This window comes from Jidongwangia harbinensis, from assembly GCF_020216025.1.
In the GTDB taxonomy this organism is placed as follows: Bacteria; Actinomycetota; Actinomycetes; order Mycobacteriales; family Micromonosporaceae; genus Actinoplanes; species Actinoplanes harbinensis.
Genome location: NZ_JAIWNC010000026.1, coordinates 1 through 55,467, shown reverse-complemented (window position 1 = coordinate 55,467; position 55,467 = coordinate 1). Strand labels below are relative to the sequence as shown.

At 71.8% G+C, this 55,467-nt stretch carries 55 protein-coding genes and 2 tRNA genes (1 of these 57 only partly in view); 36 read left to right on the top strand and 21 right to left on the bottom strand.

All coding sequences use genetic code 11. From position 1 onward, the window contains the following. Both LDL48_RS28480 and LDL48_RS28475 read right to left on the bottom strand, forming a co-directional pair. Positions 1–460, bottom strand: partial view of a zinc-binding alcohol dehydrogenase family protein gene (locus LDL48_RS28480; protein ID WP_225258311.1) — the start only. 551 nt of this gene lie to the left of the window's left edge; 460 of the gene's 1,011 nt are visible here — the first part of the coding sequence; its start codon is at positions 458–460; its stop codon lies off the left edge, out of view. Positions 461–462: 2 nt separating this feature from the next. Further along, positions 463–1,134: an NADPH-dependent F420 reductase gene (locus tag LDL48_RS28475; RefSeq protein ID WP_225258310.1), complete on the bottom strand. Its 672-nt coding sequence runs from the start codon at positions 1,132–1,134 to the stop codon at positions 463–465. Between the two features lie 78 nt (positions 1,135–1,212). Here LDL48_RS28475 and LDL48_RS28470 point away from each other — a divergent pair, with 78 nt between their 5' ends. After that, positions 1,213–2,124, top strand: coding sequence for an AraC family transcriptional regulator (locus tag LDL48_RS28470; RefSeq protein WP_443667681.1), 912 nt, complete (start codon positions 1,213–1,215; stop codon positions 2,122–2,124). Here the strand turns inward: LDL48_RS28470 and LDL48_RS28465 are convergent. Continuing rightward, a complete protein-coding gene (locus LDL48_RS28465) occupies positions 2,121–4,649 on the bottom strand; it encodes an ATP-binding protein (protein ID WP_225258308.1) in 2,529 nt (842 codons plus the stop codon). The genes LDL48_RS28470 and LDL48_RS28465 overlap by 4 nt on opposite strands. 3 nt (positions 4,650–4,652) lie before the next feature. Further along, entirely contained in the window at positions 4,653–6,050 is a 1,398-nt protein-coding gene (locus tag LDL48_RS28460; protein WP_225258307.1) for an alpha,alpha-trehalose-phosphate synthase (UDP-forming), read from the bottom strand. Between the two features lie 103 nt (positions 6,051–6,153). On the opposite strand from LDL48_RS28460, the gene LDL48_RS28455 reads away from it, so the two are divergent. The 5 genes from LDL48_RS28455 (at position 6,154) to LDL48_RS28435 (ending at position 10,295) form a co-directional block, all read left to right on the top strand. After that, a complete protein-coding gene (locus LDL48_RS28455; RefSeq protein ID WP_225258306.1) occupies positions 6,154–6,702 on the top strand; it encodes a hypothetical protein in 549 nt (182 codons plus the stop codon). 95 nt (positions 6,703–6,797) lie between these two features. Continuing rightward, positions 6,798–8,474, top strand: coding sequence for an energy-dependent translational throttle protein EttA (gene ettA, locus LDL48_RS28450; RefSeq protein ID WP_225258305.1), 1,677 nt, complete (start codon positions 6,798–6,800; stop codon positions 8,472–8,474). A gap of 33 nt (positions 8,475–8,507) precedes the next feature. Continuing rightward, positions 8,508–8,891, top strand: coding sequence for an acyl-CoA thioesterase (locus LDL48_RS28445; RefSeq protein ID WP_372472208.1), 384 nt, complete (start codon positions 8,508–8,510; stop codon positions 8,889–8,891). Next, complete coding sequence (locus LDL48_RS28440; RefSeq protein ID WP_225258304.1) at positions 8,891–9,574, top strand: DUF8185 domain-containing protein; 684 nt, start codon at positions 8,891–8,893, stop codon at positions 9,572–9,574. The genes LDL48_RS28445 and LDL48_RS28440 overlap by 1 nt, the downstream gene beginning before the upstream one ends. A gap of 130 nt (positions 9,575–9,704) precedes the next feature. Continuing rightward, positions 9,705–10,295, top strand: a complete 591-nt coding sequence (locus LDL48_RS28435) for a type III secretion system chaperone family protein (RefSeq protein WP_225258303.1) — start codon at positions 9,705–9,707, stop codon at positions 10,293–10,295. A gap of 60 nt (positions 10,296–10,355) precedes the next feature. On the opposite strand, the gene LDL48_RS28430 is transcribed toward LDL48_RS28435, so the two are convergent. The 4 genes from LDL48_RS28430 to LDL48_RS28415 form a co-directional block, all read right to left on the bottom strand. Beyond that, the gene (locus tag LDL48_RS28430; protein WP_225258302.1) at positions 10,356–11,615 is read right to left on the bottom strand and encodes a PKD domain containing protein; all 1,260 of its coding nucleotides are present in this window, start codon (positions 11,613–11,615) and stop codon (positions 10,356–10,358) included. Positions 11,616–11,721: 106 nt separating this feature from the next. Beyond that, on the bottom strand, positions 11,722–12,150 hold the full coding sequence (locus LDL48_RS28425) for a globin (protein WP_372472207.1): 429 nt from the start codon (positions 12,148–12,150) through the stop codon (positions 11,722–11,724). Beyond that, a complete protein-coding gene (locus tag LDL48_RS28420) occupies positions 12,147–13,490 on the bottom strand; it encodes an MFS transporter (protein WP_225258301.1) in 1,344 nt (447 codons plus the stop codon). Before LDL48_RS28420 ends, LDL48_RS28425 begins: the two co-directional genes overlap by 4 nt. Positions 13,491–13,743: 253 nt before the next feature. Further along, the gene (locus LDL48_RS28415) at positions 13,744–14,811 is read right to left on the bottom strand and encodes a mechanosensitive ion channel family protein (RefSeq protein ID WP_372472206.1); all 1,068 of its coding nucleotides are present in this window, start codon (positions 14,809–14,811) and stop codon (positions 13,744–13,746) included. A gap of 230 nt (positions 14,812–15,041) precedes the next feature. On the opposite strand from LDL48_RS28415, the gene LDL48_RS28410 reads away from it, so the two are divergent. Further along, positions 15,042–15,584, top strand: a complete 543-nt coding sequence (locus LDL48_RS28410) for an HNH endonuclease (protein WP_225258300.1) — start codon at positions 15,042–15,044, stop codon at positions 15,582–15,584. 91 nt (positions 15,585–15,675) lie between these two features. Here LDL48_RS28410 and LDL48_RS28405 read toward each other — a convergent pair whose 3' ends face one another. Both LDL48_RS28405 and LDL48_RS28400 read right to left on the bottom strand, forming a co-directional pair. Beyond that, a complete protein-coding gene (locus LDL48_RS28405) occupies positions 15,676–16,473 on the bottom strand; it encodes a class F sortase (RefSeq protein WP_225258299.1) in 798 nt (265 codons plus the stop codon). A 53-nt stretch (positions 16,474–16,526) separates the two neighbouring features. Continuing rightward, positions 16,527–17,015, bottom strand: a complete 489-nt coding sequence (locus LDL48_RS28400; RefSeq protein WP_225258298.1) for a hypothetical protein — start codon at positions 17,013–17,015, stop codon at positions 16,527–16,529. Between the two features lie 231 nt (positions 17,016–17,246). Here LDL48_RS28400 and ctaJ point away from each other — a divergent pair, with 231 nt between their 5' ends. Next, the gene (gene ctaJ, locus LDL48_RS28395; RefSeq protein ID WP_443667680.1) at positions 17,247–17,522 is read left to right on the top strand and encodes an aa3-type cytochrome oxidase subunit CtaJ; all 276 of its coding nucleotides are present in this window, start codon (positions 17,247–17,249) and stop codon (positions 17,520–17,522) included. 64 nt (positions 17,523–17,586) lie between these two features. Next, positions 17,587–17,994 (top strand): DUF5130 family protein, encoded by a 408-nt coding sequence (locus tag LDL48_RS28390; RefSeq protein ID WP_225258401.1) that lies wholly within the window; start codon positions 17,587–17,589, stop codon positions 17,992–17,994. Between the two features lies 1 nt (position 17,995). Here the strand turns inward: LDL48_RS28390 and LDL48_RS28385 are convergent, their stop codons facing one another. After that, the gene (locus LDL48_RS28385) at positions 17,996–18,550 is read right to left on the bottom strand and encodes a Uma2 family endonuclease (RefSeq protein ID WP_225258297.1); all 555 of its coding nucleotides are present in this window, start codon (positions 18,548–18,550) and stop codon (positions 17,996–17,998) included. A 62-nt stretch (positions 18,551–18,612) separates the two neighbouring features. Beyond that, entirely contained in the window at positions 18,613–21,171 is a 2,559-nt protein-coding gene (gene pepN, locus LDL48_RS28380) for an aminopeptidase N (RefSeq protein WP_225258296.1), read from the bottom strand. A 133-nt stretch (positions 21,172–21,304) separates the two neighbouring features. Here pepN and LDL48_RS28375 point away from each other — a divergent pair, with 133 nt between their 5' ends. The 5 genes from LDL48_RS28375 (at position 21,305) to LDL48_RS28355 (ending at position 24,857) form a co-directional block, all read left to right on the top strand. Continuing rightward, complete coding sequence (locus tag LDL48_RS28375) at positions 21,305–21,934, top strand: mycothiol-dependent nitroreductase Rv2466c family protein (RefSeq protein WP_225258295.1); 630 nt, start codon at positions 21,305–21,307, stop codon at positions 21,932–21,934. Between the two features lie 108 nt (positions 21,935–22,042). Beyond that, a complete protein-coding gene (locus tag LDL48_RS28370) occupies positions 22,043–22,249 on the top strand; it encodes a hypothetical protein (protein ID WP_225258294.1) in 207 nt (68 codons plus the stop codon). A gap of 10 nt (positions 22,250–22,259) precedes the next feature. Next, positions 22,260–23,447, top strand: a complete 1,188-nt coding sequence (locus LDL48_RS28365; RefSeq protein ID WP_225258293.1) for a DUF1015 family protein — start codon at positions 22,260–22,262, stop codon at positions 23,445–23,447. Further along, complete coding sequence (locus LDL48_RS28360) at positions 23,447–24,361, top strand: alpha/beta hydrolase (RefSeq protein ID WP_225258292.1); 915 nt, start codon at positions 23,447–23,449, stop codon at positions 24,359–24,361. The genes LDL48_RS28365 and LDL48_RS28360 overlap by 1 nt, the downstream gene beginning before the upstream one ends. A 13-nt stretch (positions 24,362–24,374) precedes the next feature. Next, positions 24,375–24,857 carry a ribose-5-phosphate isomerase gene (locus LDL48_RS28355; RefSeq protein WP_225258291.1) on the top strand — a complete coding sequence of 161 codons (483 nt, stop codon included), beginning with the start codon at positions 24,375–24,377 and terminating at the stop codon, positions 24,855–24,857. Between the two features lie 5 nt (positions 24,858–24,862). On the opposite strand, the gene LDL48_RS45170 is transcribed toward LDL48_RS28355, so the two are convergent. Next, positions 24,863–25,417 (bottom strand): hypothetical protein, encoded by a 555-nt coding sequence (locus tag LDL48_RS45170; protein WP_225258290.1) that lies wholly within the window; start codon positions 25,415–25,417, stop codon positions 24,863–24,865. Between the two features lie 17 nt (positions 25,418–25,434). Then, positions 25,435–26,664, bottom strand: a complete 1,230-nt coding sequence (locus tag LDL48_RS28345) for a GNAT family N-acetyltransferase (protein WP_225258289.1) — start codon at positions 26,662–26,664, stop codon at positions 25,435–25,437. Positions 26,665–26,785: 121 nt separating this feature from the next. Here LDL48_RS28345 and LDL48_RS28340 point away from each other — a divergent pair, with 121 nt between their 5' ends. Next, positions 26,786–27,376: a DNA-directed RNA polymerase II gene (locus LDL48_RS28340; RefSeq protein ID WP_225258288.1), complete on the top strand. Its 591-nt coding sequence runs from the start codon at positions 26,786–26,788 to the stop codon at positions 27,374–27,376. 63 nt (positions 27,377–27,439) lie between these two features. Next, a complete protein-coding gene (locus LDL48_RS28335) occupies positions 27,440–28,336 on the top strand; it encodes a glycosyltransferase family 2 protein (RefSeq protein WP_225258287.1) in 897 nt (298 codons plus the stop codon). 75 nt (positions 28,337–28,411) lie between these two features. Here LDL48_RS28335 and LDL48_RS28330 read toward each other — a convergent pair whose 3' ends face one another. Beyond that, positions 28,412–29,365: a CAP domain-containing protein gene (locus tag LDL48_RS28330; protein WP_225258286.1), complete on the bottom strand. Its 954-nt coding sequence runs from the start codon at positions 29,363–29,365 to the stop codon at positions 28,412–28,414. A 130-nt stretch (positions 29,366–29,495) separates the two neighbouring features. On the opposite strand from LDL48_RS28330, the gene LDL48_RS28325 reads away from it, so the two are divergent. The 4 genes from LDL48_RS28325 (at position 29,496) to LDL48_RS28310 (ending at position 32,147) form a co-directional block, all read left to right on the top strand. After that, complete coding sequence (locus LDL48_RS28325) at positions 29,496–29,969, top strand: LapA family protein (protein WP_225258285.1); 474 nt, start codon at positions 29,496–29,498, stop codon at positions 29,967–29,969. A gap of 631 nt (positions 29,970–30,600) precedes the next feature. Next, positions 30,601–30,921 carry an ArsR/SmtB family transcription factor gene (locus tag LDL48_RS28320; protein ID WP_225258284.1) on the top strand — a complete coding sequence of 107 codons (321 nt, stop codon included), beginning with the start codon at positions 30,601–30,603 and terminating at the stop codon, positions 30,919–30,921. Further along, positions 30,918–31,439: an SRPBCC domain-containing protein gene (locus LDL48_RS28315; RefSeq protein WP_225258283.1), complete on the top strand. Its 522-nt coding sequence runs from the start codon at positions 30,918–30,920 to the stop codon at positions 31,437–31,439. The genes LDL48_RS28320 and LDL48_RS28315 overlap by 4 nt, the downstream gene beginning before the upstream one ends. A 72-nt stretch (positions 31,440–31,511) precedes the next feature. Further along, positions 31,512–32,147, top strand: a complete 636-nt coding sequence (locus tag LDL48_RS28310) for a GntR family transcriptional regulator (RefSeq protein ID WP_225258282.1) — start codon at positions 31,512–31,514, stop codon at positions 32,145–32,147. Between the two features lie 52 nt (positions 32,148–32,199). Here the strand turns inward: LDL48_RS28310 and LDL48_RS28305 are convergent, their stop codons facing one another. Further along, positions 32,200–35,259, bottom strand: coding sequence for a S8 family serine peptidase (locus LDL48_RS28305; RefSeq protein ID WP_225258281.1), 3,060 nt, complete (start codon positions 35,257–35,259; stop codon positions 32,200–32,202). A 372-nt stretch (positions 35,260–35,631) separates the two neighbouring features. Between LDL48_RS28305 and LDL48_RS28300 the strand changes: the two genes are divergently transcribed. Genes LDL48_RS28300 through LDL48_RS28280 form a run of 5 tightly spaced genes read left to right on the top strand, consistent with a single transcriptional unit; the run spans position 35,632 to position 40,563 of the window. After that, entirely contained in the window at positions 35,632–37,248 is a 1,617-nt protein-coding gene (locus tag LDL48_RS28300) for an allophanate hydrolase (protein WP_255629246.1), read from the top strand. Next, positions 37,245–37,937, top strand: coding sequence for a biuret amidohydrolase (gene biuH / locus LDL48_RS28295; RefSeq protein WP_225258279.1), 693 nt, complete (start codon positions 37,245–37,247; stop codon positions 37,935–37,937). Before LDL48_RS28300 ends, biuH begins: the two co-directional genes overlap by 4 nt. 3 nt (positions 37,938–37,940) lie before the next feature. After that, on the top strand, positions 37,941–38,588 hold the full coding sequence (locus LDL48_RS28290) for a cysteine hydrolase family protein (RefSeq protein ID WP_225258278.1): 648 nt from the start codon (positions 37,941–37,943) through the stop codon (positions 38,586–38,588). After that, a complete protein-coding gene (locus LDL48_RS28285) occupies positions 38,585–40,189 on the top strand; it encodes a regulator (protein ID WP_225258277.1) in 1,605 nt (534 codons plus the stop codon). Before LDL48_RS28290 ends, LDL48_RS28285 begins: the two co-directional genes overlap by 4 nt. Before the next feature lie 2 nt (positions 40,190–40,191). Continuing rightward, positions 40,192–40,563, top strand: a complete 372-nt coding sequence (locus LDL48_RS28280) for an AtzH-like domain-containing protein (protein ID WP_225258400.1) — start codon at positions 40,192–40,194, stop codon at positions 40,561–40,563. A 24-nt stretch (positions 40,564–40,587) separates the two neighbouring features. On the opposite strand, the gene LDL48_RS28275 is transcribed toward LDL48_RS28280, so the two are convergent. Continuing rightward, entirely contained in the window at positions 40,588–41,082 is a 495-nt protein-coding gene (locus tag LDL48_RS28275) for a hypothetical protein (RefSeq protein WP_225258276.1), read from the bottom strand. A 73-nt stretch (positions 41,083–41,155) separates the two neighbouring features. On the opposite strand from LDL48_RS28275, the gene LDL48_RS28270 reads away from it, so the two are divergent. After that, the gene (locus LDL48_RS28270; protein ID WP_225258275.1) at positions 41,156–41,932 is read left to right on the top strand and encodes a helix-turn-helix domain-containing protein; all 777 of its coding nucleotides are present in this window, start codon (positions 41,156–41,158) and stop codon (positions 41,930–41,932) included. A gap of 178 nt (positions 41,933–42,110) precedes the next feature. On the opposite strand, the gene LDL48_RS28265 is transcribed toward LDL48_RS28270, so the two are convergent. Beyond that, positions 42,111–42,647 (bottom strand): NUDIX hydrolase, encoded by a 537-nt coding sequence (locus LDL48_RS28265; RefSeq protein WP_225258274.1) that lies wholly within the window; start codon positions 42,645–42,647, stop codon positions 42,111–42,113. A gap of 66 nt (positions 42,648–42,713) precedes the next feature. Here LDL48_RS28265 and LDL48_RS28260 point away from each other — a divergent pair, with 66 nt between their 5' ends. Next, the gene (locus LDL48_RS28260) at positions 42,714–43,034 is read left to right on the top strand and encodes a DMT family transporter (RefSeq protein ID WP_225258273.1); all 321 of its coding nucleotides are present in this window, start codon (positions 42,714–42,716) and stop codon (positions 43,032–43,034) included. A 267-nt stretch (positions 43,035–43,301) separates the two neighbouring features. Beyond that, complete coding sequence (locus tag LDL48_RS44700) at positions 43,302–45,551, top strand: ATP-binding protein (protein WP_225258272.1); 2,250 nt, start codon at positions 43,302–43,304, stop codon at positions 45,549–45,551. Positions 45,552–45,820: 269 nt separating this feature from the next. On the opposite strand, the gene LDL48_RS28250 is transcribed toward LDL48_RS44700, so the two are convergent. Beyond that, positions 45,821–46,678, bottom strand: a complete 858-nt coding sequence (locus LDL48_RS28250; protein ID WP_225258271.1) for an SDR family NAD(P)-dependent oxidoreductase — start codon at positions 46,676–46,678, stop codon at positions 45,821–45,823. A 166-nt stretch (positions 46,679–46,844) separates the two neighbouring features. Here LDL48_RS28250 and LDL48_RS28245 point away from each other — a divergent pair, with 166 nt between their 5' ends. Beyond that, positions 46,845–47,702: a helix-turn-helix transcriptional regulator gene (locus LDL48_RS28245; RefSeq protein ID WP_225258270.1), complete on the top strand. Its 858-nt coding sequence runs from the start codon at positions 46,845–46,847 to the stop codon at positions 47,700–47,702. Between the two features lie 14 nt (positions 47,703–47,716). On the opposite strand, the gene LDL48_RS28240 is transcribed toward LDL48_RS28245, so the two are convergent. Next, positions 47,717–47,790: transfer RNA gene (locus tag LDL48_RS28240), tRNA-Gly, on the bottom strand. A 153-nt stretch (positions 47,791–47,943) separates the two neighbouring features. Here LDL48_RS28240 and LDL48_RS28235 point away from each other — a divergent pair. The 7 genes from LDL48_RS28235 to LDL48_RS28205 all read left to right on the top strand — a co-directional run bounded on the left by LDL48_RS28235 (position 47,944) and on the right by LDL48_RS28205 (position 54,446). After that, positions 47,944–48,017: transfer RNA gene (locus LDL48_RS28235), tRNA-Pro, on the top strand. Between the two features lie 37 nt (positions 48,018–48,054). After that, positions 48,055–49,404, top strand: coding sequence for a trigger factor (gene tig / locus LDL48_RS28230; protein ID WP_225258269.1), 1,350 nt, complete (start codon positions 48,055–48,057; stop codon positions 49,402–49,404). A gap of 174 nt (positions 49,405–49,578) precedes the next feature. After that, positions 49,579–50,211 (top strand): ATP-dependent Clp protease proteolytic subunit, encoded by a 633-nt coding sequence (locus LDL48_RS28225; RefSeq protein ID WP_225258268.1) that lies wholly within the window; start codon positions 49,579–49,581, stop codon positions 50,209–50,211. A gap of 11 nt (positions 50,212–50,222) precedes the next feature. After that, complete coding sequence (locus LDL48_RS28220) at positions 50,223–50,885, top strand: ATP-dependent Clp protease proteolytic subunit (RefSeq protein WP_225258267.1); 663 nt, start codon at positions 50,223–50,225, stop codon at positions 50,883–50,885. Between the two features lie 274 nt (positions 50,886–51,159). Further along, positions 51,160–52,449 carry an ATP-dependent Clp protease ATP-binding subunit ClpX gene (gene clpX / locus LDL48_RS28215; protein ID WP_225258266.1) on the top strand — a complete coding sequence of 430 codons (1,290 nt, stop codon included), beginning with the start codon at positions 51,160–51,162 and terminating at the stop codon, positions 52,447–52,449. A gap of 110 nt (positions 52,450–52,559) precedes the next feature. Continuing rightward, positions 52,560–53,087 carry a GNAT family N-acetyltransferase gene (locus LDL48_RS28210; protein ID WP_225258265.1) on the top strand — a complete coding sequence of 176 codons (528 nt, stop codon included), beginning with the start codon at positions 52,560–52,562 and terminating at the stop codon, positions 53,085–53,087. Positions 53,088–53,651: 564 nt separating this feature from the next. After that, the gene (locus LDL48_RS28205) at positions 53,652–54,446 is read left to right on the top strand and encodes a carbon-nitrogen hydrolase family protein (protein WP_225258264.1); all 795 of its coding nucleotides are present in this window, start codon (positions 53,652–53,654) and stop codon (positions 54,444–54,446) included. Between the two features lie 200 nt (positions 54,447–54,646). On the opposite strand, the gene LDL48_RS28200 is transcribed toward LDL48_RS28205, so the two are convergent. After that, entirely contained in the window at positions 54,647–54,862 is a 216-nt protein-coding gene (locus LDL48_RS28200; RefSeq protein ID WP_225258263.1) for a hypothetical protein, read from the bottom strand. Positions 54,863–55,467 lie beyond the last annotated feature (605 nt).

Here is a 55,467-nt window from a genome sequence, read left to right as displayed (position 1 = left end):
ACACCTGCACGGCCATCCGCCCGGTGCCGCCGGTGGCGCCGAGGACCAGGACGTTCTGTCCCGGGGAGAAGGTGATCCGCCGCTTGAGCGCCAGCCAGGAGGCGATCACACAGTTCAGCGTCGCGGCCACCGACACCGGATCCGAGCCCTCGGGCAGGACGAAGCTGCGCCGGGTGTCGATCACCGCGCGTTCGGCCATCGAGCCGTACCGGCCGGCGAGCGACAGGAAGTACCAGAGCCGGCCGTCGCTGCCGCGTCCCACGCCGTCGATGCCGGGCACCAGCGGCAGCGTCTCGGGTGAGCTGGTGTAGTGCGACCCGTCGGCCTGCATCCGGACCCGGGGGTGCAGGCCGGCGGCGAGCACCTCGACCAGGATCTCGTCGGAGTTCGCCGGCCGCGGCTCGGCGAACTCCCGGTACTGCGGTGCGGTGCCGTACGCGGTGACCACGGCTGCTTTCATCGTCACGCCACCTGGTCCAGAAGCGCGGCGAGGCGGGCGGCGGTGACCGGGCGGCCGGGGGCGGCGAACAGGCCGTCCGGGTCCAGGTGGGCGAGCTGCGCGGGAGTGCCCGGCGCGAACCGGCGGCTCTCCGCGAGAGGGCCCACGTCGTACGCGTCGTAGCCGAGCGAGGCGATCAGCTCGGCGACCACCTTCTTGGCTGCGGCGTCGTCGCCGGCGATGGGTACGGCGCTGCGGTCGGGTGCTCCGGCCGGGCGTACGAGATCCGCCAGGTGCCGGAAGAACACGGTGCTGAACGCCTTGACCACCGACGAGTCCCGCAGGTGGGCCTGAAGCAGCAGGTGGGGCGGGGTGTCCCCGGCGTCGATCTCGGGGACGCGACCCTGACGGGCCGGGTCGTAGTTGAGCGTGTCGATGACCACCTTGCCGCGCAGTGGCCCGGCCGGCACCTGCCGGTAGGCCCGGATCGGGACGGTGACCACCACGATGTCGCCCGCGGCCGCCGCCTCCGCCGGGGTCGCCGCGCGAGCCCGGGAGCCCAGCCGTGCGACAACCTCCCGCAGGGTCTCCGGCCCGCGGCTGTTGCTCAGCACGACGTCGTGTCCGGCACCGACCGCCAGGTGCGCGAACGCGCTGCCGATCCTTCCGCTGCCGATGAAGCCGATCGTTGTCATGATCCGAATCTAGGCGGACGATGGCGTACGTCCTATGCGCGAGAGACCGAGTTTTGTTCGTGATCGTCCGGAGGGATGATGGATCCGCTGAGCGAAGTGCTCGCCCTGCTGAAGCCGCGCAGCTACCTGACGGCCGGGTTCGACGCGGGGAGCCCGTGGGCGCTCGAGCTGGACGACCTGGCCGGCCGGATCAAGTGCTACGCGGTGGTCAGCGGCTCCTGCTGGCTCACCCTCGACGGCGGCACGCCGGTCCTGGTCCGCGAGGGCGCCTGCTTCGTGCTGCCCACCGGCCGCACCGCGGTCATCGGCAGCGACCCGGGCCGGGAACCGGCGCGGGCGTCCGACGTGCTCGACCCCGACCGCAGCGGGCAGGTGGTCACCTACCACGGCGGCGGCGACGTCTATCTGGTCGGCAGCCGCTTCGAGGTCAACAGCCCGCACGCCGAGGTGCTCCTGCGGACCCTGCCGCCGCTCATGCTGGTCGAGACGTCCGGCGACCGGGCCAGGCTGCGCTGGTCCATCGAACTCATGATGGAGGAGTTCCGGGCGGCGCGGCCCGGGTCGGCCCTGATGGCCCAGCACCTGGCCCACATGATGCTGGTCCAGGCCCTGCGCCTGTACCTGTCGGCACGCTCGCACGACGACGTCGGCTGGTTCGCCGCCCTGGCGGATCCGCAGCTCAGCGTGGCCCTCGCCGCGGTGCACGCCGATCCGGCCCGGTCGTGGACGGTGCAGGACCTCGCCGCGCTCGCCGGGATGTCCCGCACCACCTTCGCCGAACGCTTCCGGGCCCGCGCCGGCGAGACGCCGATCGCCTATCTCACCCGCTGGCGGATGATGCTCGCCGGCGAGAGGCTCCGTTCCGGCGACGACACCATCGCCCGGATCGCGACCTCGCTGGGCTACGCGTCCGAGCCCGCCTTCAACACCGCCTTCAAGCGCGTCGTGGGCGTGCCGCCCCGGCGCTACGCGCGCTCCGCGGCGCCCTAGGCGGTGAGCCGGGTCAGGTTGCGGCGGGCGCGTTCCTGCTCGTACGGGTCCTCGACGGCGACCGCGATCTCCAGGGCGGTACGCGCGTGCCGCCGGGCGGTCTCGAGGTCCGAGGTGTGCGACAGCAGCTCGCCCAGCCGGTTGTGGGCGATCATCTGGCACCGGCGGTGGCCCGCGTCGGTGGAGATGGTCACCGCGTCCCGGGCGTCGCGTAACCCCTCGGCGATCCGGCCCTGCGCCAGCCGCAGCAGACCCCGTTCGGCCAGCGCCGGGGTGATGAGTTCCGGGTCGCCCATGCTGCGGGCCAGCACCAGCGCCTCGCTCAGGTGGGCGTCCGCCTCCGGGTAGGCACCGGCCGCCCGCCGCGCCTCGCCGAGCAGGCGCAGCGTTTCGGTCCGCTGCTTCTCGCCGTGGGTACCCGGCCGGGCCACGTCCAGCGCCTGCCGGAGGTGCCGCTCGGCCTGCTCCGACAGTCCGAGCCGCAGCTGCACGGCGGCCAGGGCGTTCAGCGCCTCGGCCCGTTCCCAGACCAGATCCGGCCACGAGTTGTACTTGGCCAGCGCCTCGGCCGCGTGCAGCAGCGACTCCTCGACCAGCCCCAGGTTGAGGCAGAGCCACGCCTGCAGCCGCAGCGCGTCACCGAGCACGGTGGGCGAACTCTGCTGCCGGCGGATGGCCAGGGACTCGTCCCCGCACCGTTTCGCGTCCCGGCTGCGGCCCACCGCGGTGTAGACCTCGGCCAGGTTGCTGTACATCCGGGCCACCGACAGCTCCTTCCCGAGGTCCTGGAAGAGTTGCAGTGCCCGTTCCCCGTACTCGATCGTCTCGTCGTACCGGCCCAGCGACATCAGCGCGCCGGCCGCGTGGTTCAGCGCCGAGGCCTCGGCCTCCACGTCACCCTCGGCCCGGGCGGCGTGCAGCGCGGCGTCCGAGATGGCCAGGCAGTCGTTGCTGTAACCGCCGTTGTAGAACGGCGTCCAGAGCCCGTACGTCATCCGGTCGGTGTATTCCGGGTAACCCAGGCGGGCGGCCTGCACGACGCTGGCGACCAGATTGGCCCGCTCGGACTCCGCCCAGCTCTCCCGTTCCATCGCGCTGGCGAACACCATCGGCGTCTGCGGTGCCGGCGCCGGTCCCGCCAGGCCGCGCGGGAACAGCAGGTCGCGCAGCTCGTACAGGGTGTGCCGGTAGAACGCCTGCAGCCGTTCCAGCGCCGCCCGCCGTTCCGCCTCGGACAGCTCGTGCCGGGCCACCTCGGCCGCGTACGCCCGGAGCAGGTCGTGCATGCCGTACCGCTGGGCCGGGCGGGGAACGACCAGGTTGAGCCGGACCAGTTCGGTGAGCGCCGTGGCCGCGTCGTCCAGCGGCAGGCCGGCCAGGTTCGCCGCGGCGTACCGGTCGAGGTCCGGGCCGGGCAGCAGCCCGAGCACCCGGAACAGCCCCCGGGTCCGCTCCGGCAACGCCTGGTACGACCAGGAGAACACCGCGCGTACGTCGGTGGTGTCGTCGCCGATGCTCAGCGCGTCCAGCACCCCGGCGGGCCGGCGCAGCCGGTCGGCGAGCGTGGCCAGGGACGTCTCCGGCTCCACCGCGCACCGAGCCGCGACCACCGCGAGCGCCAGCGGGAGCCGGTCGCACCGGGCGGTGATCTCCGCGACCGCGGCCGGCTCCAGGTTCACCCGGTCCGCCCCCAACCGGCGGGTCAGCAGGGTCTGCGCCTCGCGGTCGCTGAGCACCTCCAGCGGGCAGGGCACCGCACCGTCCGCCGCGATCAGCGCGGTCAGCCGGTCCCGGCTGGTCAGCACCGCGTACGACGGACCGGCACCGGGCAGCAGGTCGCGGACCTGGGCGGCGTCGCGGGCGTTGTCGAGCACGATCAGGACCCGCCGCCGGGCGAGCGTGCTGCGATACAGCGTGGCGCGGGCGGCCGTGGTGGCCGGGATCTGCGAACGCGGCACCCCGAGCGCGGCGAGGAAGTCGGCGAGCACGTCGTCCGGCCGGGACATGGCGCCACCCGGCCCGAAGCCGCGCAGGTTGACGTAGAGCTGGCCGTCCGGGAAGCGGTCCGCGGCCTGGTGCGCCCAGTGCACGGCGAGCGTGGTCTTGCCCACGCCGCCGGCGCCGCTGATCACCGGCACCGCGCCCGGGTTCGTCTCGAGCAGCGTCCACAGCCGCCGCAGAGCGCTGTCCCGGCCGACGAAGCCGGCCGTGTCCCGGGGCAGCTGGGCCGGAACCGGGGCCGGCTCGGTCGGCTCGGGCTCGGCGGCGTCGGGCCCGGGCGCGGCGGGCTCGGCGGACTCGGGTTCGGTGGGGTGCAGGGCCAGCGCGGTGAACTCCTCCCGCGCCGTCCCGGTCAGCCGGAACGCGTCCGCCAGCAGCCGCACCGTGCTGGGGCGGGGCCGGGCGACCCGCCCCGCCTCCAGGTTACGGATGCTGCGTGGTGCGATGCCGGTCGCCGAGGCCAGATCCTCCTGGCTGAGGCCGCACCGCAGACGGTGTGCGCGGACGGCTTCGGCGAACGGCATCGGTCACTCGCTCTCGTGCACGCCGAGTTCCTTCAGGAACGTGCGGGCCCACTCGGCGACGTCGTGCGTGCGCAGGTGCCGCTGCATCACCCGCATCCGGCGTTTCAGCTCGGTCGGTTCCGCGGCCACGGCCCGCAGCAGCGCCTCCTTGACGCCGTCCGGGTCGTGCGGATTGCAGAGGAACGCCTGCCGGAGCTCGGTGGCGGCCCCGGCGAACTCGCTGAGCACCAGCGCGCCGCCCCGGTCGGCCCGGCACGCGACGTACTCCTTGGCGACCAGGTTCATGCCGTCGCGCAACGGGGTGACCATCATGACGTCGGCCGCGCTGTAGAGCGCCGCGAGTTCCGCCTTCGGCATCGACTGGTGCAGGTAGTGCACCGCCGGCACGCCGACCCGGCCGAACTCACCGTTGATCCGGCCGACCTCGCGCTCCACCCGTACCCGCAGGGTCTGATAATGCTCGACCCGCTCCCGGCTGGGCGTGGCCACCTGCACCATGACCGCGTCGCCGACCTTCAGCTTGCCGTCCGCGAGCAGCTCGCGGAACGCCTTGAGGCGCAGCTCGATGCCCTTGGTGTAGTCCAGCCGGTCGACGCCCAGGATGACCGTCTCCGGGTCGCCCAGCTCGGCCCGGATCTCCTTGGCCCGGGCCTGCACCTTCGGGTCGGCGGCCATCCGTTCCATGTCCCGGGTGTCGATGCTGATCGGGAACGCGCCGGCCTTGACCTTGCGGCCGTCGACCTGGATCGACTGGCCCTCGTACCGCAGCCCGAGCAGGTGGCGGGCCAGCCGGACGAAGTTCTGCGCGGCCAGCCGCTGCTGGAAGCCGACCAGGTCGGCGCCGAGCAGCCCGCGCAGGATCTCGGCGCGGAACGGCATCTGCATGAACAGCTCGATCGGCGGGAACGGGATGTGCAGGAAGAACCCGATCCGCAGGTCGGGCCGCAGTTCCCGGAGCATCGACGGGACCAGCTGGAGCTGGTAGTCCTGGACCCAGACGGTGGCGCCCTGGTCGGCCACCTCCGCGGCGGCCTGCGCGAAACGCTGGTTCACCAACCGGTACGCCTCGCGCCAGCGCCGCTTGTACACCGGCGTCTCGACCGCATCGTGGTACAGCGGCCAGATCGTGGCGTTCGACTGGCCCTCGTAGTACCGCTCCAGCTCCTCGGCGCTGAGCGGGACCGGATGGATCCGGATGCCCTCCAGCTCGAACGGGTCCGGTGCCTCACCGGTGCCACCGGACCAGCCGATCCACGTGCCCTGATGTTCGACCAGCACCGGATGCAGCGCGGTCACCAGACCGCCGGGGCTGGGGCGCCACTGTTTGTCGCCGTCGGGCGTGACGTACTCATCGACGGGCAGACGGTTGGCGACAACGACGAAGGAACTTCGTTCGGCCACGCTGAGTACTCCTCCGGGTCGTTTCTGTTCCCAACGCCGAGCCTACTGTGCGTAGCCAGGCAAGGCTTGCCGAGGCTGGACGATCGGGTGACATCCTGGGCCTGTGGACCTGTCCGACGATCTTCCCCCGGTGCGCCGCCCCCTGTTCTTCCCTGTGGTCATCGCCACCGTCTTCCTGAGCGTCATCGGCATGTCCGCCGGCCTGGTCCTCGGCGCCCGCGACAAGCGCGCCGCCCGCGAGGCGCAGCAGCAGCAGCAGCAACAGCAGCAGCAGCAACCGGAGGGGCCGGTGGCGCAGCCGACCGAGGGCTACGACGCGCGGCCGGAGTGCCGCGAGGAGACCCAGCGGATGGGTGCCGACGCCGGTGCCACCGGGACCCTGCGGATCGCGTTGCTGCTGCGTACCGCGTCGACCGCGGTATGGATCTGCGAGGATGCGAGCGGGCGGCTCTACTATCACGCGAACCGCGGCGGCGAGCAGGCCCCGTGGCTGGAGCGGGAGACCGCCCTGTTCCTGCCCGACGTGCAGCGCGACGGCGACGACGCGTACGAGGTCCGGGCGGCCGACGGGACCAGATTCTCGATCACCCCGAAACGGCTGTTCATCGTTCATTCCGACGGCCGCCAGGAGGTCCAGTCCGCGATCGGATAGGGAATCCGCCCGGGGTGGCCGGGGTTGACCCAAGTGCGCCTGGGAGTATTGGCGTATTCGCACCGCAGTCCACGAGCACGGAGGTAGGGCACACCGTGGCCCAGTTCATCTACACGCTGGAAAAGGCGCGCAAGGCGCACGGCGACAAGGTCGTGCTCGACAACGTGACGCTGAACTTCCTGCCCGGCGTCAAGATCGGCGTGGTGGGCCCGAACGGCGCCGGTAAGTCGAGCCTGCTGCGGATCATGGCCGGACAGGACCAGGTCAGCAACGGCGAGGCCCGCCTCATGCCCGGCTTCACCGTCGGCATGCTGGCCCAGGAGCCCCCGCTGAACGACGCGAAGACCGTCCTCGGCAACATCGAGGAGGCGGTCGCCGAGACCAAGGCGAAGCTGGAGCGGTTCAACAAGATCGCCGAGCAGATGGCGACCGACTACACCGACGAGCTGATGGAGGAGATGGGCAAGCTCCAGGAGGAGCTGGACCACTCCAACGCCTGGGACGTCGACTCGCAGCTCGAGCTGGCCATGGACGCGCTGCGCTGCCCGCCGCCGGACGCCGAGGTCACCCAGCTCTCCGGTGGTGAGCGCCGCCGGGTGGCGCTGTGCAAGCTGCTGCTCGAGGCGCCCGACCTGCTGCTGCTGGACGAGCCGACCAACCACCTGGACGCGGAGAGCGTGTCCTGGCTGGAGCAGCACCTCGCCAAGTACGCCGGCACGGTCATCGCGATCACCCACGACCGGTACTTCCTGGACAACGTGGCCACCTGGATCCTCGAGCTGGACCGCGGCCGGGCGTACCCGTACGAGGGCAACTACTCGACGTACCTGGACAAGAAGGCCGCCCGCCTGCAGATGCAGGGCCGTAAGGACCAGAAGCTGCAGAAGCGCCTCACCGAGGAACTGGAGTGGGTCCGGTCCAACGCGAAGGCGCGGCAGACCAAGTCCAAGGCCCGCCTGGACCGCTACGAGGAGATGGCCACCGAGGCGGAGAAGACCCGCAAGCTGGACTTCGAGGAGATCCAGATTCCGCCGGGCCCGCGCCTGGGCAACACCGTGATCGAGGCCAAGGACCTGGTCAAGGGCTTCGACGACCGGGTGCTCATCGACCACCTGTCGTTCTCGCTGCCGCGCAACGGCATCGTCGGCATCATCGGCCCGAACGGCGTCGGCAAGACCACGCTGTTCAAGACCATCGTCGGGCTGGAGCAGCCGGACGCCGGCCAGGTGCGGATCGGCGAGACCGTCAAGCTGTCGTACGTCGACCAGAACCGGTCCGGCCTGGACGGCTCGAAGACGGTGTGGGAGGTCGTCTCCGACGGGCTCGACCACCTCATGGTCGGCAAGGTCGAGATGCCGTCCCGGGCGTACGTCGCGGCATTCGGCTTCAAGGGCCCGGACCAGCAGAAGCCGGTCAAGGTGCTGTCCGGTGGCGAGCGCAACCGGCTCAACCTCGCGATGACGCTGAAGATCGGCGGCAACGTGATCCTGCTCGACGAGCCGACCAACGACCTTGACGTGGAGACGCTCTCCAGCCTGGAGAACGCGCTGCTCGAGTTCCCCGGGTGCGCCGTGGTCATCTCCCACGACCGGATGTTCCTGGACCGGGTGGCCACCCACATGCTGGCCTGGGAGGGCACCGAGGAGGACCCGGACAAGTGGTTCTGGTTCGAGGGCAACTTCGACGCGTACGAGAAGAACAAGATCGACCGCCTCGGCGCCGAGGCGGCCCGCCCGCACCGGGTCACGTACCGCAAGCTCACCCGCGACTGAGCCACATTGCCGACCTTCACCTATGACGCGGTCGTGCGCTGGTCCGACATGGACGCGTACGGCCACCTCAACAACGCGCGCTTCCTCACGCTGTACGAGGAGGCGCGCGTTGCGCTGTTCTTCATCGGCGCCCGGGACCACGGTCTGGAGGGGTCGTTCGAGGAGGGCATCATCATCTCCCGGCACGAGATCGACTATCTGCGGCCGGTCGATTACGGGGACCCGGTCCGCATCGAGATGTGGATCGAGGAGATGAAGGCCGCCAGCTTCACCGTCGCATACCAGATGTTCGACGAGGGCGTGCTGGCCAGCCGGGCCCGCTCGGTCTGCGTCCCGTTCAATCTCGAGGCCGGGTTCCCGCGCCGGCTGAGTCAGGCGGAACGCGACTTCCTCGAGCCGTACCTGCGGACCGGCTGATGGCCGCGCACGGCCTGGTCGGGGTCGCGGACGCCGGTGCGTTCCTGGTCCGCCTGGCCCGGCTGGACCGGTCCGCGCCGGTGCGGCTCCGCTCGACCGAGGCGGCGCACCGCCCGGACGCCGGGCCGCGGACGGCGCTGTGGGCACGGCTGCCCTGGGGCGTCCTGGTCACCCGCGAGGTGGCCGGGCCGGGCCCGGGCGACGCCACCGTGTCGGCGGGCGAGCTGCTGAGCGTGTTGTCCCAGGCGGGCGAGGCGCTGCCGGCCCGCCGGGACGCGGAGTGGCGCTGGCCGCTGCCGCCGGCGGGCGGGACGGTCGTGGAGACCGTGACGGCGGCCGAGCTGACCCGGCTCGCGGACGCCGCCGCCGGCACCCTGCGGGAGGTGTCCGCGGGCGGGCTGAGCGGCCGGGCGGTCGGCCAGCGGGTGGTCCGGGACGCGCTGCTGGACCATGTCGCCCTGGTCGTCACGCCCGGCTCGGGCCGGCCGGTCGAGGTGTCGCAGCGGCTGGTGCAGGCGGTCCTCCGGATGGGCTTCCTCGGTCCGGCCGGTGTGGACGGTCCGGATCCCCGAGTGTGCATATCGGGACACTGGGTGGGAATTTCCGCACCATTTGGAGTCGCGTGGCTACAGCGCGTCCAGGAATTGACCGTTATGCCTATAGTCAATCACCCGAAAGGCTGATGCCACATCGGCCGAGCGGTCGCGCCCTCCAGTTGGGGGGATGACCTCCGCGACCGGTACGGGTACCGTCGGCTCCCGGGTCCACCGCTACGTCCGGCGGAGGGCCTGCTGGGGAGTGAGGTGCACAACGATGCCGTGGTGGTCATGGCGTCCCGGATCTACCCGAGGCGACCAGCCGGAGGCCGGAGGCGAAGTGGCGTTGCAGAGCAGCGTCCGCATCGGAGTTCCGGCACAGCGGGAACCGGTCCATTCCGGCGTATCGGCCGTATCGGCCGAAGTGTCCACGATCGACGAGCCCGATCACGTCTTACCGGTCACGCTCGACCGCATAGGTAAGGCCCTCGACCTGCTCGACATCCGGTTCCTCGCCGACGGCGGAGGCAGCCTGCTGGCGATGTGGGAACGGCACGCGGTGCTGTTCACCCTCGAGGGACCGGACGACGAGATTCTCGTGATGCGCGCCCGGCCGCACTCCACCGTGCCGCCGGACTGGGCAGACCGGGCATACCGCGTGGTCAACGAGTGGAACCACACGCGCCGCTTCTGCAAGGCGTACGTGGGCGATCCCACCGAGCGGGGACAGTTGCCGATCTACGCCGAGCTGCAGGTGCCGCTGAACTCCGGAGCGCACGACGCGCTCCTGGTGGAGATGCTGGACTGCGGTGCCGCGGTGGCCACGTCGTTCGTGGACTGGTTGCACGACGAGGGTGCTCTGCTCTGACGGGTTCCGGCGACCGGTGACCTGCGCGCCCCGGGCGCACAGGTCACCGGCGCGTCCGGATCAGACCAGGGGGAACATGCCGAGGCGGGCGTGGTATTCGCCGCCCAGCCGCACCGTGTCGTAACCGGCCAGCAGGCCGCGCGGCGTGGCCACGAAGACCCGGATGCCCACGCCCCGCTGCGGGAGGCCCGGGTTCCAGGCCAGCGCCTTGCCGGTCAGCGGGTTCAGGGCGCCGATACCGACCCGGGACACCGCACCCGCCCCGGCGCCCCGCGTGTCGCTACCCAGCGGGTTGTCCAGGTACCGCTGGTGGCCGCCGACGTACACGGCGGCGCCGGTCACGGCCACCGCGTAGAGCGAGTCACCGCCGGTGCGCTGCACCCAGCGGGGATGGTGCAGGCCGAGGCCGCCGGTGTCGAACCGGGCCGCCGAGTCGCACAGCAGGGTCGGCGAGGACGCCTGACCGGTGCTCACCACCACGAAGTACTGGCCGTCCGGCGAGAACTTCACCTGCCGCAGGTACGTGTCGAACCCCGCCTTGCATCGCGGCTGGTAGGCGTTGGTGTACCAGTTCGCCACCAGCGCGGTCGGGCCGGCCACGTCGAGCATGACGATCTGGGTGCGGGCGAACGACCCGGCCCGGAGCAGCGCGCCCACCGCGATCAGCTTGCGGCCGTCGGGGGAGACGTCGAAATGCTCCACCCGGGTACGGGCCAGCCCGGGCGCGGACAACCGGGCGTCGAAGCGGGTGTCCAACGCTCCCGTCGACGCGTGGATCCGGGCCAGCGCCACCCGGTTCACGCCGTTGATCGAGGGGAACGTGCCGCCCGCGTACAGCCGGCTGCCCCGGACCGCGAGCGCCCGCACGTCGCCCCAGCCGATCCGGGCGCCGAAGCTGGTCACCCGCTGCCCGGTGAGCGTGAGGCGGGCCAGGCCACGTTGCGCGGCGCCGTTCACCGTCTTGAACGAGCCGCCCAGGTACACGGTGCCGTTCACGCCGGGCGCCAGCGCGTAGACCGCGCCGTCTACGGCCGGCGCGAACGGCCGGATGACGCCGTCGTTCAGGCCGTACGCGAAGATGTTCCGCCGGGCGTACGTCTGCGTGCGCCGGCTGTTCGCCACCTGCTTGAAGCTGCCTCCGACGACCACGGTGTCGCCCACCACGGCGATCGACCACACCATCCCGTCCAGGACGTGCGGGGTGAAGTCCACCGGATTGGCCGACACCACCCGCGGGTGGGCCTGATCGGCGACCGCAGGTGTGGCGCCGAGTAACACGGCGGGTATCAGCAGGGCAGCGGCGAACAGACGGCGACGCATCAGACAACTCCTGAATCGGGGTCCACGATGCCCGGATAGAGGCATTCGTGAGGATCACCCCGATAAACGAGCGGACCGGCGCGAAGGATGCGCCGCGCGCCGCCGGTCAGTCGGTGTTGACCATGAAGTACGCGGCGCGTTCCAGGTACTCCCAGAGCGCCGAACGGTGCGGCTCGGGCAGCCCCAGCGAATCCACCGCGTTGCGCATGTGCAGCAGCCAGGCGTCCCGCTCCGCCGCACCGACCCGGTACGGCGCGTGCCGCATCCGCAGGCGCGGGTGACCCCGGGACGCCGAGTACGTGTTGGGGCCGCCCCAGTACTGCATCAGGAACAGCGTGAGCCGGTCGGCGGCCGGACCGAGATCCTCCTCCGGATACATCGGGCGCAGGATCGGGTCCGCCGCGACGCCCGCATAGAACGCGTCCACCAGCCGGCGGAACGTCGGCTCCCCGCCGACCGCCACGAAGAAGCTCGCCTCCTCGGGCACGGGGTCCTTACGGGCCGGCGTCACCGGCAGCTCACCCGAAACCGTCACGCATCCATCCTGCCAGCCGCTCCGCTCACGTGCTGCGGGGTGTGACGCGCGTTGCGCCGGCCACGCGCCGCCGGGATGGCCGGAACGCCGTGCTCGGCGCGCTCGATCTCCCGGTCCATCAGCCGGGCGCTGGGCCAGCGGATGGCCAGCACCACCATCAGCACCACGCCGCCGACGCTCCACAGACCGACCACCGGCGGCACCTTGGAGTGCTCCGCGAGGACGCCGGTGAGCAGCACCGCCCCGCCCTGGCTGAGCTGGATGCCCTGCTGCATGACGCCGAACGCGCGGGCCCGGAACCCGTGCGGCAGAGCCAGCACGAAGTGGGTGTTCAGCGTGGGCATGAGCCCGCCCTGGGCGACGCCGGAGATCAGCGTCAGCAGCGCGACCACCTCTGCCTTGGGTGCCGCCAGCGCGGGCACCAGGGCGAGCGGTGCCAGGATCGCGAACGGCCGGATCAGCCGCTGGCGGGCGTCGGCCGCCACCAGCCGGCCCACCACGAGTCCACCGATGACGAAACCGATCGGACCGGCCGCCATGATCATGCCCTGGTCGATGCCCCGGCTGACCGAGTCCGAGCTGCCCTCCGCGGCCCACGCCGCGGCCAGGCCCTCCGGCACGATGGCGAACGCGCCCAGGGCGAACACCAGCAGGGCGATCGATCGCAGCACCCGGTTGCCGAACACCAGCCGGAAACCCGCGCCGGTCTCCTTCAGCAGGTGGCTGCGCTGCGACTCGTTGACCGCGGGCGGCCGGTTGCGAACCCCCGTGGTGATCAGCGCCGCGGACGCCGCGAAGGTCAGGGCGTCGATCGAGATGGCCAGCTGCGGGTGCACCGCGGCGGCCAGCGTCGCGCCGGCCACGTACCCGATGACCTGCGCCGCCTGGACCGTGGTGGCGTTGGTGGCCATCGCCACCGCCAGTTGCCGGCGGTCGAGCAGCACCGGCAGCAGGGCCGAGCGGGCCGCCTGCGCCGGGGCGTTGGCCAGCGTGATGACGAACATCACGACCAGGATCGCGGGCACCGGCATGCCGGGGATGACCAGCAGCAGGACCAGGGCCATCCGGAAGAGATCGCAAGCGATCATGACGCGGCGGTACGGGTACCGCTCGGCCAGCGCGGACAGCAGCGGACCGCCCACCACCCAGGGCAGGTAACTCACCGCGAACGCCGCCGCGGACAGCAGGACCGAGTCGGTGCGCTGGTAGACCAGCACGGTGATCGCGGCCCGGGCCAGGTAGTCGCCCACCCAGCTCACCATCATGGCCAGGTACACCGCGCGGTATTCCGAGACGGCGAAGACGTCCCGGAACGACGCCGGGCGCTCCGGCGGCGTCACGTCATCGGCTCTGTCCGTCGGACGTGACCGATGTCGGTCGTCGGACACACCAGGCCCTCCATCGCTCACGGCGGCCGCCGGGTGCGGCGGCGCCGGACACGTCCGCGGGCGAGCCGACGCGAACGTGACGCTGCAAGTGCAGATGCTCTGTGCGCGATTCTGCCCGATCGTCTGACCGGTGGCTAGAGCGTACGGATCGATTATCGGCCATTCGGATGAAGAGCGCCATCCCCCGAACCGGCGTCGGGCCAGGTCAGGTGGCCCCGCCCGGCTCGCCGCCACGCTCTCCCGCGGCGGACGAATACGGCGATGCGGGACGCGGCAGCATCCGCGAAGCGGCGATCTTCTGGGACAGCCCCGACGTCTCCAGCGCCTCGGTCAACGCCCGGCGCAGATCCCGTTGCACGCCCACCTGACCGTCCGCAGTGGTCTTGGCGATCGTCCGGATGGTGGCACCGTCCACGGTGAGCGTCTCGACGCCGATCACATCCGGAGCCTCGAGGAACTCGGTGGCGTGCTCCGGCTGCTCCGCGACCGACTGGGCGGCGGTACGCAGCACCGCGACGGCCTGCTCCGAGTTCACGAAACCGATCGGGATGTCGATCACCACCATGGCCCAGCCCTGGCTCTTGTTGCCGACCCGGAGAATCTCGCCGTTGCGCACGTACCAGAGCACCCCCCGGGCGTCGCGCACCGTGGTGATCCGCAGGCCGACCGACTCCACCACGCCGACGGCGTCGCCGAGGTCCACCGTGTCGCCGACGCCGTACTGGTCCTCCAGCAGCATGAACAGGCCCGCGATCAGGTCCTTCACCAGGCTCTGCGCGCCGAAGCCCAGCGCCACACCGACGATCCCCGCGCTGGCCAGCAGCGGCGCCAGATTGAAGCCCAGTTCGCCCATGACCAGCAGAATCGCCATGGTGAACACCACCGCCGTGACGAAACTGCGCAGCACCGAGCCGATCGCCTCGGCCCGCTGCCGGCGGCGTTCCGGGATGAACTGCCCCTCCTCGGCCGCCGGGGTGGTGCGTTCCTTCAACGGCTTCAGCAGCGCCGGCATGGCGGCCCGGGAGGTGCTGGTGGCGAGCCGGCTGATCGCCCGGTGCAACAGCCAGCGCAGCAGCATCGCGGCCAGGATGATGCCGATGATGCGCAGCGGCTTCACGATGACGACGTAGCTGCTGTTCGCCAGCCACTGATTGTCGGTCAGCTCGAACACGCGGCTGCACAGGGCGTCGGTCTTGCAGCTCTGCGTGACGTCCGGCGTGGTGATCACGATGCCGGGGCCGGACGGAGCGGGAGTCGGAGCGAGAAGTAACACGGGAAGCCACCGTACCGGGCCGGTCCCGATCGCCGCGGCGGCCCGGTCTCCGGGAAACCGGACATCTTCGCATAAGACCTCAGACGTTTACCGGGCGGCTGCAGATTGTGCTCGCAATTCCGTCATCCATCAGGGACTATTGGCGCACGGCCAGCCGAGATCCCGGCTGGCCGGTACCAGACCTCAAGCACTCAGGAGTCGGTTAAGTACCACACCGAAGGGTGACCGCGATGCCTGACATACGACCCACAGTGGGCTCTTCCGCGTTGGTGTTGAACGCTACCTACGAGCCGCTGTGCGTCGTATCGGTGCGTCGAGCGACCATTCTCGTACTGACCGCCAAGGCAGAGTGCGTCTGCGACGGCGACGGACTGCTGCACAGCGCACGCCACACGCTGCCGATCCCGTCCGTGGTCCGGCTGACCCGGTACGTGAAGGTGCCGTACCGGACCCACGTCGGACTGTCCCGCCGGGCGATCTTCGCCCGCGACGGCGGCCGGTGCGCCTACTGTCGCGGTTCCGCCGAGACCATCGACCACGTGTTCCCGCGCAGCCGCGGTGGTCTGCACTCGTGGGACAACGTGGTGGCGGCCTGTGCCAAGTGCAACCACAGCAAGGGCGACAAGACCCCGGCCGAACTGGGGTGGCGCCTGCACGCGCCACCGGCCGCGCCGCGCGGGGTGGCCTGGCGGGTGCTGGGGCACCGGACGCCGGATCCGCGCTGGGCGGACTGGCTCGACCTGCCCAAGCCGGTCGAGGCCGAAGCCGCCTGACGCCCCCGCGCCGAGTGGAACACCAGCGTCGTTATCCACCGCTCATAACGACGCTGGTGTGCCAGTGGAGCGCTCCACTGGCACACCAGCGCTAGCGGTCCTTGGTGCCGATCAGGGACGCGAACACCACGATGTTGTCGGAGTAGCCGCGGTCGCCGCCCAGCCACGTCCCGCCACACGTCACCAGCCGGAGGGACGGGCGGGTGTAGTCGCCGTACACGCGCTGGATCGGCAGTTTGGTCTTGCCGAAGTCCTCCACCGAGTTCACCTCGAACAGCGCCACCTCCCCGTCGCGGCGCAGGATCTCGATGCGCTGGCCGGGCTTCATCCGGTGCAGGTTGTGGAAGACCGACGGGCCGGTCCGGGTGTCGGCGTGCCCGACGATCAGGGCGGGACCGAACTGGCCGGGGGAGGGGCCGTCGGCGAACCAGCCGGCCTCCCGGTGCCGCTCGACCGGCGGCACGTCGACCGAGCCGTCCTTGGCCAGGCCGACGTGCAGGATCGGCGCCTCGATCTTCAGCGAGGGGATGGTGACCCGGCGCGGTGGACTCGGCTCCAGCACCGGGAACGCCCGGGGCGGCGGCTTGTCCGGGCCGCGGAACAGGTCACCCAGGTCGAAGCCGGTGGCGTTGCCGAGGCCCATGCCGACGCTGAACAGGCCGAGGAAGACGAGCGCGGCGGCGATCAGGCCGACGGGTACCGGACGCCGCCCGCGTACCGGTCGCGGTGGCCGGCCCGGAGGTCGGCCCGGTGGCCGGCCCAATGCACGGCCCGGTGGTTGTTGCGGTGGTCGATGCGGCGGGGCGGCCGCCACGGCCGGGCGCCCGCGGGTGTCCGGCCGGGCGACGACCACCTCGGCCGGGCGCCGGCGCAGCACGGAGTCCGGCATGCGCGGGCCGGGAACCTCCGGGCCGGACGGCGCGGGGCGGCGCACGGGCGGCCTCAGCCCAGACGGCGGCGCCGCAGCGACACCACCGCGAGCGCCAGGCCGGCGGCGATCGCGAGGAGGCCGCCGCCGACCATCAGCGGTGCCGAGCGGCCGTCGGCGGTGCCGCCCCCGCCGGTGGCCGGCCCGCGGGCCGGTTCCACCCGGGCCACCACGTTCAGCGTGGTGGTGGCGCTGGAGCCGTCGGGACAGGTGAGCGTCAGGCGGTACGTGCCGGGCTCGGTGCCGGCCGGGACCCGGGTGGTGGCGGTCAGGAAGGCCACGTTGGGGCGGACCGTGACCCGGCCCAGCGGGTCGCCGGCCACCGCCGCGTTCTTCAGGTTGTCGGTGCAGCTGGCGCGCAGGCCCACCTGGTCGCCGGCGCGTACCGTGTCGGGGTTGGCCTCGAGGAACACGGCGGCGGCGTGTGCGGGGGCGGCACCGAGGACGGCGGTCGAGATTCCGACAACGAGCGCTGCCAGAGCGGCCGGGACGGTTGTGCGCATGAGCTCCCCCTCCTGCCGTACCGGGCAGGAACCAGCCGGTACCGCGCGTCAGGGTGATTTTTGCACCTCGGAGCCCATTCCGCGTAGAGCCCGACGGCGTGAGAAGTGGGGTTGAGACCCGACGCAGTGGCACGACCTGCTCTCCGCTACCGTGATTGACGTTCGGATCATTGGGAAATCAGGCGCCTGGGGGCGTTGAGGTTGTCGATTCTTAACACCGTACTGATCTTCGTGATCATCCCGGTTGCGGTCGCGGCGGTGATCGCGGCGCTGTCCTTCGCGGGCAGCGACTCCCGTCGTCGCACCCGGCGGTACCGGCCGGGCCGACCGTACGACTTCCAGCCGGTCTGGTTCCTGGCGTCGCCGGAGCAGGTCAGTTCCGCCGCGGGTGCCCTGACGGCCGGTGGGCGCGCGCAGCCGCCGGCGATCGAGTCGGGCATCATCGAGGACGCGTCCGGCCGGCCGGTGCGTCCCGGGTCCACAGGAGGCGCAAGTGACCGCTGGTAACGTTCAGGATCACCCGACCCGGAACCAGGGCCACACCGCGCTGGACGAGCCCGGCGGCGAGACCATCTCGTCCGAGCCGGAGCAGACCACCTCGCCGGACGGCCAGGCGGCGCTCGACGGCCCGTTCACCACGCGGCAGTTGCTCCGCCTCGACGAGGCGCTCCGGGTGGCCGACCAGCTGACCGGCCTCACCTTCAGCGTCTACATCGGCGATCTCGACGAGCCGGTCCGTGAGCACGCGGAGCGGCTGCACAAGCAGATCGAGGGCGCCAACCGGGCGGTCCTGGTGGCGGTGTCGCCGAACCAGCGGGCGCTGGAGATCGTCACCGGCAACGAGGCCCGGAAGCGTATCTCCGACCGCGACGCCAAGCTGGCCGCGCTGAGCATGTCCGCGGCGTTCGCCGGTGGCGACCTGGCCGGGGGTGTGCTGGCCGGCCTGGACCAGCTCGCCACCCACGCCGGACGGAACTGAGTCAGACCCAGGTCGACGGGGCCACCCGCACCGGGTACGGGGCGTCGAGCTGCACCAGCTCGGCGCCCTGCACTGTGCGTTCCGGGCGGTAACCGCCGTCCTCCAGCCGGTACACGTGCAGCGCCGGGCCCGGCTCCACCCGCCAGAACGACGGGATGCCGGCCTCGGCGTACAGCGTCGGCTTGAGCAGCCGGTCGTAGCGCCGGCTCTCCGTGGACTCCACCTCGATCACCAGCGCCACGTCGGCCGGGTCGGTCCAGATCGCGCCGGACGACTCCGGCCGCAGCACGATCACGTCCGGGATGAGGTTGCTGGCGCCGATCTCCACGCCCAGCCGGGCGCACACCCACCAGCCCGCCGGCGCGGCGCCGCGCAACGTCGTGACCAGTGCGCGGGCCACCGACTCGTGGTCACGGTCGAGCGGCGGCGTGACGTGCAGCGCGCCGTCGACGATCTCGTACCGGTGCCCGTCCTGCGGGAACAGGTGCAGGTCCGGCTCGGTCCACGGGCCGTCGGGTGCGGCCCAGCGCACCAATGATCCGTGCCCCGTCTCCACCGACCACCTCCATCACCACGGAGTGTCAGCGTACTCACGCAGAGTGGGTGATGGGGCGGATCTCAGCCCGCGGCCACGTCCCGGGCCCGGGCCTTGAGCGCGCGCACCACGCCGTCGCGGCCCTCGGCCACCAGCCGGCGCAGCGACGAGTTGTGCCCGTCCGCGGCCAGCCAGGCGTCGGTCAGCGCCACGGTGTCCGCGCTGACCTGGTACGCCGGGTACGCCATCATCACGAACTCCTGCGCCGGTTCGCTGTCCGACCGGGCCCAGAGCGCGTCCACCACCTCGAAGAACTTCGGCGCGTACGGCGCGGTCAACGCGACCTGGGTGGACGTCTGGAAGCCCTGCAGCAGCGAGCGGTGCAGCCAGTTCGGCAGCTCCTCGTCGCCGGTCAGCCGCTCCCACACCTGCGCCTTGTTCTCCGGCGTCGGCAGCAGCGCCCGGGCGTACGCGGCCTCCCGCTCGCCGCTGGCGGTGCGGTCGCCGTCCAGCTCGTACCCGATCTCGTCGTCCGTCGCGACGCCGTGCGCGGCCAGCGTCTGCAGCAGCGACCAGCGCAGCTCGGTGTCGACGGTGAGTCCCGGCGGCACGCCCTCGCCGTCCAGCCAGCCACGCAGCACGGCCAGGTCCGCGGTGCTGCGCGACGCGCTGAGGTAGGCCCGCGCCCAGGCCAGCTGGAACCCGCTGCCCGGCTCGGCCGCCTCCAGGGCGGTACGCGCGGTGGCGGCCAGCTGGGCCCAGCCGGTCGGCGCCCAGTCCGGGTCGGCGTACATGACCAGGGCGGTCTGCGTCTGCCGCAGCGTGGCCGTGGTCAGGTTGATGTCCTTCTCCGCGGGGAGGCCGCTGCACGCCAGCGCCACGTAGTCGCGGGTGGCCAGCTCGGCGTCGCGGACCATGTCCCAGGCGGCGGCCCAGCACAGCGCCCGGGCCAGCGACGACTCGAATCCGGCGATGTGCGGCACCACGGTGGCCATCGACCGCTCGTCCAGGCGCATCTTCGCGTACGTCAGGTCGTCGTCGTTGAGCAGCAGCACGTCCGCGGCCGGCACCCCGGTCAGCGCGGGGATCGCGGTGCGCTCGCCGGTGACGTCCAACTCGAGCAGCTCCCGGCGGACCAGCCGGCCGTCGGTCAGGTCGTACAGGCCGACGCCGATCCGGTGGGTGCGCAGCGTCGGGTACGCGGCCGGCGCCTCCTGCTCGACCACGACATCGGTGTAGGTGCCGTCCGCCCCGATCGACACGACCGGGCGCAGCGTGTTGACCTGTGCCGTCTCCAGCCACTGCGCGGCGAACTTGCGCAGCTCCCGGCCGGACGCCGCCTCCAGCTCGCTGAGCAGGTCGTCGAACGTGGCGTTGCCCCACGCGTGCTTGCCGAAGTAGGCCCGCAGCCCGGCCAGGAACGCGTCGATCCCGACGTACGCGACCAGCTGCTTGATCACGCTGGCGCCCTTGGCGTACGTGATGCCGTCGAAGTTGACCTCGACCGCTTCCAGGTCGGGCATCTCGCAGTACACCGGGTGGGTGGACGACAGCTGGTCCTGCCGGTAGCCCCAGTTCTTCCGGATGGACAGGAACGTGGTCCAGGCGTCGGCGAACCGGGTGGCGTGGGTGTTGCACCAGTGGCTGGCCCACTCCGCGAACGACTCGTTCAGCCACAGGTCGTTCCACCAGCGCATGGTGACCAGGTCGCCGAACCACATGTGCGCCATCTCGTGCAGGATCGTGTTGGCGCGCTGCTCGTACTCGTAGTCGGTGACCTGCGAGCGGAAGATGTAGTGCGCCTCGGCGTGCGTGACGCAGCCGAAGTTCTCCATCGCGCCGGCGTTGAAGTCGGGCACCCACAGCTGGTCGTACTTCGGCAGCGGGTACCGCACGCCGAACTTGTCGTGGAAGAAGTCGAAGCCCTGCTTGGTGATCAGGAACAGGTCGTCGGCGTCCAGGTGCTGCGCCATCGAGGCCCGGCAGAACACGCCCAGGTCGATGCCGTCGTGCGAGTCGCGCACCTCGTGGTACGGGCCCGCGCACAGCGCCGTGATGTACGTGCTCATCCGCGCCGACTCGGTGAAGTGCACGGTCTTGGCCCCCGGGCCGGCCTTCTCCTGCCGGTCCACCGGCATGTTCGAGATGACCTTCCAGTGCGCGGGCACCGTGGCGTGCCAGGTGAACACGCTCTTCAGGTCGGGCTGGTCGAACGCGGCGTAGACCCGCTGCGCGTCCGCGGTCTCGAACTGGCTGTAGAGGTAGATCTCCTTGTCCACCGGGTCCAGGCTGCGCTGCAGGCCCTGCCCGCTCGCCGAGTACGCGAAGTCGGCCTCGACGGTCAGCGTGTTCTCCGCGGCCAGGCCGGTCAGCGTGAGGCCCCGCTCGGCGGACCAGCCGGAGAGATCCACCTCCGCCCCGTTCAGCCGGGCGGACCGGATCGCGGTCGCGGCGACCTCGATGAACGTCTGCGCGCCGGGCTCCGTGCAGCGAAAGGTGACCTGGGTGACGGACCGGAACGTACCCTCGCCGGGATTGCCCGCGCCGTCGGTCAGATCCAGGGCGATGTCGTACCCGGTCACATCGAGCAGGCGGGCCCGCTCGGCGGCCTCGACCTGGGTCAGATTCCGAACTCCGGCCACGATGACTCCTCCAAGCTGGCACTTCAGGCCCCGCGGCCCCCGTCCCGAGTTTTCCTCCACGCCAGCCTATGCGCACCGGGCGTGCCACACGTCACCCGGAGCCGCCCGACTTCGAGGGTGCAGTATCGAAGGCATGACACAACGTGACTCCGTCGACATGTGGTTCGACCCGGCCTGCCCGTGGGCCTGGATGACGTCCCGCTGGCTGCTCGAGGTCGAGAAGGTCCGCCCGCTGGACATCCGGTTCAACGTGATGAGCCTGTCCGTGCTCAACCAGGGGCGGGACGGGCTGACCGACAGCTACCGCCGGCTGATGGACCGCACCTGGGGCCCGGTGCGGGTCTGCATCGCCGCCGCCGAGGCGGCCGGCCCGCAGGTGCTGCGGGACCTCTACACCGCGCTGGGCACCCGCATCCACCTGCGGAAGTATGAGTACGACGCGCGGTTGTACACCGAAGCGCTCACCGAGGTCGGGCTCGACCCCGCGCTCGCCGACGCGGCCGGCAGCGACGCCTGGGACGCCGCGCTGCGGGCCAGCCACGACGCCGGCATGAAGCCGGTCGGCAACGACGTCGGCACGCCGGTGATCCACGCGCCCGGCCCGGTCGACGGCGAGACCGTCGCGTTCTTCGGGCCGGTGGTCACGCCGGCGCCCAAGGGGGAGGCGGCCGGCCGGCTCTGGGACGGGGTGCTGCTGGTCGCCGGCACGCCGGGGTTCTACGAGCTGAAGCGCAGCCGGGAATTGGGTCCGATCTTCGACTGAGCCCACCCGCGGCGGAAAACCCATTCAAGTTCGTTACCTGAGCGCCACCTTCGCGCCTCCGGGGTCGTTGCTCCGGGTGAGAAACCCATCACATCCGAGAGGCGCGAGATGGCCGACACCGATGTCGTGGCCACGTCGACGATCACCGTGCACCGTGGCGCCTGGGCGGACCCGGTCCTGGCCGCGATGGTGGCGCCACCGGTGACGGTGTCCAGCACGCCGCTGGAGCGCCCGATGGACCTGTGGCGGCGCGGACAGTTGGCCCGGTCACGGGCGAACATGCCGGTGGGCCGGCACCGGCGCCGTACCCGGTAGGTTCGCCACCATGACGGTCGTGCACCCGATCACCCGGGCCTGGATCACCACGGGCGGCACCGGCGCCCAGAACTACGACGAGTTCGCCGACGACGCGGAGATCACCGCGATCATCGCGGCCAATCCGCACAGCGCGCTCGCGGTCGAGATGCCGCACCGCGCGCCCGAGTCGCTCGGCAAGACGTTCGCCGAGGCGCTGCCGGACGCCGTGGCCCGGCTCGCCGACGAACGGGCGGACGGCAGCTACACGCCGGCCGAGCGGGTGGTGGTGCTGTACCGCATCACCGCACCGGGCGAGCCGGCCGCGTACGGGCTCTGGTGCATGGTCGACACCGACCAGATCTCCACCAGTGCCGACGAGCCCGGCCTGGTGATCCGCAACGAGGACGTGTTCATCGCCAAGGTGCGGGAGCGGGTGGCGCTGGCCGAGGCGCTCGGCACGCTGCTGTCGCCGGTGCTGCTGCTGCAGACCGGCCGCGGCGACGAGCTGCACGCCGCGCTCGCCGCCGCCACCGAGAACGCCGGGACGCCGGCCGCCACGGACGTCGACCAGACCGGCCGTACCCACGCCATCTGGACCCTGCCGGCCGGTCCGCAGCAGGACGAACTGGTCGCGCTGGCGGGCGGCGGCGAACTGGTCGTGGCCGACGGCAACCACCGCAGCCTGGCCGCGCAGACCGGCGGCCTGCCGCGCTTCCTGGCCGTGGTCACCACGCCCGCGTCGGTGGCCATCCAGCCGTACAACCGGCTGGTCAGCGAGCTGCCGGTGCACGATCTGCGGGCCCAGCTGGTCGCGGCCGGCGCGCAGATCGAGGAGCTGACGCGGCCCGCGGCCATCCCGGCCAAGGGGACCATCGAGCTGTACGCCGAGGGCCGTGCGTACGCGGTGGTGCTCCCGCCCCGGCCCGGCGGCGGCGACGTCGACAACCTGGACCACGCACTGGTCGAGCGGGTCCTGCTGGGTGACGCCCTGGGCCTGGACCCGGGCGACAAGCGGATCTCGTACGTCGGCGGCGACTATCCGGCCGAGTGGCTGCGCGGTGAGGTCGACGCCGGGCGTGCCGAGCTGGCCGTGCTGATCGCACCGGTGACCGTCGAGGACTTCGTGGCGGTCAACCTGGCCCGCCAGAAGCTGCCGCGCAAGAGCACCTGGTTCACCCCCAAGGCCCGCGGCGGCCTCGTCCTCGCCCAACTTTGATGCTGCACCCTCAGGTCACGGCCGCCGCGGCACTGCGGCGGCGGCCGACCGCGGCGGAACTCGCCGCGGACCCGCACACCCAGCTGCGGTTCGCCCGGGACGCGATGGAGCAGGCCAACGAGGTGGAGAGCGGCCCCGCGCTGCCGCTGCCGGTGGTGGTGGACGTCGACGCCGACGGCGTGCCCTGCCGGCTGTACGCCACCCGGGTGAACACGCCGGTCCTCGTGTACGCGCACGGCGGCGGCTGGTGCTACGGCAGCATCGAGACGGTGGACCGGTTCTGCCGCCGGGTGGCCGACCGCTCCGGCTGCGCGGTGCTGTCGGTGGGCTACCGGCTGGCCCCGGAGCACGTCTTCCCGGCCGCGCTGGACGACGTCGAGACGGTCCTCGCCTACCTCCGCAAGGAGGGCGCCGGCCTGGGCGTCGACCCGTCCCGGCTGGCCGTCGGCGGTGACAGCGCGGGCGGCCAGCTGGCCACCGTGGCGGCCCGCCGGCAGCGGGACGCGGCCACCCCGGTCGACTACCAGGTGCTGATCTACCCGGTGATCGACCCGATGCTGTCCGCCGAGTCGTACGACGAGCTGGGCTCCTACGGGCTGGACCGGGCCGCGATGAAGCTGGCCTGGGAGACGTACGTGCCGGACCCGGCGCAACGGTTCACCCCGGACGCGGCGCCGCTCGCCGCCGACCTGGCCGGAATGCCGCCCACCCTGATGATCACCGCCGAGTACGACGTGCTGCGCGACGAGGGCGCCGACTACGCCGACGCGCTGACCGCCGCGGGCGTGCCGGTGGTGCACGTCCGGTACGCCGGCATGAACCACGGCTTCGCCCGCAAACTCGCGGTCATCGACGCGGCCCGGGCCGCCGCCGACCAGGTGGCGTCCTCGCTGCGGGCCGCGCTGACCTTCTGAGAGACTTCGGGGCATGCGCGTCTACCTTGGTTCCGATCACGCCGGCTACGAGCTGAAGATGCACCTCGTCAACCACCTGACCAAGCAGGGGTACGACGTGGTCGACGTGGGTCCGCACGGTTACGACCCGGAGGACGACTACCCGCCGTTCTGCCTGCACACCGGCGCGAAGGTGGTGGCCGACGAGGGCAGCCTGGGCATCGTCATCGGCGGCTCCGGCAACGGTGAGCAGATCGCCGCGAACAAGGTCGACGGGGTCCGCTCGGCGCTCGCCTGGAAGGTCGAGATCGCGCAGCTGGCCCGCCAGCACAACGACGCGAACGTGCTGGCCATCGGCGCCCGTCAGCACACCCTGGACGAGGCCACCTCGTTCGTGGAGGCGTTCCTCAACACGGCGTTCTCCGGCGATCCCCGGCACGCCCGCCGGATCGGGCAGCTCGCCGCGTACGAGTCGGCCCGCGAGCTGCCGCCGCTTCCGTCGCTGCCGCAGGGCTGAGCCGCTCAGCGGTTGCGCGGCAGGTCCTCCCGGGGCAGCCAGTTCCGCCGCACGATGGACAGGGTCGCCTCGGCGTCCGCCAGGTGCTCCTCGCCGGGCCGGGCGGCGTCCCGGGCGCGCATCGCCGCACTCAGGCTGACCTGCGACGAGCCCGATCCGACCAGTCCGCGCAGCCCACGCTCGGACTCCCGGTCGGCACCACCGGCGCCGGCACCGGACGTCGGCCGCGACCCGGGCGCCGGACGGCCGTTGCCGCCGGAGACGGGCCGGGCGGGGCGCGGGTCGGCCTGCGCGACCGGCCGGGCGGCGGGCCGTCCGGGCACCCCGCTCATCCCGCCGGGTGTCGGGCGGACCGGCGGTTCCACCGGGTCGTCCACGGCGGAGGTCACCGCACCCGCCTTGGTGCGCGTGGCCGGCTCGACCGCACCGGCCGGCTCGACCGGCTCGACCGCACCGGCCGGCTCGACCGGCGCGCCCGGCTCGCCCGCACCGGCCTGCTCGACCGGCCCGGTTCCGGCGGGCGGACGTAACCGGCGGCGTCGGCGTTCGGTCTCACCCATACCGCCGAACCTACCGCCTAGAACACCTCCAGCGGGTTCGGCATCCGGAGTCCGCCGAACGCCGTCGACGCCCGGGCCAGCGCTCCCGGGGTCAGTTCGTGCACCCGCCCGGCGCCCGCCAGACTCGCCAGCGTCGGGCCGCCCAGGTAGACGGTGCCCAGCTCCAGCGTGGTGCAGGCCAGGTCGGCCGGCGCGTCGGTGCGGGCACAGGCGGCGCCGTCCGGTCCGCCGGTGAGCCGCCACCGGCCGGTGTTCCGCGGCAGATCCGGGTCGGTCACGTCCAGGACCACGTCGACCTCGGTGGGGTACCGCCGGGCGGCCAGCGCCGCCGGCAGGTCCACGATCCGGATCCACAGCCCGTCCTGCATCCGGATGCCCAGCCGGCGCGGCTCGTCCACCAGGTGTGGCAACGGCTCGTCCAGGGCCAGGTACTCGGCGACGGCGGTGCGGGTCAGGTCGATGGTGAGCAGGAAGCGCCACAGGGCCGCGTACGCCACCGGGTCGGCCGCCACCACCTCGCGGATGTGCACCGTCGCGTCCGGTCCGTGCGCGTCCCAGCGCGACTCGGTGCGCCACAGGGCGTACCCGGTGGGTCCGTCCGGGGTGTGGTGGACGACGCCGTGCAGCCGGGTGCCGCCACCGCGCTGCGAGGGCAGGTCGGACAGCACGAACCGCCACCACCGGTCGTCCCGGCTGGACCAGCCGGGACGGTGCGGGCGCAACGACTCGTACACCGTGCGGAGGTCCGCCACCGCGGCGGCCGGGTCGACCATCCGCAGCCGGCCGTCGCTCGCGGGCACGGCGGGCGGGGTGATCTCCCGGTTCATGATGTGCATGGTCAGGCGCTGGGCGGCCGGCCCGAACCCGTACCTCGGATAGATCCTGGTCTCGCTCGCCCAGAGCACCGCGACCGGTTCCCGGCCGGCGGCCGCGAATTCGTCCAGCTGCCGGCGCATCATCCGGTTCAGCAGGCCTCGCCGGCGGTGCGTCGGCGCGACGCCGACCTGCGTGACGTGCGCGGCGGGCAGGACGGCGCCGGGCACGGTCAGATCCCGGGTGTACGCCGCCGCGTGCCCCACCACCAGGTCGCCGTCCGTGGCGACCAGCGCCCGGTCCGGTTCATAGACCGAACCCTCGACGTCCCGCATCTCGTCGGCCGTGTGGTGGAACACCACTGAGAGCAGATCGGACACCGCGGGCCAGTCGTCCGCGGTGCCGACCCGGATCGCAAGCTCTGCCGAAGTCATGGCCCCCTGTGTAGTGGATCAGGCACGCCGCAGCGACCGAGTTTGCCGGCTCGTTACTCTCGATATGACGGCGCCGGAGGTGTGGCGCCGGATCTGTCGTCGCGTACAGGGGGTGGGCACGATGCCTGAGCAGCCGCCGCAGTGGTCGGAGCGGACGCTCGACATGCCGCCGCAGGATCCCTGGGCCGAGCCGCCCACGGCGCCGGTGCCGGGTCGGCCCGGGGAGCCCGCGGCGCCGCCGCCTCCGTCGCCGTTCTCCCGGGGCCGGGCCCAGGTCAACCCCCACCCCCGGACCCAGCAGTACGCCGCCGAGCACGAACCCACCGGCACCGGCTGGCCGGGTTCCGGGGCGCCGCGGCAGAACCGTTCGGGCTCCTGGCACCTGAACGAGCTGCGCCGCGGCGGCGAGTGGACCAGCGCCGCGTTGCTGTTCGCGTTCGTCTGCTGGGGCATCTGGGCCATCTCCACCGACGGCGACCTGACCACCCCGATCGTGGTGTTCGTGTGCAGCCTGTTCGTGGCGCTCGGCCTGTTCGTGCTGGCCCGGGTCCTCGGTGGAGCGATCCTGGAGAAGCAGCTGGGCCGGGTGCGCCGGTCCGCCCGCGGCGCCCACCTGGTCGCGGCGGTGTTCCTGGTCGGCGTGGGACTGGCGCACCTGCAGCAGACCGAATGGGTGATGGACGCGTACCACTGGGTAGTGGGTCTTTTCTGACCCCCGTTCCTGGTCTGGATCCTCCCTTCCTGGGTACCCCCGCGGTCGGCCTGGGGAGGCAAGATGATCGATGCGCGGGTAGGCGTCGTGGTGATCACGCACCAACGGCGCGACGAGGCGGTGGCCGCGGTGGCCCGGCTGCGGGCGCTGCCGGAACGGCCACCGGTGGTGCTGGTGGACAACGGCTCGACCGACGGCACGGCCGCCGCCGTCCGGGACCGCTTCCCGGACGTCGACGTGGTCGCGCTGGGCGAGAACCTCGGCGCCGTCGGGCGCAATGTGGGCGTGGACCGACTGGGTACGCCGTACGTCGCGTTCTGTGACGACGACACCTGGTGGGAGCCCGGTTCGCTGCGCCGCGCCGCCGACCTCCTCGACGGCTGCCCGAGGATCGCCGTGCTGAACGCCCGGATCGTGGTGGAACCGTCCGGTGCCGACGACCCGATCGTGGCGGAGCTGCGAGACTCCCCGGTGTCCGCGCCCGGGTGGCTCCCCGGTCCCGCGCTGGGCAGCTTCCTGGCGGGCGCCGCGGTGGTGCGCCGGGACGCGTTCCGGCGGGCCGGCGGCTTCAGCCCGTGGCTGTGGCTGGGTGGCGAGGAGGAGCTGCTGGCCACCGACCTGATCAGCGCCGGCTGGGAGCTGTGCTACCGCGACGACCTGGTCGTGCACCACCGGGCGTCGGTGCTGCGTGACCCGGATCTGCGCCGCCGGGTGGGGCTGCGCAACACGCTCTGGTTCACCTGGCTGCGCCGGCCGCTGAGGCAGGCGCTGCGGCGGACCGCGTTCCTGGCCCGCACGGTCCCGCACGACCGGACCTCGGCGCTCGGCTCCCTGGACGCGCTGCGCGGCCTGCCCTGGCTGCTGGCGAACCGGCGGCCCCGGCCGTGGACGGTGGAGTCCCGGTTGTCCGCGCTGGACGCGGCGCAGCGCGCCTCCCGGGCCCGCCGCTACGTCAGCTGAGCCGCGGGCTCGCCCACCGCGCGGGCGGGTTCGGAGCGGGCGGGTTCGGAGCGGGCGGGTTCAGAGCGGGCGGGTTCAGAGCGGGCGGGCGAAGTCCTGGGTCCAGAACAGCGTGCCGTCCGCGTCGGCCGCCACGCCCACGCCGAGGTTCGTGAAGTCGCAGTTGAGGATGTTCGCCTTGTGGCCGGAGCTGTTCATCCAGCTGGCCATCACCGCGGCCGGCGTGCGCTGCGCCTGGGCGATGTTCTCGCCGGCACCGGACCACCGGTATCCCGCCCGGGTGATCCGGGTGGCGAACGGGACGCCGTCCGGTGTGGTGTGACTGAAGTAGTTCCGGGTGGCCATGTCCGCCGAGTGCGCCCGGGCCGCCGCGACGAGCCGGTCGTCCGAGGTCACCGCCGGGCAGCCGGCCGAGGTACGTTCCCGGTTGACGAGGCTCAGCACCTCCGCCTCGAACGCCGGGTTCCCGGGCGGCGGTCCGCTGCCGGGCGGCGGTGGCGGCGTGGCGGTGCTACCCGGCCCGTTCGGCACGGAAGCGGTCGGTGCCACCGTCGGCGGAGTCCCGTCCGTCGTGACGACCAGCTTGTCGACATCCGGAGCGACGCCGTCCGGGTTGCCGAAACTGATCGTGTTGTCACCGGCCGCGAGCGTGGCGGTGATCCGTACCGTGGCGGGCCGATTCGCCCCCCGGGACGCCGGAAACCGGATCGCGGCGGCGACCGCACCGTTCACGCTGACCCGGGCGGTCCGGGTCTCCGCCCCGGTGTACGTCACCGCCAACCGGGTCGGCCCCGCCCGCTCGGTCACCACCCCGGCGAACGTCAGCGAACCGAGCAGTCCGATCCCGGTGACCCGCCGCCCGCCCGAGCACCGCCCGCACTCCACGGCGTGGGCACCGCCGCGCATCGAGTTGCCGGCGGCCTCCGCCTCGTACGTCATGGTGCCGGCACTGGCACTGGCCGCAACGACGATCCCCGCCGCGGCGGTGACGAGGGCGACGCCGCCGACGAGGAGAACGCGTCTACGCATGGTGGTCCGAATCGTTGAGGAAGGATTGTCCGGCGAAGACGGTATCGTCGTAATTCGATGCCGGTCTATTAGCCCGGCCTTAAATCTGGCGCCAGGGTTAGTCACTCACCGTCCGGGGCACATCACACCTATGACGTACGCCTCGGACGACCGCCCCACCGCCTCGGGAACCCCGGTGCCCGCCCCGGAGTCGACTGCCCCGGAGCCGACCGGCGTGGCTGCCGACCGGGGCCCGTCCGGGGTGCCGCTCTCCCGCGAGTCGTCCGGCATGGGTTTCGATCGCGAGTCGTCCGGCGTGACGACCGGCCGGGAGCCCGCCGGTGTGGCGCCGGCCGGCGACCGCGCGCCCGGACCGCGGGTCACGCATACCCGCACCAGCGCGGTGTGGGCGGGCGTCTGGGCCGGCGTCGTGGCGTTGATCGTCCTCATTGTCTTCATCGCGCAGAACACCGCGAAGGTGGAGATCTCGTTCTTCGCTCTCGAGGGACGGATTCCGCTCGCACTCGCGCTGCTGATCGCCGGCGTGGCCGGCGCCATCGTCGCGATGGCCGTGGCCGCCGCCCGCATCATCCAGCTGCGCCGCCTGGTCCGCCGCAACCACTGACACCCCGCCCCCGCCCATCCCGCCCGCTCCGGCCGGACGTGCCCGATCTTGGACTCGTGGTGCCCGATTCGTCGGTGCGATGCGGCTTTCGTCCCCACCGCAACTCCAAGATCGAGGCTCGGTAGAGGCGGCACCCGTCGATTGCGGGGGCTCGCCCGCGTCGGGGAGCGGGGGGAGTGGCCCGCTGGCCTGATCGCGATGGGCGGGGCGGCTGTGTGACTGTGTGGTGCGCTGCCTGCCGGAATTCCGCACGTGGCGTCTGCGGGGCGCTGTGTGTGACGGCGTGGTGCGTTGCGCGCCGGAGTTCTGCACGCGGCGTCCCGGGGGTCGCTGTGTGTGACGGCGTGGTGCGTTGCGCGCCGGTGTTCCGCACGCGGCGTCCCGAGTGCCGCTGTGTGTGACGGCGTGGTGCGTTGCGCGCCGGAGTTCTGCACGCGGCGTCCCGGGGGCCGCTGTGTGTGTGGCGCTCTGGTGTGCTCCGCACCGAAGCTCCGCACGCGAGGTCTGCACCTGATTGGCGCGTCGACCCGCGCCGTCCGAGTCTCTGTCCAGCGTGCTGAGCCGCGAGGCCACCCGCTCCGCAGGCCCTGCGGCCTTGACATGTGACCCGATGGTCACATAACTTGGAGTCATGACCGACGACGACCGGGTGTTCAAGGCGCTTGCCGACCCGACCCGTCGTTTCCTGCTCGACCTGCTCTTTCGGCGTGACGGCCGCACGCTCACGGAGCTGGAACGGGAACTCGAAATGACCCGATTCGGGGTCGCCAAGCACCTCAAGGTGCTCGAGGAGGCCGATCTCGTCGTGGTCCGCCGGCAGGGCCGGGAGAAGCTGCACTTCCTCAATCCCGTGCCGATCCGGCTGATCCACGACCGGTGGATCGACAAATACACCGAACGCCACGTGACGGCGCTCGTCGACCTGAAGAACGCGCTGGAGGAGCCGGAATGACCACGCAGACGGAGACCGGGACCACGCAGGTGTACCGCGTCTGGATCAAGGCCGCCCCGGAGAAGATCTGGGCCGCCATCACCGACCCGGAGTGGAACGCGCGCTACGGGTACGCGGCGCCGGGCTTCTACGAACTCAGGCCGGGCGGGTCGTACCGGTCGACGCCGAACCAGGGCATGATCCAGTACGCCGAGCAGAACGGCTTCCCGATGCCGGACACCATCGTCGACGGCGAGGTCCTGGAGGTGGATCCGCCGCGCCGGCTGGTGCAGACGTGGCGCATGCTGATGGATCCGACCACGGCCACGGAGCCGTTCACCCGGGTGACCTACCTCGTCGAGGAGTCGCAGACGCAACCCGGCGTGTGCAAGCTGACCGTGATCCACGAGCTGGCCGGGGCGCCCGCCACGGCGGCGCTGGTCAGCGGCTCGGACGAGGCCGGTGCGGGCGGTGGCTGGGCCTGGATTCTGAGCGACCTCAAGTCGCTGGTCGAGACCGGCGAGACCTTCAACGACTGATTCGGGTACGCGGGACGTCCGGCGTGGCCCCGTCGGCGGGGCGGCGCCGGACGTACTGGCACACTCTTCAGGGTGAGGGACGGGGAGCTGGAGACCTACAGCCTCGTCGACCTTGCCGTGGAACGGCTGAGTCGCGAGATTCTCAGCGGGCGCACCGATCCGGGTGCACGCCTCGTCGAGGAGCAGCTGACGCGGCAGCTCGGCATCAGCCGGGCGCCGTTGCGGGAGGCGCTGCGCCTGCTCGCCCAGCAGGGTCTCGTCGAGCACATCCCGCGCCGCGGCGTGCGCGTGGCGACGTTGTCCGACGTCGACGTCCGCGAGCTGTACGAGGTGCGCGACGTCCTGGAACGGCATGCGGTCGCCACCATCCCGCGGACCGCCGACCGCTCCGCCCTGCGGGGTGCGCTCGAGGTGATGCGGACGGCGACGGCGACCGGCGACCGGCTGGCCGTCGCGGACGCGCACCGGCGGTTCCATGTCGAGTTGGTGGCGCTGGCCGGCAACCGGCAGCTGTCCGCGGTGTACGAGTCGGTGCTGGTCCGGCTCCAGCTGTACATGGCGGTGAACCTGCGCCGGGAGGCCGAGGTGTCCCGGCCGGCGGACGGCGTGCACCGGCACGAGCGGCTGATGGCGGCGGTCGAGGGCGGCGACACCGATGCCATCCTGGCCGAGCTGAACGCGCACGGCGCGCGTACCTATCTGGGGTGAACCGCGCCGCACGGCCGGGCCCGCGTCTGCGCCGCCCGGCCGTGCGAACGGTCTACGGCTCGATCAGCACCTCGGTCTCGTGCAGCACCCTGGTGCCGTCGGAGAACTGCACGTACCCGGTGTAGGTGCGGCCCGGGGTGAGGCCGGTCCAGCGCAGGACCGGTTCCACGGTCTGGCCGTTGCGCACCTCGAACGACGCGGGGGACAGTTCGGCCCGCTCGTCGTTCGGCGTGTTCGGTCCCATGGTGCGGAACCGGAGGGTGCCGTCGACCCGGGCGTTCTCGCGGCCAGGTGCGGCCGCCGACCGGACCGCCAGGACGGTGTACTCGCCGGGTTCGGAGAGGGACATGCCGTTCCGTCCCCAGGTGCGCGCGTGGACCCGGCCCTCGGCGTCGTACCCGATGAGGTCGATCTGTTCACCCGCCGGCAGGCCGGCGTAGTCCACGCGTACCTCGGCGTCCCGGTTTCCCTCCGGAACGGTCACCGTGGTGCGGGCGGAGGCCGGCACGTCCGGGACTCCCGGCGTCCCGGCGGCGTCCGGGTCGAAGTCGGGGTTGACGCCCTCGACCGTGAACGCCCGGTCGGTCCCGCCGGAGAACCCGACCAGTTTCGCCGTCAGCGTGCCGGCGAAACCGGAGGTGACCGGCAGTGCCTGGGTGCCGGTGGCGGCCGTGGAGTGCACGTTGGCCGGGCCCTTCAGGTTCTGCCCGCGCAGCACGATCGGGCTTCGTACCGTGTGGCCGGCGTTGTCGCTCCAGGTCAGGTCGCCGAAGCTGTACGCGCCGAACGGTCCGTCGGTGCGCGCCAGTTCCACGGTGAACGACGCGCGTTCGCCCGGGGCGAGGGTGAGCGTGGCCGGCTGCACGGTTCCGCGCCAGCCGGCCGGCGGGTTGACCTTCGCGGTGTAGGTGGAGGTGGTCGCCGCCACGTTGGTGACGGTCCGGGTGACCGTGCGGGTGCCGTAGACGTCGCCCAGCGAGATGGACGGGTAGTTCAGTTGTGCGGCCTCGATCGATCCGGTCCGCCCGCACGCCTCCCGGTCGGCCTGGAGCGTGAAGCCGAGCCCGCAGGTGAACTTGACCCAGTCGGCGGGCTCGGTCTCGTACACCAGGCCGGGGTCGAACGTGCGCCGCGGCTGGACCTCACCGGCGCCGAGGTGGAACGGCGTGGCCGGGCCCTTGACCATCGAGTAGAAGCCGCCCGGCACCGGTTCGCCGCGCACGGTCGCCTGCATCGGTTTGCCCTCGTTGTCGGTGCCACCGGCGGTGGTCATCAGTGCCGACTTGACGGCGGACGGCGACCATCCGGGGTGTTGCGCGCGGACCAGGGCGGCCAGGCCGGCGATGTGCGGGGTGGCCATCGACGTGCCGGACAGGTGCGCGTAGTCGACGTTGCCGTGCGGCTGCGCGACCGGTGACACGGCGGCCAGGATGTTCTGTCCGGGCGCCGTGATGTCCGGCTTGAGCAGGCCGCCGCCGCCCCGGTTCCACGGGCCGGCGCCGGAGAACCAGCTGACCTCCGGTGCCCGCTGCGACCGTTCCGCGCCGGCCGCGATGGTCGCGGTGGCGTCCGGCGTCGCGGTCAGGTACTCGTTGACCTTGTTCCACGAGGCGCGGTCCAGGTGTACCGACGGGATCGGCGTCCGCACGGCGTCGGTGAGCGCCACCTGCGGGATGTTGTACAGCAGGATTCCGGCGCCGCCCGCCTCCTGCACGGCGCGACCGGCCAGGACGGCGGTGCGTTTGTCGTCGAACCGGCAGGCCAGGACGGCGCCGCTGACCCGTTCGCGGTCCAGCGTGCCCGGCGCGCACGCGGTCGCGTCGGTGTCCGGGAGGCCGGCCGCCTCGCCGGTGACCAGGCGGGTGCCGGCCACCGCGGCGGTTCCGGTGCCGCCGCCGCTGACCTGCACCCCGTTGCCGAGCCGGACCACCCGGGCGGCCTCGGTGTCGAGGCTGGAGGCGGCCACCGTGGTCATCCACGGCCAGGCGTTCTCCACGGTGTTCTCCAGCGGGCCGTCGTTGCCGGCGGCCGCGGCGACGAACACGCCGGCGGTGGAGGCGTGGTAGAGCGCGGTGTCGGTGGCGCCGAGCCCGGCGTACCCGAAGCCGATGGACATGCTGATCACGTCCACGCCGTCCCGGACGGCGTCCTCGATGGCGTGCACGGTGTCGATCGTGTCGCCGGTGCTGCCGCCGCCCGCGGTCCGCCACAGCGACTTGTAGATGGCCAGCCGGGCGCCGGGCGCGATCCCGGGCACGGTGCCGAAGTTCTGCCCGTCCACGGTGACCGGTACGCCGGGCAGGCCGGCCGCGGTGCTGGCGGTGTGCGTGCCGTGCCCACCGGCGTCCCGTGGCGAGGCGTACTCACCGGCGACGGCACTGCGCCGGCCGGTGTCGTACCAGCGGGCGCCGATGACCTTGTTGTTGCAGGTGACCGGCCCGGTGGTGCCGGTGTCGCAGGTGCCCTTCCACTTGGCGTCGACGGCGGCCTGGTCCGGCCGCGGCTCCGGCATCGCGCCGAACGACGCGCTCTCCGGCCAGAACCCGGTGTCGATCACGCCGATGACGGTGCCGGCGCCGGCGTCGCGCGCACCGCCGAAGCGCTGCTGCCACACCCCGTCCGGCCCGGCCAGCCCGAGCATGCGCGGCGAGTGGTTGGTGCGGGCCTGCACGGTGGCGTTCTCGTGCACCCGGGCCACGCCCGGGGTGCCCTTCAGCCGGCGTACCTCGGCGGGGGTGAGGGTGGCGGCGAACCCGTTGAACACGGTGTCGAACGTGACCGTCGCCCGTTTGCGCGGGATGCCGGCGGCGGCCAGCACGTCGGTGCGCCGCTCGCTGAGGTGCCGCCGGTACGGCTGCACGCCCGCGGCGGTGCGGGCCAGCCGGGTACCGGCCTTCGGCCGGGTCGCCGCGATGCCGGCCACGCCGCCGGTGTACGAGGCGACCGGGTTCTCGGCCAGCTGCACGAGGTAGGGGCGCCGCTGGCCGGTGTCCGCCGCGGTGGCCGGTGCCGCGGGCGCCAGCAGCAGCGCGGCGGCCAGCGCGGCAGCGACCGTACCGGCCAGCCGGGCCCGCGCTCGGCGCGGATGTCGAGCGGAATTCAAAGGGTTCACATTTCCTCTTTCCGGCGAACCGACGAATGGTCCCGGCCAGAGCGGAAACGCCGGTCCGGGACCGCGCCGAATATATGCATCCGGATTGCGGAGAAGCCCTTCAATGTGTCTCTGAGCTGCAGTTATACCTTTCTCCGTGATGCTCCTAACAATGGTCGTGGGGCAGTCGGGAAATGTCCGGGCGATCGAACGGGAAGGCTGTTTGCACGACTCTCAAAATTGCCCCAGGAGCATTCATTGCGGGCTTGTAAACGGCATGGTGCCACGTGATGAATTCGGGGCGGCCGGGTGCCGGGCGCCGCCGGGGAGCTGGACATCAGTCCGTTACATGACGTGATGCTCGTCGAAACAGAACGGTCGACAATCGACAATATGAGCGTTGACCGGTACCTCCAGCGGCGGCAGGAGCGTGGTGACGACGGCGTCTGGATCAGCACGGTCCCCCCGGACGAACTCCGGGACTCCGCCGCCGCCGCACCCGCCGGCCGGCCGCTGTCCGGCCTCACGTTCGCGGTCAAGGACAACATCGACGTCGCCGGGCTGCCCACGACCGCGGCCTGCCCCGACTACGAGTACCGGCCGGAGCGCACCGCGCCGGTGGTGCAGCGGCTGCTGGACGCCGGGGCGGTCCTGGTCGGCAAGACCAACCTGGACCAGTTCGCCACCGGCCTCACCGGTGCCCGGTCGCCGTACGGCACCCCGGAGAGCGTCTTCGGCGGCGGCCTGATCGCCGGCGGCTCCAGCTCCGGGTCGGCGGTCGCGGTCGCCGCCGGACTGGTCGACTTCGCGCTCGGCACGGACACCGCCGGCTCCGGCCGGGTACCCGCCGCGTTCAACGGCATCGTCGGCGTCAAACCCACCCGCGGGCTGCTCAGCACGCTCGGCGTGGTGCCGGCCTGCCGCTCGCTGGACTGCGTCTCGATCTTCGCGCCGGACGTGACCGCGGCCTCGGCGGTGCTGCGGGTGGCGCGCGGTCCCGAGGACGACGACCCGTGGAGCCGGGTCGGGCCGGACACCGTGCGGGACCCGGCGACGTTGCGTCTCGGCGTACCCGCGGATCTGGATTTCTTCGGCGACGCCGGGCAGGAGAAGGCGTTCGCGGACGGCGCCGGCCGGCTCGGCGCGTCGACGACCGTGGACGTTGGGCCGCTGCTGGAGGCCGGTGACCTGCTGTACCGCGGGCCGTGGGTGGCCGAGCGCCTGGCCGGCCTGGACGACTTCCTGCGGGCCCGGCCGGAGTCGGTGCTGCCGGTGACCCGGGCGGTGCTGGAGACCGGGCGGGCCTTCTCCGCGGCCGACGCGTTCCGGGCCCGGCACCGGCTGCAGGAACTGCGCGCCTGGACCGCGCGGCTGTGGCGGCGGATCGACGCGCTGGTGCTGCCGACCGTCGGCACCACGTACACGCACGCCGAGATCGCCGCCGACCCGATCGGCCGCAACCTCGACCTGGGCCGGTACACCCAGTTCGCGAACCTGCTGGACCTGGCCGCGGTCACCGTGCCGAACGGGTTCACCGCGGACGGACGGCCGGCCAGCCTGACCGTGTTCGGGCCGGCCTTCAGCGACGGCACGCTGGCGCTGCTGGCCGCGGCGCTGCCCCCGCCGGAGATGATCACGATCGCCGTGGTCGGCCTGCACCTGAGCGGCGAACCGCGCAACGGCGAACTGCTCGACCGCGGCGCGACGCTGGTCGGCGCCGCCCGCACCGCACCCTGCTACCGCCTCTACCGGCTGCCGTCCGGGGTGCCCGGGCTGGTCCGCGCCCCCGACGGGCAGCCGATCGAGGTCGAACTGTGGCAACTGCCCGCCGCCACCGTCGGCGGGTTGCTCGCCGGGGTGGCCGCCCCGCTGTCGCTCGGGCGGGTGCAACTGGCCGACGGCACCGACGTCACCGGCTTCCTTTGCGAGACGTACGCCGCGGCCGGCGCCGAGGACATCACCGCCAGCGGCGGCTGGCGGAACCACCGCCTGGGAGGACAGCACACATGACCGCAACGATCGGGCCGGTCAAGGCCGCCCCGTACCTCTGGCCGTACGACGGCTCGGTGCCGGTGGACCGGGTCGCCCTGCTCTGCATCGACTGGCAGACCGACTTCTGTGGACCCGGCGGCTACGTCGAGACCATGGGCTACGACATCGCGCTCACCCGGGCCGGGTTGCCGGCCACCGCCCGCCTGCTGGCGCACGCCCGCGCGCTCGGCGTACTGGTGATCCACACCCGGGAGGGCCACGACCCGGACCTGTCCGACCTGCCGGCCAACAAGCGGTGGCGGTCGGCCCAGATCGGTGCCGAGATCGGCGGGCCCGGACCCTGCGGCCGGATCCTGATCAAGGGCGAGCCCGGCTGGGAGATCGTGCCCGAGGTCGCGCCGGTCGCCGGCGAGGTGGTGGTGGACAAGCCGGGCAAGGGCGCCTTCTACGCCACCAACCTCGACCTGGTGCTGCGTACCCGCGGCATCACCCACCTGATCCTGACCGGAATCACCACCGACGTCTGCGTCCACACCACCATGCGGGAGGCCAACGACCGGGGTTACGAGTGCCTGATCCTGTCCGACTGCACGGGGGCCACCGATCCTGCCAACCACACCGCCGCCCTGCACATGGTCACCATGCAGGGCGGCGTCTTCGGCTGCGTCGCCACGTCGGACGACGTGATCGCGGCCACGGAGGTCTGAGCCATGCCCACTGTCGACGCCCGGCCCGGCCCCTACTCCTTCGACCCGTCGAGCACCGCGCTGCTGGTGATCGACATGCAACGGGACTTCCTGCTTCCCGGCGGATTCGGCGAGAGCCTCGGCAACGACGTCTCGCAGCTGCGCCGCGCCGTCGAGCCGCTGGCCGCGCTCCTCGCCGTCTGGCGCGCGGCCGGCCTGCCGGTCATCCACACCCGGGAGGGCCACGAGCCCGACCTGTCCGACTGCCCGCCGGCCAAACTCGCGCGCGGAGCGATCGGCCAGGACGGGCCGTACGGCCGCATCCTGATCCGCGGCGAGTACGGCCACGACATCATCGACGAGCTCGCCCCGGCCGACGGGGAACCGGTCGTCGACAAGCCGGGCAAGGGCGCGTTCTACGCGACCGACCTCGACGACCTGCTGAAGGGCATCCGGTCGCTGATCGTCACCGGCGTGACCACCGAGGTGTGCGTGCACACCACGGTCCGCGAGGCCAACGACCGCGGCTACGAGTGTCTCGTGCTGGCCGACTGCGTCGGCTCCTACTTCCCCGAGTTCCAGCGCGTCGGCCTGGAGATGATCGCCGCCCAGGGCGGCATCTTCGGCTGGGTCGCGGACTCCGCCGACCTGATCAAGGAGATCCAGCGATGAAACTGGCCTACTGGGTACGCGGCGACACCAACGCGTTCTTCGGCTTCGGCGTCAACGTCCTGGTCAACGTGCTGACCCTGACCGGACTCTGCATCGGCGTCGTCGGCATGCCGGCCGGCGACGTGTTCGGCGTGATCCTGCCGGCGCTCGGCATCGCGCTGGTGCTCGGCAACGTCTACTACACCTACCTGGCCCGGCGGCTGGCCCGCCGGGAGAACCGCACCGACGTCACCGCGCTGCCGTACGGGCCCAGCGTGCCGCACATGTTCATCGTCATCTTCGTCATCATGCTGCCGATCTACCTGCGCACGAACGACCCGCTGCAGGCGTGGACGGCGGGCATCGCGTGGGCGTTCATCATCGGCGTGATCGTGCTGATCGGCGCGTTCATCGGCCCGTACATCCGCCGGTACGCACCCCGCGCCGCGCTGCTCGGCACGCTCGCCGGCATCTCCATCACGTTCATCTCGATGAACCCGGCCGGCACCATGTGGACCGCCGCGTGGATCGCGCTGCCGGTCTTCGGGCTGCTGCTGGTCGGCCTGCTCACCGACGTCAAACTGCCCGGCAACATCCCGATCGGCCTGGCCGCGCTGCTGGTCGGCACCGCGATCGGCTGGATCGGCGGCGCGATGAGCGTGCCGGACGTGACCTCGGCGGCCCGCGACATCGCGTTCGCGTTCCCGCACCTCAAGGTGGACCTGCTGATCGACGGACTGCGGGACATGGCGCCGCTGCTGGCCACCGCGATCCCGCTGGGCGTCTACAACTTCACCGAGGCGATGACCAACGTGGAGAGCGCGGCCACCGCCGGCGACAAGTACAACCTGCGCAGCGTCCTGCTCGCCGACGGCGGCGGCGCGGTCGTCGGGTCGATGCTCGGCTCGCCGTTCCCGCCCGCGGTCTACGTCGGCCACCCCGGCTGGAAGGCCGCCGGCGGACGTACCGGTTACTCCATGGCCACCGGCGTGGTCATCGCGCTGCTCTGCTTCTTCGGGTTGTTCGGCCTGCTCGGCGCGATCTTCCCGACCGCCGCCATCGTGCCCATCCTGCTCTACATCGGCCTGCTCATCGGCGCACAGGCGTTCCAGGCGACACCCCGGGCCCACGCGGCCGCGGTGGTGGCCGCGCTCATCCCGAACATCGCGTCCTGGGCCACCGGCCAGATGGACAACGTGCTGGCCGCGGCCGGCACCACCGCCGCGGACGTGGGCATCGACACGCTGGCCGGGGCCGGCGTGGTCTACGACGGGCTCAAGACGCTCGGGTCCGGAGCCATCCTGGCCGGTCTGGTGCTGGGCGCGATCGTCGCGTTCATCATCGACAAGCGGTTCGTCCACGCCGCGGTCTTCTCGTTCACCGGCGCCGTCCTGACCTTCGTCGGGCTGATCCACGCGGAGAAGGTGCAGTGGAGCGCCGACGGCCCGGTCACGCTCGGATACGTGTTCCTGACCGTGGTCTGCGTGCTGTTCGCGCTGGGCCGGCCGGAACCGCGCGTCCCGGAGCCGGGCGAGCCGCCCGCGTTCGAGGGCGCCGAGCCGGCCCCGGACCCGACGCCGGTGCCGGCGGACGACGTGCCGGCCACGACGGCGGTCCGGTGACGATGGACCGCGACGATCCGCGGGTGATCGCGGAGGTCGGTGCGGCGTTCGACGCCTACGAGACCGCGCTGGTGGCGAACGACGTCGACGGCATCCTCGGGTTCTTCGCCGGGGACGCGGTCCGCTTCGGCATCGCCGACCAGCAGGCCGGCCTGACCGAGCAGCGGCGGTGGCGGCAGGCCCAGCCGCCGCTGCCGCCGGGCCGGACCCTCAAGGACACCACCATCCAGACGTACGGCCGGGACGTCGCGGTGGTCACCACGCTGTTCGGCTATCCGGACAGCGCGGTGACCGGCCGGCAGTCCCAGACCTGGGTACGGCTGCCCGCCGGCTGGCGCATCGTCACCGCCCACGTCTCCGAACCCCGCCCCTGACCCGGCGGCCCGGCCCGGCGGCGCTCAGTCCGCTGCGCGCCGCCGGGCCACCATCTCCTGGTCCAGCCGCCAGGTCGCGCCGCCGTCGTCGGAGACGTGGCCCAGCCAGCGGAAGCGGGTGTCGGTCACCTCGGTGAACGACCAGCGGATCGGCCGTCCGTCCGGCCGCGTCCCCTCCTGCACGATGTCGCCGTCGGTACCCGGCCGCCCGGTCAACATCGGCGTCTTGCCGCCCGGCCCGAACCACACCACGTGCCACACGTCGTCCGCCGGATCGTAGAGCCGCACCGTGCTGCCGGTGGACCGGCTGCCGTCGTCCTCGGTGAACCACATGACGTCCTGCACCGCCCGCCCGGCCAGCACCCACCCGAACGTCCACACCGCGGTGCCGGTCCGCCAGGCGCCGGTCGTGTCGTCGACGTACCGGTTGCCCACGTCCCACGTGCCGACCAGCCGTCCGTACAGGTCCGGCGCGTCCCCGGAACGGGCGTGCAGGGCGGAAATCATCGCTTCGCTCATGCCCCGATCCTGCGCCGCGGCCGGCCGCGGCTCTTGCACGTTCTTGTCGTACCCGGGGCCTAGGTTCGCGGGTGTGCTGGAGCGTCAGGGACTCCTCGAGATACCCGGCCTGCGAGCGGCGGCGGTGCGCTGCCGCGGCGGCCCGGGGTGGAGCGCCGAGGAACGGGTGGAGACGGCGGCCGTCGTGCTGGTCCGGCGCGGCATCTTCCTGCGCCGGGTCGGCGGCGCGGTCTCCGCCGCGGACCCCACCATCGGGTACGTGCAACGCCCCGGCGACTGGCAGCAGGTGACCCATCCGGCCGGCGGCGACGTGTGCACCACGCTGACCGTGCCGCCCGAGGTGGCCGACCGGGTCGCGCACGCCGGCCCGGTGCTGGTGACCCCGGCGGCCGACCTGGCCCACCGGCGCCTGCTCGCCGCCGCCCGCCCGGACCGCCCGCCACCGGGTTCTCGCCGGCATGGCCTGGTCGATGTGCTCGACCTCGCCGCGGAGGTGCTCGCCGGGCTGCTGCCGGCGCCACGGCCGGTGCCGCGCCTCGCCGACGAGGTCCGTGCCGCCCTGCACACCGACCCGGACCTCGGTCTCGACGACCTGGCCCGGCTGGTGCACCGCTCACCGTGGCACGTCTCGCGCGTCTTTCACCGGGCCACCGGGACCACGCTCAGCACCTACCGGCGGCGGCTCCGGGTGCGTGCCGTGCTGGACGCGCTCGCCGACCCCGGCCGGCCCGACCTGGCGACCCTGGCCGCGCAGCACGGATTCGCCGACCAGGCCCACCTGACCCGGGCACTGCGCCGGGAGATCCAGATGCCGCCGGGCGCCGCCCGCCGCCTGCTCGACCGGCACTGAGCAACTCGACCGGCACTGAGCAACTCGACCGGCACTGACCAACCGGTCCGCGGCGCCGGCTCCGACATCGGGCCGGGGGCGCGTCAGTCCGGGTTTCCGCCGGGCCGGCCGCGCATCATTCCGGGGTTTCCACCGGGCCGGCCGTGGGCCATTCCGGGGCTTCCGCCGGCCGGCCGCGTCATTCCGGGCTATGCGCCGGGCCGCCGGCGGTCAGCCGCACCTCGCCGAGTTCCGGGCAGGGCTCGCCGGGCGGGGCGAACCACGGCGGGGCGTCCTCGTCCAGCGCGACCCGGATGCGCAGCCGGGCGAACGGGCTCAGTTCCGGCAGCGCCTCCGGGGCGAACCAGCCCACCGCGATCGACTCCTCGTCGTTGACCCGGGCCTCGCCGCCCACCGCCCGGCAGCGGAACCAGGTGTTCACCATGTGGCACTGGTCGCCGTTGGGATAGACGGTCTCGTGCAGCGCGATCCCGGCCAGTCGCTCGATCGTGGCGCGTACCCCGGTCTCTTCGTGGATCTCCCGCAGCATCGCCTCGGCGGGCTGCTCGCCGGGGTCCATCATGCCGGCGATGAGTGCCCACCGGTGGTTGTCGCTGCGCTGGCCGAGCAGGATCTCCCCGGCGTCGTTGAGCACGACCGCGCTGACGGTCGGGAAGAGGATGAGGTCGTGGCCGACCCGGGCGCGGAGATTGGTGACGTACGGCGAAGCAGGCACCCCGCGACGGTAGCCGGTCGTCGCCTACCGTCGTCGGGGTACACGAGGACCCGAGCGGAGGCCGGAATGTCGTACCTGTTCCTGGTGGGGGCGATCGCCGCCGAGGTGTTCAGCACCAGCCTGCTGAAGTCGACCGAGGGCTTCTCCCGGCTCTGGCCGAGCGTGGCGGTCGGGCTGGGCTACCTCCTGTCGTTCGTGCTGCTCGCCCAGGCGGTGAAGAACATCCCGGTGAGCGTGGCGTACGCGGTCTGGTCCGGGCTGGGCACCGCGACGATCGCGGCGATCGGCGCGGCGTTCCTCGGTGAGCCACTCGGCTGGGTGAAGGTCACCGGTATCGGCCTGATCATCGGCGGTGTGGTGATCCTGAACCTGGGTGGCGGCCACTGACGCCGCGGGCCGGGAGAACCCCGGCCGAAGAATAAGGACCGGCGTCCACGGGGGAAGACGCCGGTCTCGTCCAGGAAATTACACCATTCCATCGATATTGTCAGTAGTGGATCTGAAATGCGCATCGCCCGGCGTGGATGCGCTAGTCCGGTGCGCGGTAGGTTGGCCAGGTCCGTGGGCCCGGCAGCGTGGCCGGGGAGCGCACGGCGATGATCTTTCTGCGGGAGGCCGCGCCCGAGCGGGTGCTCGGCGCGGTGGGGAGGCCCGGTGTTCGGCGACGTCGTGCGCGCCCATCGCAGGCGCGCGGGCTTGACCCAGGAGGAGCTGGCCGAGGCCACCGGCCTGAGTGTGCGGAGCATCGGCAAGCTCGAGTCCGGCCGGATCGCGGCGCCCCGCCCGCCCACCGTGCGCCTGCTCGCCGACGCCTTCGGCCTGGCCGGCGTGGAGCGCGAGCGGTTCTTCCAGGAGTCCTCCGGCGAGTCCGGGGCCCGGCGCGGACGGCTCGCGCAGCTGCCCGCCGACCTGTTCAGCTTCGCCGGCCGGCACGCCGAACTGGCCAGCCTCGACCGCCTGCTGGAGCCGGCCGGGCGACCCGGCGCCGTGGTGATCACCGCGGTCTCCGGTACGGCCGGCGTCGGCAAGACCACCCTCGCGGTGCACTGGGGCCACCGCGTCCGGGACCGCTTCCCGGACGGCCAGCTGTACGTGAACCTGCGCGGCTTCGACCCCACCGGCGCCGTCCTCGAGCCGACCGCCGCGGTGCACGGTTTCCTCGAGGCGCTCGACGTGGCGCCCCGCCGGATTCCCGCCGACCTGGACGGCCAGACCGCGCTGTACCGCAGCATGCTGGCCGACAGGCGGATGCTGATCCTGCTCGACAACGCCCGGGACGCCGCCCAGGTCCGGCCGTTGCTGCCGGGCGCGCCGGGCTGCCTGGTGCTGGTCACCAGCCGCAACCAGCTCACCGCGCTGATCTCCGGCGGTGGCGCCCACCCGCTGCGGCTGGAGTTGCTGTCCGTGGCCGAGGCCCGTGACCTGCTCAGCCGCCGGCTCGGTGCGGACCGGGTGGCCGCCGAGCCGCAGGCCGTGGCGGACATCATCGCCGGGTGCGCGCGGCTGCCACTCGCCCTGTCGATCGCCGCGTCCCGCGCCGCGACCAACCCGCACCTGTCCCTGACCATGCTCGCCGCCGAGCTGGACGACGCCCGGACCCGGCTCGACGTCCTCACCGACGACGACCCGGCGACCGACGTACGCGCCGTGTTCTCCTGGTCGTACCAGGCCCTGAGCCCGGCCGCGGCCCGGCTGTTCCGGCACCTCGGGCTGCATCCGGCGCACGACATCTCGGCCGCCGCCGCGGCCAGCCTCGCCGGTCTGCCGCCGGCCGAGGTGCTCCCGCTGCTGGCCGAGCTGTGCGCCGCGCATCTGGTCCAGGAGCGGCAGCCCGGCCGGTACACGTTCCACGACCTGCTCCGCGCGTACGCCACCGAGCAGGCGCACGCCACCGAGCGCGAGCCGGACCGGCGGGCCGCCGTGCACCGGCTGCTCGACCACTACCTGCACACCGCGGACGGCGCCACCCGCCTGCTGTACGCCACCCGCGATCCCATCGTGCTGGAGGCGCCCCAGCCGGGCACCGTCCCGGAACGGTTCACCGACGCGGCCGGGGCGCTGGCCTGGTTCACCGCCGAGCACCGGGTCATGCTGGCGGTGCTGGACCACGCCGTCGAGGCCGGCTTCGACGACTACCCCGGGAACCTCGCCTGGACCCTGGCCGACTTCCTCGACCGACGGGGACAGTGGCACGACCTGGCCGCGGCCCAGCGGGCGGGCCTGGTCGCCGCCACCAAGCTCGGCGATGTGTTCGGGCAGGCCCGCGCGCACCGCAATCTGGCGCGGGCGCAGCAGTGGCTACGCCGCTACGACGAGTCCGAGGAGCACCTGCGGACCGCGCACGACCTGGCCGAACAGGTCGGTGACAAGATCGGGCAGGCACACGCCAACGTCGAGCTGGCGGTGGTGGCGGAGCGGCGCGGCAGCCACGTCGACGGGCTGCGCCACACGCAACGGGCGTACGAGCTGTACGTCCGTGCGGGCTATACCCGCGGCCAGGCCAACGCGCTGAACGCGACCGGCTGGCATCAGGCCCACCTCGGCCTGCGCCGGGAGGCGCTGGTCTCCTGCCGGCAGGCCCTCGCCCTGTACCAGGAGCGCGGCGACCTGCGGGGACAGGCGCACACCTGGGACAGCCTCGGCTTCGTGCACCACGGCCTGGGTGAGTACCGGCAGGCCGTGGAGTGCTACCAGGAGGCGCTCGCCGGATTCCGTGAGACCCGCGACCGCTACCAGGAGGCCTCCACCCTGACCCGGCTCGGCGACACCCACCAGGCGACCGGACGGTCCACCGAGGCCCGGTTCGCCTGGCGGCAGGCCGAAACGATCTTCGCCGATCTGGATCGGCCGGAGGCGGAGGAGGTACGCGCCAAGCTGCGCGAGGTCGCCGAGGCGGGCGGCTAGCTGCCGAACCGGCCAAAGTGCCGATGAAGTTCCTGTCCTGCGACGCCGCGATACGCCACCGTAGATCACGTGCTGGAGCGCTGCCAGCCAACGGGGGTCGTGCCTGCGCGGAGTTGCCGCGTAGGTCGGATCGGCCGGCATCCCACCGGATCGACGGTGAACGCGGCCGAGGCAGCGCTTCGGCCACAGTTCCCGGGACCGCGCGACGTCGCCCCGCTCAGCTGATCCGGCCGCCGGGCCGGTCCCGGTGGCCGCGCTGAACGCACGCCTCAGGCGCCGGTCCCGGTGAGGGCGGCGGTCGCCCGCCAGAGTCGCCCGGCCACCACCGGATTCCGCCCGGCCCGGCCGGGCCTGCGGATCAGCGGGTGGCCGGTGAAGCTGAACAGACCGTCCGGACCGACGTACGCGTTGCCGGGTACGTCCTGCGTGGCCGCGTACAGCAGCGGCAACGCCCCGTGCTCGACGTCCTGGACCAGGAACGGGAGCCGGTTGACGACGTCCAGTTTCGAGTGCTTGACCAGCCCGGTCCGGGCGACACCAGGGTGCGCTACGACGGAGCGGACCCGGCTGCCCGCGGCGGTCAGCCGGCGCTGCAGTTCCAGCGAGAACAGCACGACCGCGAGCTTGGACGACTCGTAGACGGCCAGCCCGCGATACCGGCGGGCGCGCCAGTCGAGATCGTCGAGATCCAGCCGGCCGAATCGGTGCAGCTGGCTGGAGACCGTCACCACCCGGTCGGTCAGCCGGGGAAGCAGCAGGTTGGTGAGCACGAACGGCCCGAAGTAGTTCGTCGCGGTCTGCAGGTCGAGACCCTGGGGGGTACGCGCCGCCGGGATGTCCATCACCCCGGCGTTGTTGATCAGAATGTCGATGTCGCCGGGGTACGACCGCGCGAACGCGCGCACCGAATCCAGATCGGCGACGTCGAGGTGCCGGAGATCGAAATCGCCGCGCATCCCGGCCGTCGCCCGGCGCGCCTTGTCGAGGTCGCGGGCGGCCAGCACCACGTGCGCGCCCACCCGGGCGAGTTCCCGGGCGGTGACCAGACCGATCCCACCACCGGCGCCGGTGATCAGTACCGTCCGGCCGGTCATGACCGGCAGCTGGTCCGCGGTCCACTTGGCCATGGAGATCCTCCTGATGTGCGCCTCTACTCGGACGCCGTCCAGTACAGGCGCCCCGCCACCGCCGGATGAAGGACCCGCTCAGCCACTGAACGGCAGGGCGTGGCTAACCACCGCTCACCTGCCGGACGATGAGGTCGGGGCAGACGACGATCAAGCTGGGAGCCCGATGGTGGGAACGACACTGGACCGCGACGGCCTGGCCGCGTTCCTGCGCGGTCGCCGGCAGGCGCTGCAGCCCGAGGACGTCGGGTTGCGCCGCGGCCCCCGCCGGCGGACCAGCGGGCTGCGCCGGGAGGAGGTCGCCGAGCTGTGCGACATGTCGGCCGACTACCTGGCCCGGCTGGAACGCGGCAGCGGCTCCCAGCCGTCGCAGCAGATGGCCGCGGCCATCGCCCGGGGACTGCGCCTGACCCCGAGCGAACGCGACCACCTGTTCCTGCTGTGCGGTCACCGTCTGCAACCACGGCATCTGCGTGACGCGCACCTCAGTCCCGGTCTGCAGCGCGTCATGGACCGCCTCCAGGACACCCCGGCCCAGATCGTCGGCGCGATCGGCGAGACCCTGCAGCAGACGCCGCCCGCCGTGGCCCTGCTCGGCGACGAGACGCACCACACCGGCCCGGCCCGCAGCGCCTTCTACCGGTGGTTCACCGATCCCACCGCCCGCGACCGCTACCTGAGCGACGACCACCACCTGCACGGCCGCGTCTACGTCTCGTTCCTGCGCGCCAACGCCACCGCCCAGGGACCCGGGTCGCCGGCCGCCGCGCTGGTGGCGGTACTGCACCGGGACAGCGCGGAATTCACCGAACTGTGGAACCGCCAGGAGGTGGGACTGCGGTGGAGCGGCGCCAAGCGGTACGTGCACCCCGAGGTCGGACGGATCGACCTGTACTGCCAGATCCTGCTCGACCCCGACCAGGGGCAGTCACTGCTCATCTTCACGGCGACCCCGGGCACGGAAAGCCACGAGAAGCTCGCCCTGCTCACGGTGCTCGGCACCGACCGGTTCATCGGCTCCTGACCTGGAGAAAACGCTGGAGCGGGCGACGAGAATCGAACTCGCGTAATCAGTTTGGAAGACTGAGGCTCTACCATTGAGCTACGCCCGCGTGCCGCCCGATGACCCGGGCCGCGGGCACTAGAGTACTGAACGCTGGCCGTCCGCGCTAACCGGATCGCCGGTCGGTGAGTCGGTCGATGAGCCGCGTGGGTGACTCCGGAGCGCACGCGCCGCCGCGGACCGCATACACTTGCCGTCGCCACGGGGTGTGGCGCAGCTTGGTAGCGCACTCGCTTTGGGAGCGAGGGGCCGTGGGTTCAAATCCCGCCACCCCGACTGCCACCAACTTACGGAAGCAACAAGGAGTACGCCTGTGAAGAGCACCGTCGAGACCCTGAGCCCGACCCGGGTGCGGCTCGCCATCGAGGTGCCGTTCGACGAGCTCAAGCCGAGTCTGCAGAAGGCGTACCGGGAGATCGGCTCGCAGGTGCAGATTCCCGGCTTCCGTCGGGGCAAGATCCCGGCCGCCGTCATCGACCAGCGGGTCGGCCGTGGCACGGTCCTCAACGAGGCCGTGCAGGAGGCGATCCCGCAGCAGATCCTGGCGGCCGTGCGGGAGCACGAGGTCAAGACGCTGGGCCGTCCCGAGGTGGAGATCACCGAGTTCACCGACGGCAACCCGCTGATCTTCACCGCGGAGGTCGACGTCCGGCCCGAGATCACCATCCCGGACCTGTCCGGCGTCACCGTCACGGTGCCGGCGGTGGAGATCGGTGACGCCGAGATCGACGAGCAGATCAACGGCCTGCGGGAGCGGTTCTCCACGCTCAAGACGGTGGAGCGGCCGGCCGCCGAGGGCGACTATGTCCAGCTCGACCTGCGCGCCACGGTCGACGGCGAGGAGGTGCCGGGCGGCTCGGCCACCAACATCTCCCACGAGGTCGGCAGCAAGCAGCTCCTGCCCGGCCTGGACGAGGTGCTGGTGGGACTGTCCGCGGGCGCGGACACCACGTTCACCACGCAGCTGGTCGGCGGCGACTTCGCCGGCCGGGACGCGGACGTGGCGATCACCGTGCGCACCGTCAAGGACAAGCAGCTGCCCGAGGTGAACGACGAGTTCGCGCAGATGGCGAGCGAGTTCGACACGCTCGAGGAGCTGCGCAACGACCTGCGTGAGCGGCTGGCCAAGGTGAAGAAGGTCGAGCAGATCTACGCCGCCCGGGACGAGGCGCTCAAGGAGCTGGTCGAGGCCGCCGACATCCCGGCGCCGGAGGGCATCGTCAAGGACGAGGTCGAGGGCCGCAAGCAGGCCATGACCGACCAGCTCGAGCGGATCGGCGCCTCCCTGGAGGACTACCTGACCTCCGAGGAGAAGACCGAGGAGCAGATCGACGCGGAGCTGACCGAGGCCGCCACCGAGGGTGTCCGGATCCAGCTGCTGCTCGACACCATCGCCGACCAGCAGGACGTGCAGGTCTCCGACGACGAGTTCGGGCACGAGATCGTGCACCGCGCGCAGCGTGCCCAGATGCAGCCCCAGCAGTACTACGACCAGCTCGTGCAGTCGGGCGCGGCGGCCGCCGTCTTCGGCGACGTGCGGCGCGGCAAGGCGCTGGCGTACGTGATGGAGCAGGTCACGATGAAGGACTCCGAGGGCACCACGCTGACCCTGGACGACCTGCGCGAGGCCGGCGAGGACGAGCACGCCGGCCACAACCACTGAGCTGAATGGCGCCGCTTCGCCCCGCCCTGTGATCGTGGGGCGGGGCGGGTGCGCTGACAGCGAACACCTGCCCGAGCGGGAAGCTGATGCGCATCTGACCGGTTAGGTTGGGCGTACACGGACAACCTGCCGGCCGGATCGCTCGGCCGACACAGTCAGCTGTGAAGGGCTGCCATGACCGACCTGCACATTCCTGCGAGTCCCGTCCTCCGGGGCGGGGACGCCATCAGTGGCAACCTCGACGACTCGGTCTACAACCGTCTCCTGCGCGAGCGGATCATCTTCCTCGGCAGCGAGGTGACCGACCAGGTAGCCAACCGCATCTGCGCGCAGCTGCTGCTGCTCTCCGCCGAGGACCCGGAGCGGGACATCAACCTGTGGATCAACTCCCCGGGTGGCTCGGTCTACTCCGGCATGGCGATCTACGACACCATGCAGTTCATCGACAACGACGTCGCCACCGTGGCCATGGGCATGGCCGCGTCGATGGGACAGTTGCTGCTCTGCGCCGGTGCCCAGGGCAAGCGGTACGCCCTGCCGCACGCGCGGATCATGATGCACCAGCCGTCCGGCGGGATGGGTGGCACGGCCGCCGACATCGCCATCCAGGCGGAGCAGATGCTCTACACCAAGCGCATGTTCCAGGAGCGGGTGGCGCACCACACCGGCCAGACTCAGGAGCAGATCGAGGCCGATTCCGACCGGGACCGCTGGTTCACGGCCGCGGAGGCCAAGGATTACGGCTTCATCGACAAGGTGATCACCGGGGCCACGCAGGTTCCCGAGGGCGCCGGCACGCTGAACTGAGGAGCTGAACCATGACCGACCTTTCCATGCCTCCCGGGTTCGCTCCGGTGCACAACCGCTACGTGCTGCCCTCGTTCGTCGAGCGCACGTCGTACGGCGTCAAGGAATCGAACCCGTACAACAAGATGTTCGAGGACCGGATCATCTTCCTCGGCGTGCAGGTGGACGACGCGTCGGCGAACGACGTGATGGCCCAGCTGCTGACGCTGGAGAGCACCGACCCGGACCGCGACATCACGATGTACATCAACTCGCCCGGTGGCTCGTTCACCGCGATGACCGCGATCTACGACACCATGCAGTACGTCCGCCCGGACATCATCACGGTGTGCCTGGGCCAGGCGGCCAGCGCGGCGGCGGTGCTGCTCGCGGCCGGCACCCCGGGCAAGCGGATGGCGCTCCCGCACTCGCGGATCATCATTCACCAGCCGGCCACCGAGGGCGGCTACGGGCAGGGCTCGGACATCGAGATCCAGGCCCGCGAGATCATGCGCATGCGCACCCAGCTCGAAGAGATGCTCTCCCGGCACTCGGGGCAGCCGATCGACAAGGTCCGCAAGGACATCGACCGCGACAAGATCATGACCGCGGACGAGACCAAGGAGTACGGCCTCGTCGACACGGTGCTGGTCAGCCGCAAGAAGAGCCTGCAGACCGCCGGCGTCGGCAGCTGATCTTTCCCGCGGTGGCAGATCCGGGGCCGGAAATTCCCGGGTACCGCCGCGGTGTCGGGGGTCGGTCGGCTACCGCTAGACTGACTGACCCCTGACACGCCCGTTTTGGGGGGTCGGAGAAGTGCCCATCAACGGGTAACGTCGAGCGTGCAACTCAGTTACGCGCATCCGCAGACGATGAGCTGTGTGCAACACCAGGTATGCGGCGACGAGGCAGGTCGTCCTCAAGCCAGGGCCGGTGAGAGTCGGCCGATGAGCGCAGGGAGATACGTAGGTGGCACGGATCGGCGACGGTGGCGACCTACTGAAGTGCTCCTTCTGTGGGAAGTCACAGAAGCAGGTCAAAAAGCTCATCGCGGGCCCTGGGGTCTACATCTGCGACGAGTGCATCGACCTCTGCAACGAGATCATCGAGGAAGAGCTGGCCGAAACCGGCGAGGTGAAGTGGGAAGAGCTTCCCAAGCCGATGGAGATCTGCCAGTTCCTCGACAACTACGTGGTGGGGCAGGAACAGGCCAAGAAGGCCCTGTCCGTGGCCGTCTACAACCACTACAAGCGGATCCAGGCCGAATCGAGCGGCGCGCCCGGTGGGGGCAGCGACGTCGAGGTGGCCAAGAGCAACATCATGCTCATCGGCCCCACCGGGTGCGGTAAGACGCACCTGGCGCAGACCCTGGCCCGGATGCTCAACGTGCCGTTCGCCATCGCGGACGCCACGGCGCTCACCGAGGCCGGCTATGTCGGCGAGGACGTCGAGAACATCCTGCTCAAGCTGATCCAGGCCGCCGACTACGACGTCAAGCGCGCCGAGCAGGGCATCATCTACATCGACGAGGTCGACAAGATCGCTCGAAAGAGCGAAAACCCGTCGATCACCCGGGACGTCTCCGGCGAGGGTGTCCAGCAGGCCCTGCTGAAGATTCTCGAGGGTACGGTCGCGAACGTGCCGCCGCAGGGTGGCCGCAAGCACCCGCACCAGGAGTTCATCCAGATCGACACCACCAACGTGCTGTTCATCGTGGGTGGCGCGTTCGCCGGCCTGGACCGGATCATCGAGTCCCGGGTCGGCCAGAGCGGCGTCGGCTTCGGTGCCCACCTGCGGTCCGTCTCGGAGCGCAACACCGACGACATCTTCAGCCGGGTGATGCCGGAGGACATGCTGAAGTTCGGCCTGATCCCCGAGTTCATCGGCCGGCTGCCGGTCATCACCACGGTGCGCAACCTCGACCGTGAGGCGCTCATCAAGATCCTCACCGAGCCGCGCAACGCGTACGTCAAGCAGTACCAGCGCCTCTTCGAGCTGGACGGCGTCGAGCTGGAGTTCGACACCGGCGCGCTCGAGGCCATCGCCGACCAGGCCATGCTCCGGGGCACCGGCGCCCGCGGCCTCCGCGCGATCATGGAGGAGGTCCTGCTCTCGGTGATGTACGAGGTGCCCAGCAACCCGGACGCCGCCCGTGTGCTCATCACCCGCGAGGTCGTCGTGGAGAACGTCATCCCCACGATCGTCCCGCGCGAGTTCGGCCGGCGTGCCCGCCGTGACCGCGAGGAGAAGTCCGCCTGACGGGTCCGTACTCCCTGGAGGAGATCGTCGCCCGCGTCGAGCGGCACGAACGCCTCACGGCGGACCCCTGGTTACAGCTGTTGCCACCACCGTCGCCCCACCGGGCGGCGGTGGTGTCGTTTCCGGGCTTCGTGGTGGTCTCGGCAGCCGTCGACCACTCCTGGCTCGACTCGTGGAGCGGCGACGGCGACTTTGGCTTTCCCGCCGGACCGCCATTCCTGGGCGCCCTGGAAAATCGCCTGGGCCTGCACGCCGGCAACCTCGACGCGCTGCTCCTGGCCGGCCCGCTGCCCGGGCCCGCACCCCTACCGCTCCGGCCGGCCGTCGACAGCCGCCACCCACGGGTGAACCGGGCCCGCCGCTACCGCCGGGACGTGCGCGCCTGGACCAGCACCCACGGCATCCTGGTACTCGGCCGGGGACTCGGCGGCCGCTGGGAAGCCGCGTTCGAGGTCGACGAGCAGGCCCGCGGCCACGGTCGCGGCCGGGCGCTCGCCACCGCCGCGCGTCACCTGGTGCCCGACGGCCGACCGGTGTGGGCGCAGTGCGCACCCGGAAACGCGACGAGCATGCGCGCCCTGCTCGCCGCCGGCTACCTGCCGGTCGGCTCCGAGGTCCTGCTCATGCCACCCCGCTAGACGGCCTCAGCACCCCGGTCGGCGCGGTGCGAGCGAGAGCGGTCCCCGGGTGGCGCAGAGGGGTTGGCGCGGCGTCAGAGGCACGCGTGCCCGTTGCCGGCGAACAGACCGATATGGCCGGTGGGTGGGGTTGGCGGGCGAGGGCCGGGTCGCCGTCCGTCCCTGCCACGGCGCCGGGCGCTGGCACGGTTGGCCGGGCCGGCCTGGCGGACTGGGGACACGTCCTCTTGCCGCGTTGGGGGAGGTGGCACGGGCGGGCGGTGGTGCGGCCTGGGCGACTGGGAGGCGGCTGTTGCTGAGGTGGCGGGAGGTGGCACGGGCGGGCGGTGGCGCGGCCTGGACGACCGGGGAGGTGGCACGTTGCTGAGGCGGTGGTGCGGTCGGGTGGCCGGGTTACGGCGGCCCGGGCGGTTGCGGGCACGGCCTTCTTGTCGGGGTGGTGGGCGGTGGCACGGTTGGCCGGGGGGCCGGGTGACGGCTTCGCCCGGCTGCGGGGTACGGCAGTGACCCGGCAGGACCCGGCTGTGGAGGCGGGACCGTGTCGGGTCGCCGTACCCTCTGATGATGCGTGTCTCCGTCTGCCAGCTGAACGCCCGCGACGACCGCTCCCAGAATCTTGCCGTGGCGCGCGGTCTTCTGGACCGCGCCGCGGCGGCCGGCGCGGACCTCGCGATTCTGCCCGAGTACGTGGATTATCTCGGCCGTGCCGAGGGCGCGCCGAAGCCGGAGCCGATCGACGGTGAGTTCGCCGCATTCTTCGCCGGAGCCGCTCGTGAGCTGGGGATCTGGGTGCATGCCGGGTCGTTCCACGAGACCGGCCCGGACGGTGACCGCACCTACAACACATCGCTGATCTTCAATCCGACAGGGGAGCGGGTCGCGCTCTACCGCAAGATCCATCTGTACGACGTGGAGATTGCCGGCCGGGTCTCCTACCAGGAATCGCGCACCGTGGCGCCGGGCGGCGAGATCGTGGTGGCGGACGTCGCCGGGGTGCCGACCGGGCTGTCGATTTGTTATGACCTGCGGTTCCCGGAGCTGTACCGGCAACTGGCGATTGCCGGTGCCAAGGTCATCGTGGTGCCGGCCGCGTTCATGATGCACACCGGACGGGACCACTGGGAGATCCTGCTGCGGGCGCGGGCGATCGAGAACCAGTGCTACGTGGTGGCGGCCGGGCAGATCGGCGATCACGAGCCGAACCGGACCTGCTTCGGGCGCAGCATGGTCATCGATCCGTGGGGGACCGTGATCGCTCAGGCACCGGATGCGGTGGGGGTCGTCACCGCCGACCTCGACCTGGACCGCCTCGAGACGATCCGGCGGGAACTGCCGAGCTTGGCGAATCGACGCCTGTGAGTCTGCCGCGTTGTCGTCGTGGTGTGTCGGCCGGCGACCACCGGGCGCACTCGACGATCGGCCGCCGAGCTGTCGAGTCGGCTGTCCAACCCTGCACGCCCCGGTCAGACGCGCTGCCGGGCCGCTTCGGTGTGCTGCGAGGGTCTTGCCGCCGGGTCACGCTCCGTCCGCGTCCGGGCGGGGTGCGCCCCGGTCCACCGTCAGATCTGTTCGACCAGATAACTCACCACGGCGATGCACACCACAGCAGCGCCGGCCAGGAGCATGGCGCCACTCATCCGGGAGGGTCCGCGCTTGGCGAGCCGGTGTACGGAGACCGCTACGGCGACCAGCACCAGCAGGCCGATGACCAGTTGCCACAGAGGCAGGACCAGGCCAAGGAGCGCGTCCGTCGCGAGTGCCGGGGGAGGGGCCATGCCGCAACTCTGACACGTCCTGACGTGAGGGCGGCAACAACCGCGACCGCCGATTTGCGCTCCGGGGCAGCGGTCGCGTAGCTTTCTCTCTGCCCGAGGGAAACCGGACGGAGCCGCTTCAAAACGGCTTTTCGGACGGTCACCCGGAGGTTGCTGGCGGCGGGCGCTAAGCTTGACGACAGTACGGGTGGTGCCGGCCCCGGGAAACCGGATTTGCGCCAGCGAAACCGACCGAGTAGAGTACAACAGCCGGCAGGAGCCGGGCGGATGGATCGCTTAGCCGATCATCGGCCGGTCTGCTGGGCCCCTCGACGACACACTCACCTAGCGGTGGGCGTCAGCGCGAGGAAAACACTTGGGCGATGTCGAGAAGATCCGTCAAGGATCTCCGCAGACTTAGGTCTTGCGGCGGCGAAGTCGACCAGGTAAGTTGGAGAGGTTGCCCCGAAGGCGGGTCCCCGGTTGGGGGTTCGGATTCGGTGTGTGGTTGTTCTTTGAGAACTCAACAGGGTGCTTGATAAGCCAGTGCCAATTGGTATGGCTCGTGCCTTTTTTGGTGCGGGTTGTCTTTGGCAACAGATTGTTTGTTGCTGGGATGATTTTCT

What these genes read in the sequence shown, in the direction of transcription:
- LDL48_RS28340 (WP_225258288.1), top strand. Translation starts at nt 26,786, where the DNA reads ATGCCTGAGCAGCCGCCGCAGTGGTCGGAGCGGACGCTCGACATGCCG.
- LDL48_RS28405 (WP_225258299.1), bottom strand. Translation starts at nt 16,473, where the DNA reads ATGCCGGACTCCGTGCTGCGCCGGCGCCCGGCCGAGGTGGTCGTCGCC.
- LDL48_RS28250 (WP_225258271.1), bottom strand. Translation starts at nt 46,678, where the DNA reads ATGGCCAAGTGGACCGCGGACCAGCTGCCGGTCATGACCGGCCGGACG.
- LDL48_RS28345 (WP_225258289.1), bottom strand. Translation starts at nt 26,664, where the DNA reads ATGACTTCGGCAGAGCTTGCGATCCGGGTCGGCACCGCGGACGACTGG.
- LDL48_RS45170 (WP_225258290.1), bottom strand. Translation starts at nt 25,417, where the DNA reads ATGGGTGAGACCGAACGCCGACGCCGCCGGTTACGTCCGCCCGCCGGA.
- LDL48_RS28300 (WP_255629246.1), top strand. Translation starts at nt 35,632, where the DNA reads ATGAGCGTTGACCGGTACCTCCAGCGGCGGCAGGAGCGTGGTGACGAC.
- LDL48_RS28315 (WP_225258283.1), top strand. Translation starts at nt 30,918, where the DNA reads ATGACCACGCAGACGGAGACCGGGACCACGCAGGTGTACCGCGTCTGG.
- LDL48_RS28360 (WP_225258292.1), top strand. Translation starts at nt 23,447, where the DNA reads ATGCTGCACCCTCAGGTCACGGCCGCCGCGGCACTGCGGCGGCGGCCG.
- LDL48_RS28330 (WP_225258286.1), bottom strand. Translation starts at nt 29,365, where the DNA reads ATGCGTAGACGCGTTCTCCTCGTCGGCGGCGTCGCCCTCGTCACCGCC.
- LDL48_RS28430 (WP_225258302.1), bottom strand. Translation starts at nt 11,615, where the DNA reads ATGCGTCGCCGTCTGTTCGCCGCTGCCCTGCTGATACCCGCCGTGTTA.
- LDL48_RS28245 (WP_225258270.1), top strand. Translation starts at nt 46,845, where the DNA reads ATGGTGGGAACGACACTGGACCGCGACGGCCTGGCCGCGTTCCTGCGC.
- LDL48_RS28470 (WP_443667681.1), top strand. Translation starts at nt 1,213, where the DNA reads ATGGATCCGCTGAGCGAAGTGCTCGCCCTGCTGAAGCCGCGCAGCTAC.
- LDL48_RS28225 (WP_225258268.1), top strand. Translation starts at nt 49,579, where the DNA reads ATGACCGACCTGCACATTCCTGCGAGTCCCGTCCTCCGGGGCGGGGAC.
- LDL48_RS28220 (WP_225258267.1), top strand. Translation starts at nt 50,223, where the DNA reads ATGACCGACCTTTCCATGCCTCCCGGGTTCGCTCCGGTGCACAACCGC.
- LDL48_RS28475 (WP_225258310.1), bottom strand. Translation starts at nt 1,134, where the DNA reads ATGACAACGATCGGCTTCATCGGCAGCGGAAGGATCGGCAGCGCGTTC.
- LDL48_RS28200 (WP_225258263.1), bottom strand. Translation starts at nt 54,862, where the DNA reads ATGGCCCCTCCCCCGGCACTCGCGACGGACGCGCTCCTTGGCCTGGTC.
- LDL48_RS28320 (WP_225258284.1), top strand. Translation starts at nt 30,601, where the DNA reads ATGACCGACGACGACCGGGTGTTCAAGGCGCTTGCCGACCCGACCCGT.
- LDL48_RS28280 (WP_225258400.1), top strand. Translation starts at nt 40,192, where the DNA reads ATGGACCGCGACGATCCGCGGGTGATCGCGGAGGTCGGTGCGGCGTTC.
- LDL48_RS28285 (WP_225258277.1), top strand. Translation starts at nt 38,585, where the DNA reads ATGAAACTGGCCTACTGGGTACGCGGCGACACCAACGCGTTCTTCGGC.
- LDL48_RS28375 (WP_225258295.1), top strand. Translation starts at nt 21,305, where the DNA reads ATGACACAACGTGACTCCGTCGACATGTGGTTCGACCCGGCCTGCCCG.
- LDL48_RS28325 (WP_225258285.1), top strand. Translation starts at nt 29,496, where the DNA reads ATGACGTACGCCTCGGACGACCGCCCCACCGCCTCGGGAACCCCGGTG.
- LDL48_RS28400 (WP_225258298.1), bottom strand. Translation starts at nt 17,015, where the DNA reads ATGCGCACAACCGTCCCGGCCGCTCTGGCAGCGCTCGTTGTCGGAATC.
- LDL48_RS28370 (WP_225258294.1), top strand. Translation starts at nt 22,043, where the DNA reads ATGGCCGACACCGATGTCGTGGCCACGTCGACGATCACCGTGCACCGT.
- LDL48_RS28205 (WP_225258264.1), top strand. Translation starts at nt 53,652, where the DNA reads ATGCGTGTCTCCGTCTGCCAGCTGAACGCCCGCGACGACCGCTCCCAG.
- LDL48_RS28335 (WP_225258287.1), top strand. Translation starts at nt 27,440, where the DNA reads ATGATCGATGCGCGGGTAGGCGTCGTGGTGATCACGCACCAACGGCGC.
- LDL48_RS28465 (WP_225258308.1), bottom strand. Translation starts at nt 4,649, where the DNA reads ATGCCGTTCGCCGAAGCCGTCCGCGCACACCGTCTGCGGTGCGGCCTC.
- LDL48_RS28275 (WP_225258276.1), bottom strand. Translation starts at nt 41,082, where the DNA reads ATGAGCGAAGCGATGATTTCCGCCCTGCACGCCCGTTCCGGGGACGCG.
- LDL48_RS28355 (WP_225258291.1), top strand. Translation starts at nt 24,375, where the DNA reads ATGCGCGTCTACCTTGGTTCCGATCACGCCGGCTACGAGCTGAAGATG.
- LDL48_RS28435 (WP_225258303.1), top strand. Translation starts at nt 9,705, where the DNA reads ATGCCGTGGTGGTCATGGCGTCCCGGATCTACCCGAGGCGACCAGCCG.
- LDL48_RS28440 (WP_225258304.1), top strand. Translation starts at nt 8,891, where the DNA reads ATGGCCGCGCACGGCCTGGTCGGGGTCGCGGACGCCGGTGCGTTCCTG.
- LDL48_RS28365 (WP_225258293.1), top strand. Translation starts at nt 22,260, where the DNA reads ATGACGGTCGTGCACCCGATCACCCGGGCCTGGATCACCACGGGCGGC.
- LDL48_RS28260 (WP_225258273.1), top strand. Translation starts at nt 42,714, where the DNA reads ATGTCGTACCTGTTCCTGGTGGGGGCGATCGCCGCCGAGGTGTTCAGC.
- biuH (WP_225258279.1), top strand. Translation starts at nt 37,245, where the DNA reads ATGACCGCAACGATCGGGCCGGTCAAGGCCGCCCCGTACCTCTGGCCG.
- LDL48_RS28290 (WP_225258278.1), top strand. Translation starts at nt 37,941, where the DNA reads ATGCCCACTGTCGACGCCCGGCCCGGCCCCTACTCCTTCGACCCGTCG.
- LDL48_RS28410 (WP_225258300.1), top strand. Translation starts at nt 15,042, where the DNA reads ATGCCTGACATACGACCCACAGTGGGCTCTTCCGCGTTGGTGTTGAAC.